General features: G+C 70.2%; 55 protein-coding genes and 1 tRNA gene. 35 read left to right on the top strand and 21 right to left on the bottom strand.

Annotated elements, in window-relative coordinates; translation table 11 throughout:
* Nucleotides 1-112 precede the first annotated feature (112 nt).
* The 3 genes from AB0B48_RS05150 (at nucleotide 113) to AB0B48_RS05140 (ending at nucleotide 3,657) form a co-directional block, all read left to right on the top strand.
* Nucleotides 113-2,230, top strand: coding sequence for an MMPL family transporter (locus tag AB0B48_RS05150; RefSeq protein WP_357196126.1), 2,118 nt, complete (start codon nucleotides 113-115; stop codon nucleotides 2,228-2,230).
* On the top strand, nucleotides 2,220-3,458 hold the full coding sequence (locus AB0B48_RS05145) for an FAD-dependent oxidoreductase (protein WP_357196123.1): 1,239 nt from the start codon (nucleotides 2,220-2,222) through the stop codon (nucleotides 3,456-3,458). The genes AB0B48_RS05150 and AB0B48_RS05145 overlap by 11 nt, the downstream gene beginning before the upstream one ends.
* 122 nt (nucleotides 3,459-3,580) lie before the next feature.
* Nucleotides 3,581-3,657 (top strand) — tRNA-Ile (locus AB0B48_RS05140).
* A 115-nt stretch (nucleotides 3,658-3,772) separates the two neighbouring features.
* Here AB0B48_RS05140 and AB0B48_RS05135 read toward each other — a convergent pair.
* A complete protein-coding gene (locus AB0B48_RS05135) occupies nucleotides 3,773-4,372 on the bottom strand; it encodes a TetR/AcrR family transcriptional regulator (RefSeq protein ID WP_357196120.1) in 600 nt (199 codons plus the stop codon).
* Between the two features lie 124 nt (nucleotides 4,373-4,496).
* Here AB0B48_RS05135 and AB0B48_RS05130 point away from each other — a divergent pair, with 124 nt between their 5' ends.
* On the top strand, nucleotides 4,497-5,213 hold the full coding sequence (locus tag AB0B48_RS05130; RefSeq protein ID WP_357196117.1) for an SDR family oxidoreductase: 717 nt from the start codon (nucleotides 4,497-4,499) through the stop codon (nucleotides 5,211-5,213).
* 258 nt (nucleotides 5,214-5,471) lie between these two features.
* On the opposite strand, the gene AB0B48_RS05125 is transcribed toward AB0B48_RS05130, so the two are convergent.
* Complete coding sequence (locus tag AB0B48_RS05125) at nucleotides 5,472-5,816, bottom strand: hypothetical protein (RefSeq protein ID WP_357196114.1); 345 nt, start codon at nucleotides 5,814-5,816, stop codon at nucleotides 5,472-5,474.
* 608 nt (nucleotides 5,817-6,424) lie between these two features.
* Between AB0B48_RS05125 and AB0B48_RS05120 the strand changes: the two genes are divergently transcribed.
* A complete protein-coding gene (locus AB0B48_RS05120) occupies nucleotides 6,425-7,099 on the top strand; it encodes a cytidylate kinase family protein (protein WP_357196111.1) in 675 nt (224 codons plus the stop codon).
* A 54-nt stretch (nucleotides 7,100-7,153) separates the two neighbouring features.
* Here AB0B48_RS05120 and AB0B48_RS05115 read toward each other — a convergent pair whose 3' ends face one another.
* Nucleotides 7,154-7,594 carry a hypothetical protein gene (locus AB0B48_RS05115; protein WP_357196108.1) on the bottom strand — a complete coding sequence of 147 codons (441 nt, stop codon included), beginning with the start codon at nucleotides 7,592-7,594 and terminating at the stop codon, nucleotides 7,154-7,156.
* 143 nt (nucleotides 7,595-7,737) lie between these two features.
* Between AB0B48_RS05115 and AB0B48_RS05110 the strand changes: the two genes are divergently transcribed.
* Entirely contained in the window at nucleotides 7,738-8,286 is a 549-nt protein-coding gene (locus AB0B48_RS05110; protein WP_357196105.1) for a hypothetical protein, read from the top strand.
* Nucleotides 8,276-8,830: a hypothetical protein gene (locus AB0B48_RS05105; RefSeq protein WP_357196102.1), complete on the top strand. Its 555-nt coding sequence runs from the start codon at nucleotides 8,276-8,278 to the stop codon at nucleotides 8,828-8,830. Before AB0B48_RS05110 ends, AB0B48_RS05105 begins: the two co-directional genes overlap by 11 nt.
* 34 nt (nucleotides 8,831-8,864) lie before the next feature.
* Here AB0B48_RS05105 and AB0B48_RS05100 read toward each other — a convergent pair whose 3' ends face one another.
* Entirely contained in the window at nucleotides 8,865-9,176 is a 312-nt protein-coding gene (locus tag AB0B48_RS05100) for a hypothetical protein (RefSeq protein ID WP_357196099.1), read from the bottom strand.
* A gap of 255 nt (nucleotides 9,177-9,431) precedes the next feature.
* Between AB0B48_RS05100 and AB0B48_RS05095 the strand changes: the two genes are divergently transcribed.
* Nucleotides 9,432-10,697 carry a cytochrome P450 gene (locus AB0B48_RS05095; RefSeq protein WP_357196096.1) on the top strand — a complete coding sequence of 422 codons (1,266 nt, stop codon included), beginning with the start codon at nucleotides 9,432-9,434 and terminating at the stop codon, nucleotides 10,695-10,697.
* A 21-nt stretch (nucleotides 10,698-10,718) separates the two neighbouring features.
* Here AB0B48_RS05095 and AB0B48_RS05090 read toward each other — a convergent pair whose 3' ends face one another.
* Nucleotides 10,719-11,516: a hypothetical protein gene (locus AB0B48_RS05090; protein WP_357196093.1), complete on the bottom strand. Its 798-nt coding sequence runs from the start codon at nucleotides 11,514-11,516 to the stop codon at nucleotides 10,719-10,721.
* A 654-nt stretch (nucleotides 11,517-12,170) separates the two neighbouring features.
* On the opposite strand from AB0B48_RS05090, the gene fxsT reads away from it, so the two are divergent.
* The gene (fxsT, locus tag AB0B48_RS05085) at nucleotides 12,171-15,032 is read left to right on the top strand and encodes an FxSxx-COOH system tetratricopeptide repeat protein (RefSeq protein WP_357196090.1); all 2,862 of its coding nucleotides are present in this window, start codon (nucleotides 12,171-12,173) and stop codon (nucleotides 15,030-15,032) included.
* A gap of 55 nt (nucleotides 15,033-15,087) precedes the next feature.
* Here the strand turns inward: fxsT and AB0B48_RS05080 are convergent, their stop codons facing one another.
* From AB0B48_RS05080 to AB0B48_RS05070, 3 genes are all read right to left on the bottom strand, one after another.
* Nucleotides 15,088-15,540 carry a hypothetical protein gene (locus AB0B48_RS05080; RefSeq protein WP_357196087.1) on the bottom strand — a complete coding sequence of 151 codons (453 nt, stop codon included), beginning with the start codon at nucleotides 15,538-15,540 and terminating at the stop codon, nucleotides 15,088-15,090.
* A 16-nt stretch (nucleotides 15,541-15,556) separates the two neighbouring features.
* Nucleotides 15,557-16,177, bottom strand: coding sequence for a dihydrofolate reductase family protein (locus AB0B48_RS05075; RefSeq protein ID WP_357196084.1), 621 nt, complete (start codon nucleotides 16,175-16,177; stop codon nucleotides 15,557-15,559).
* A gap of 82 nt (nucleotides 16,178-16,259) precedes the next feature.
* Nucleotides 16,260-17,105 (bottom strand): hypothetical protein, encoded by an 846-nt coding sequence (locus AB0B48_RS05070; protein ID WP_357196081.1) that lies wholly within the window; start codon nucleotides 17,103-17,105, stop codon nucleotides 16,260-16,262.
* A gap of 136 nt (nucleotides 17,106-17,241) precedes the next feature.
* Between AB0B48_RS05070 and AB0B48_RS05065 the strand changes: the two genes are divergently transcribed.
* The 9 genes from AB0B48_RS05065 to AB0B48_RS05025 all read left to right on the top strand — a co-directional run bounded on the left by AB0B48_RS05065 (nucleotide 17,242) and on the right by AB0B48_RS05025 (nucleotide 26,203).
* Nucleotides 17,242-20,007 (top strand): BTAD domain-containing putative transcriptional regulator, encoded by a 2,766-nt coding sequence (locus AB0B48_RS05065; protein ID WP_357196132.1) that lies wholly within the window; start codon nucleotides 17,242-17,244, stop codon nucleotides 20,005-20,007.
* 94 nt (nucleotides 20,008-20,101) lie between these two features.
* Nucleotides 20,102-20,821, top strand: coding sequence for a hypothetical protein (locus tag AB0B48_RS05060; protein ID WP_357196078.1), 720 nt, complete (start codon nucleotides 20,102-20,104; stop codon nucleotides 20,819-20,821).
* Between the two features lie 43 nt (nucleotides 20,822-20,864).
* The gene (locus AB0B48_RS05055) at nucleotides 20,865-21,749 is read left to right on the top strand and encodes a hypothetical protein (protein WP_357196074.1); all 885 of its coding nucleotides are present in this window, start codon (nucleotides 20,865-20,867) and stop codon (nucleotides 21,747-21,749) included.
* A 92-nt stretch (nucleotides 21,750-21,841) separates the two neighbouring features.
* The gene (locus AB0B48_RS05050; RefSeq protein WP_357196072.1) at nucleotides 21,842-22,150 is read left to right on the top strand and encodes a hypothetical protein; all 309 of its coding nucleotides are present in this window, start codon (nucleotides 21,842-21,844) and stop codon (nucleotides 22,148-22,150) included.
* Between the two features lie 113 nt (nucleotides 22,151-22,263).
* Nucleotides 22,264-22,794 carry a SigE family RNA polymerase sigma factor gene (locus tag AB0B48_RS05045; protein ID WP_357196069.1) on the top strand — a complete coding sequence of 177 codons (531 nt, stop codon included), beginning with the start codon at nucleotides 22,264-22,266 and terminating at the stop codon, nucleotides 22,792-22,794.
* On the top strand, nucleotides 22,791-24,221 hold the full coding sequence (locus AB0B48_RS05040; protein ID WP_357196066.1) for a hypothetical protein: 1,431 nt from the start codon (nucleotides 22,791-22,793) through the stop codon (nucleotides 24,219-24,221). The genes AB0B48_RS05045 and AB0B48_RS05040 overlap by 4 nt, the downstream gene beginning before the upstream one ends.
* 100 nt (nucleotides 24,222-24,321) lie before the next feature.
* Nucleotides 24,322-25,539 carry an Imm21 family immunity protein gene (locus tag AB0B48_RS05035; RefSeq protein ID WP_357196063.1) on the top strand — a complete coding sequence of 406 codons (1,218 nt, stop codon included), beginning with the start codon at nucleotides 24,322-24,324 and terminating at the stop codon, nucleotides 25,537-25,539.
* Between the two features lie 128 nt (nucleotides 25,540-25,667).
* Nucleotides 25,668-25,949 carry a type II toxin-antitoxin system prevent-host-death family antitoxin gene (locus AB0B48_RS05030; RefSeq protein WP_357196060.1) on the top strand — a complete coding sequence of 94 codons (282 nt, stop codon included), beginning with the start codon at nucleotides 25,668-25,670 and terminating at the stop codon, nucleotides 25,947-25,949.
* On the top strand, nucleotides 25,946-26,203 hold the full coding sequence (locus AB0B48_RS05025; protein WP_357196057.1) for a Txe/YoeB family addiction module toxin: 258 nt from the start codon (nucleotides 25,946-25,948) through the stop codon (nucleotides 26,201-26,203). Before AB0B48_RS05030 ends, AB0B48_RS05025 begins: the two co-directional genes overlap by 4 nt.
* A gap of 98 nt (nucleotides 26,204-26,301) precedes the next feature.
* On the opposite strand, the gene AB0B48_RS05020 is transcribed toward AB0B48_RS05025, so the two are convergent.
* On the bottom strand, nucleotides 26,302-27,489 hold the full coding sequence (locus AB0B48_RS05020; protein ID WP_357196054.1) for an FAD-dependent oxidoreductase: 1,188 nt from the start codon (nucleotides 27,487-27,489) through the stop codon (nucleotides 26,302-26,304).
* An 82-nt stretch (nucleotides 27,490-27,571) separates the two neighbouring features.
* Nucleotides 27,572-28,516 carry an RNA polymerase sigma-70 factor gene (locus AB0B48_RS05015; RefSeq protein ID WP_357196051.1) on the bottom strand — a complete coding sequence of 315 codons (945 nt, stop codon included), beginning with the start codon at nucleotides 28,514-28,516 and terminating at the stop codon, nucleotides 27,572-27,574.
* A gap of 165 nt (nucleotides 28,517-28,681) precedes the next feature.
* Between AB0B48_RS05015 and AB0B48_RS05010 the strand changes: the two genes are divergently transcribed.
* On the top strand, nucleotides 28,682-29,275 hold the full coding sequence (locus tag AB0B48_RS05010) for an HD domain-containing protein (RefSeq protein WP_357196048.1): 594 nt from the start codon (nucleotides 28,682-28,684) through the stop codon (nucleotides 29,273-29,275).
* Nucleotides 29,276-29,281: 6 nt separating this feature from the next.
* On the opposite strand, the gene AB0B48_RS05005 is transcribed toward AB0B48_RS05010, so the two are convergent.
* The 4 genes from AB0B48_RS05005 to AB0B48_RS04990 form a co-directional block, all read right to left on the bottom strand.
* The gene (locus AB0B48_RS05005; RefSeq protein WP_357196045.1) at nucleotides 29,282-30,502 is read right to left on the bottom strand and encodes an MFS transporter; all 1,221 of its coding nucleotides are present in this window, start codon (nucleotides 30,500-30,502) and stop codon (nucleotides 29,282-29,284) included.
* Between the two features lie 75 nt (nucleotides 30,503-30,577).
* Nucleotides 30,578-31,057, bottom strand: coding sequence for a hypothetical protein (locus AB0B48_RS05000; RefSeq protein WP_357196042.1), 480 nt, complete (start codon nucleotides 31,055-31,057; stop codon nucleotides 30,578-30,580).
* 9 nt (nucleotides 31,058-31,066) lie between these two features.
* Nucleotides 31,067-31,540: a GNAT family N-acetyltransferase gene (locus AB0B48_RS04995; protein WP_357196040.1), complete on the bottom strand. Its 474-nt coding sequence runs from the start codon at nucleotides 31,538-31,540 to the stop codon at nucleotides 31,067-31,069.
* Between the two features lie 10 nt (nucleotides 31,541-31,550).
* Nucleotides 31,551-32,153 carry a TetR/AcrR family transcriptional regulator gene (locus AB0B48_RS04990; protein WP_357196129.1) on the bottom strand — a complete coding sequence of 201 codons (603 nt, stop codon included), beginning with the start codon at nucleotides 32,151-32,153 and terminating at the stop codon, nucleotides 31,551-31,553.
* 171 nt (nucleotides 32,154-32,324) lie between these two features.
* On the opposite strand from AB0B48_RS04990, the gene AB0B48_RS04985 reads away from it, so the two are divergent.
* The 4 genes from AB0B48_RS04985 to AB0B48_RS04970 all read left to right on the top strand — a co-directional run bounded on the left by AB0B48_RS04985 (nucleotide 32,325) and on the right by AB0B48_RS04970 (nucleotide 35,476).
* Nucleotides 32,325-32,879, top strand: a complete 555-nt coding sequence (locus tag AB0B48_RS04985) for a Uma2 family endonuclease (protein ID WP_357196037.1) — start codon at nucleotides 32,325-32,327, stop codon at nucleotides 32,877-32,879.
* 41 nt (nucleotides 32,880-32,920) lie between these two features.
* Nucleotides 32,921-33,715: a methyltransferase domain-containing protein gene (locus tag AB0B48_RS04980; protein WP_357196034.1), complete on the top strand. Its 795-nt coding sequence runs from the start codon at nucleotides 32,921-32,923 to the stop codon at nucleotides 33,713-33,715.
* A gap of 454 nt (nucleotides 33,716-34,169) precedes the next feature.
* Nucleotides 34,170-34,439, top strand: coding sequence for a hypothetical protein (locus tag AB0B48_RS04975; protein WP_124859437.1), 270 nt, complete (start codon nucleotides 34,170-34,172; stop codon nucleotides 34,437-34,439).
* Nucleotides 34,439-35,476 carry a hypothetical protein gene (locus AB0B48_RS04970; protein ID WP_357196031.1) on the top strand — a complete coding sequence of 346 codons (1,038 nt, stop codon included), beginning with the start codon at nucleotides 34,439-34,441 and terminating at the stop codon, nucleotides 35,474-35,476. Before AB0B48_RS04975 ends, AB0B48_RS04970 begins: the two co-directional genes overlap by 1 nt.
* Before the next feature lie 47 nt (nucleotides 35,477-35,523).
* Here AB0B48_RS04970 and AB0B48_RS04965 read toward each other — a convergent pair whose 3' ends face one another.
* A complete protein-coding gene (locus tag AB0B48_RS04965; protein ID WP_355580151.1) occupies nucleotides 35,524-36,054 on the bottom strand; it encodes an SRPBCC family protein in 531 nt (176 codons plus the stop codon).
* Nucleotides 36,055-36,366, bottom strand: coding sequence for a metalloregulator ArsR/SmtB family transcription factor (locus AB0B48_RS04960; protein ID WP_355009751.1), 312 nt, complete (start codon nucleotides 36,364-36,366; stop codon nucleotides 36,055-36,057).
* A gap of 98 nt (nucleotides 36,367-36,464) precedes the next feature.
* Between AB0B48_RS04960 and AB0B48_RS04955 the strand changes: the two genes are divergently transcribed.
* Nucleotides 36,465-37,394: an LLM class F420-dependent oxidoreductase gene (locus AB0B48_RS04955; protein ID WP_357196027.1), complete on the top strand. Its 930-nt coding sequence runs from the start codon at nucleotides 36,465-36,467 to the stop codon at nucleotides 37,392-37,394.
* Nucleotides 37,395-37,427: 33 nt separating this feature from the next.
* Here AB0B48_RS04955 and AB0B48_RS04950 read toward each other — a convergent pair whose 3' ends face one another.
* Nucleotides 37,428-37,850: a hypothetical protein gene (locus tag AB0B48_RS04950; RefSeq protein WP_357196024.1), complete on the bottom strand. Its 423-nt coding sequence runs from the start codon at nucleotides 37,848-37,850 to the stop codon at nucleotides 37,428-37,430.
* 189 nt (nucleotides 37,851-38,039) lie between these two features.
* On the opposite strand from AB0B48_RS04950, the gene AB0B48_RS04945 reads away from it, so the two are divergent.
* The 3 genes from AB0B48_RS04945 to AB0B48_RS04935 all read left to right on the top strand — a co-directional run bounded on the left by AB0B48_RS04945 (nucleotide 38,040) and on the right by AB0B48_RS04935 (nucleotide 41,046).
* The gene (locus AB0B48_RS04945; protein ID WP_357196021.1) at nucleotides 38,040-38,723 is read left to right on the top strand and encodes a hypothetical protein; all 684 of its coding nucleotides are present in this window, start codon (nucleotides 38,040-38,042) and stop codon (nucleotides 38,721-38,723) included.
* A complete protein-coding gene (locus AB0B48_RS04940) occupies nucleotides 38,720-39,991 on the top strand; it encodes an FAD-binding protein (RefSeq protein WP_357196018.1) in 1,272 nt (423 codons plus the stop codon). The genes AB0B48_RS04945 and AB0B48_RS04940 overlap by 4 nt, the downstream gene beginning before the upstream one ends.
* Before the next feature lie 143 nt (nucleotides 39,992-40,134).
* Nucleotides 40,135-41,046 (top strand): alpha/beta hydrolase, encoded by a 912-nt coding sequence (locus AB0B48_RS04935; protein ID WP_357196014.1) that lies wholly within the window; start codon nucleotides 40,135-40,137, stop codon nucleotides 41,044-41,046.
* Between the two features lie 118 nt (nucleotides 41,047-41,164).
* On the opposite strand, the gene AB0B48_RS04930 is transcribed toward AB0B48_RS04935, so the two are convergent.
* Both AB0B48_RS04930 and AB0B48_RS04925 read right to left on the bottom strand, forming a co-directional pair.
* On the bottom strand, nucleotides 41,165-42,310 hold the full coding sequence (locus tag AB0B48_RS04930; RefSeq protein ID WP_357196011.1) for a site-2 protease family protein: 1,146 nt from the start codon (nucleotides 42,308-42,310) through the stop codon (nucleotides 41,165-41,167).
* Between the two features lie 147 nt (nucleotides 42,311-42,457).
* A complete protein-coding gene (locus AB0B48_RS04925) occupies nucleotides 42,458-43,312 on the bottom strand; it encodes an alpha/beta fold hydrolase (protein ID WP_357196008.1) in 855 nt (284 codons plus the stop codon).
* Between the two features lie 151 nt (nucleotides 43,313-43,463).
* On the opposite strand from AB0B48_RS04925, the gene AB0B48_RS04920 reads away from it, so the two are divergent.
* Genes AB0B48_RS04920 through AB0B48_RS04905 form a run of 4 tightly spaced genes read left to right on the top strand, consistent with a single transcriptional unit; the run spans nucleotide 43,464 to nucleotide 46,951 of the window.
* A complete protein-coding gene (locus AB0B48_RS04920) occupies nucleotides 43,464-44,363 on the top strand; it encodes an ABC transporter ATP-binding protein (protein ID WP_357196005.1) in 900 nt (299 codons plus the stop codon).
* A gap of 1 nt (nucleotide 44,364) precedes the next feature.
* Nucleotides 44,365-45,165 (top strand): ABC transporter permease, encoded by an 801-nt coding sequence (locus tag AB0B48_RS04915; RefSeq protein ID WP_357196002.1) that lies wholly within the window; start codon nucleotides 44,365-44,367, stop codon nucleotides 45,163-45,165.
* A 26-nt stretch (nucleotides 45,166-45,191) separates the two neighbouring features.
* Nucleotides 45,192-46,322: a histidine kinase gene (locus AB0B48_RS04910; RefSeq protein WP_357195999.1), complete on the top strand. Its 1,131-nt coding sequence runs from the start codon at nucleotides 45,192-45,194 to the stop codon at nucleotides 46,320-46,322.
* Entirely contained in the window at nucleotides 46,319-46,951 is a 633-nt protein-coding gene (locus AB0B48_RS04905; RefSeq protein ID WP_357195996.1) for a response regulator transcription factor, read from the top strand. Before AB0B48_RS04910 ends, AB0B48_RS04905 begins: the two co-directional genes overlap by 4 nt.
* 16 nt (nucleotides 46,952-46,967) lie before the next feature.
* Here AB0B48_RS04905 and AB0B48_RS04900 read toward each other — a convergent pair whose 3' ends face one another.
* Both AB0B48_RS04900 and AB0B48_RS04895 read right to left on the bottom strand, forming a co-directional pair.
* On the bottom strand, nucleotides 46,968-47,879 hold the full coding sequence (locus AB0B48_RS04900) for a L,D-transpeptidase (protein ID WP_357195993.1): 912 nt from the start codon (nucleotides 47,877-47,879) through the stop codon (nucleotides 46,968-46,970).
* A gap of 75 nt (nucleotides 47,880-47,954) precedes the next feature.
* Nucleotides 47,955-49,400, bottom strand: a complete 1,446-nt coding sequence (locus AB0B48_RS04895; protein WP_357195990.1) for an alpha-amylase family glycosyl hydrolase — start codon at nucleotides 49,398-49,400, stop codon at nucleotides 47,955-47,957.
* Between the two features lie 279 nt (nucleotides 49,401-49,679).
* Here AB0B48_RS04895 and AB0B48_RS04890 point away from each other — a divergent pair, with 279 nt between their 5' ends.
* From AB0B48_RS04890 to AB0B48_RS04875, 4 genes are read left to right on the top strand one after another with little or no spacing between them, the layout of a single operon-like run.
* Nucleotides 49,680-51,299: a ferric reductase-like transmembrane domain-containing protein gene (locus tag AB0B48_RS04890; RefSeq protein ID WP_357195988.1), complete on the top strand. Its 1,620-nt coding sequence runs from the start codon at nucleotides 49,680-49,682 to the stop codon at nucleotides 51,297-51,299.
* Nucleotides 51,299-52,762 carry an NADH-ubiquinone oxidoreductase-F iron-sulfur binding region domain-containing protein gene (locus AB0B48_RS04885; RefSeq protein ID WP_357195986.1) on the top strand — a complete coding sequence of 488 codons (1,464 nt, stop codon included), beginning with the start codon at nucleotides 51,299-51,301 and terminating at the stop codon, nucleotides 52,760-52,762. Before AB0B48_RS04890 ends, AB0B48_RS04885 begins: the two co-directional genes overlap by 1 nt.
* 51 nt (nucleotides 52,763-52,813) lie before the next feature.
* Nucleotides 52,814-53,569: a thioredoxin-like domain-containing protein gene (locus AB0B48_RS04880; RefSeq protein WP_357195984.1), complete on the top strand. Its 756-nt coding sequence runs from the start codon at nucleotides 52,814-52,816 to the stop codon at nucleotides 53,567-53,569.
* Complete coding sequence (locus AB0B48_RS04875) at nucleotides 53,566-54,456, top strand: cytochrome c biogenesis CcdA family protein (protein WP_357195982.1); 891 nt, start codon at nucleotides 53,566-53,568, stop codon at nucleotides 54,454-54,456. The genes AB0B48_RS04880 and AB0B48_RS04875 overlap by 4 nt, the downstream gene beginning before the upstream one ends.
* Nucleotides 54,457-54,541 lie beyond the last annotated feature (85 nt).

The following is a 54,541-nucleotide window of genomic DNA, read 5'->3' as shown; positions in this document are numbered from 1 at the left end:
TGATCGACGCTGACGGTATGCCGGATTCACACCGTCTCGATGGGTTTGGGCGGCAGGATGGGCGATGGTGGCCGCGCTCAGAGCGCGTCGAACCTTGGGGTGTGAGGGGCGGATGTCCGGACGAGGCGGCAGGGCCACGCTGATCGCGGTGGCGGTCGTGCTGGCCTGGTTGGTGATCGGCGGCGTGTCCGGCCCGTACGCGGGACGCCTCAGCGAGGTCGCCACCAACGACAACGCCGCCTTCCTGCCCACCGACGCCGAGGCGACCCGAGCCCAGGACCTCGCCAGCGAGTTCGTCGACAGGCAGACCATCCCGGCTCTGGTCGTCTACGAGCGGCCCACCGGGATCACCGACGCGGACCGGCAACGGGTGAGCGCCGACGCCGCCCGGTTCGCCCAGATCCCCGGAGTGGTCACCCCACTGCCCCCGCCCATCCCGAGCGACGACGGCCAGGCACTTCAGGTCGTCGTACCGGTGGACGACGCCGAGGGCGAGGAGATCGGCACCGTCGTCGAGCAACTGCGCGACATCACCGGCGGTGACCGGGACGGCCTCACCGTGGACGTCTCCGGCCCGGCCGGTCTGCTCGCCGACCTGATCGAGGTCTTCTCCGCCATCGACGGACCACTGCTGCTGGTCACCCTGGTCGTGGTGCTTGTCATCCTGCTGGTCGTCTACCGCAGCCCGGTCCTGTGGATCTTCCCGCTGCTCGCCGCCGGGATGTCGTACGCCCTCGCCTCGGTCTTCGTCTACCTGCTCGCCGACGCGGACGTGGTCAAACTCAACGGGCAGGCCCAGGGCATCCTCACAGTGCTGGTCTTCGGTGCCGGCACCGACTACGCGCTGCTGCTGATCGCCCGCTACCGGGAGGAACTGCACCGGCACGAGCGCCCATGGGACGCCATGAAGGCCGCCTGGAAGGGCGCCGCTCCGGCCATCATCGCGTCCGGCGGCACCGTCATCGTCAGCCTGCTCTGCCTGCTGCTGTCCAGCCTCAACTCCAACCGGGCGCTCGGACCGGTCGCCGCCATCGGCATCGCCGCCACCCTGCTGGTGATGCTCACCTTCCTACCCGCGCTGCTGGTGCTCGGCGGACGGTGGGCGTTCTGGCCCCGACGACCCCGAGCCGACCAGGCCGACCCTCGGGCCGAACACGGCATCTGGAGCCGCGTCGCCGGCTTCGTCGCCCGGCACGCCCGCCCGATCTGGCTGAGCACCGCCGTCGTGCTGGCCCTGCTGACCCTCGGCCTCACCCAGCTCGGCGCCACCACCCTCGGCCAGTCCGACCTGTTCACCCAGCGCACCGACTCCGTCGACGGTCAGGAGGTGATCTCCCGGCACTACCCGGCCGGCACCGGCAGCCCGGCCACCATCTTCACCACCGAGCAGACCGCCCGACAGGTCGCCCAGGTGGCGAAGGACGTGCCCGGGGTCGCCGACGTCCGCCCCCTCACCGCCGGCCCGCAGACCGGCCCACCCCAGGAGAACGCCGCCCCGAAGGTCGTCGACGGGCGGGTGCAACTGGAGGCGACCCTGGCCGACCCACCAGACAGCGACGGCGCCGAGCGGACCATCCGCGAGCTGCGGGTGGCCGTACACCAGGTGCCCGGCGCGGACGCGGTCGTCGGCGGCTTCACCGCGATCAACGTGGACACCTCGGACGCCGCGAAGCGCGACCAGAACGTCATCATCCCGGTGGTGCTGGTGGTCATCGCTGTCATCCTGGCCCTGCTGCTGCGCGCGCTGCTCGCCCCGCTGCTGCTGATCGCCACGGTGCTGCTCAGCTTCGCGGCGACCCTCGGCCTCTGCGCGCTGCTGTTCCGCGACGTCTTCGACTTCCCCGGCGTGGACTCGTCGTTCCCGCTGTTCGCGTTCGTCTTCCTGGTCGCGCTCGGCATCGACTACAACATCTTCCTGATGAGCCGCGTCCGCGAAGAGTCGGTCAAGCGCGGCACCCGCGCCGGAGTGCTCGCCGGCCTCGCCGTCACCGGCGGGGTGATCACCTCCGCCGGCATCGTGCTCGCCGCGACGTTCTCCGCCCTCGCCGTCCTGCCACTCGTGGTGCTCGTCGAGTTGGGTACGGCGGTCGCGATCGGGGTACTGATCGACACCATCATCGTCCGGTCGCTGCTGGTGCCCGCACTCGCGTACGACATCGGGCCGAAGATCTGGTGGCCGGGCCGGTTGTCCCGGGCGAACGGTGAGCGGGAGGCGCGCGGTGCTGGCTGAAACCGATGTGGTCATCGTCGGCGGCGGCCTGGCCGGCCTCGCCGCCGCCCGCCGGCTGCACCGCGCCGGCGTGCCCTGGCGGCTGGTGGAGGCCGAGGGTCGGCTCGGCGGCCGGGTCGCCACCGACGTCGTCGACGGTCACCTCATCGACCGGGGCTTCCAGGTGCTCAACACCGCCTACCCCCGGCTCGGCACACTGCTCGACACCGACCAGCTCAACCTCGGCTACTTCACCTCCGGTGTGCTGGTCCGCAAGGGCGAGAAGCTGCTGCGGCTGGTCAACCCGCTGCGCGAGCCGACCGGTGGGCCCGGCACCGCGCTCGCCGGGGTCGGCTCCCTGCTCGACCGGCTGCGCTTCGCCGCCCTCGCCACCGGCTGCGCCACCCTCCCCGCGTCCCGGCTGCTCGACGCGCCGGAAACCAGCACCGAGACCGCGCTGCGCCGCGCCGGCCTCTCCGACGCCATCATCGAGGAGCTGCTGCGGCCGTTCCTGTCCGGTGTGTTCATCGACCGGGAACTCTCCACCTCCAGCCACGTGCTGGCGATGGTGCTGCGTTCCTTCGCCCGCGGCCGGATCGGCCTGCCCGCCGAAGGAATGGCCGCGCTGCCCCGGGCCATCGCCGCGCCACTGCCCGCCGACCTGCTCGACCTGAACACCCCGGTCGCGGAGGTCACCCCGGGCCGGGTCCGCACCCAGGCCGGCGAGATCCACTGCCGGGCCGTCGTGGTCGCCGTCGACCCGCCCGCCGCGGCCGCGCTGCTGCCGGCCCTGGCGACGGTACGCATGCACAGCTACACCACCTACTACCACAGCGCACCTGAGCCGCCGCTCACCGAGCCCATCCTGCTCGTCGACGGCGACCGACGCGAACTCGTCGCCAACACCGTGGTGCTCAGCAACGCCGCCACGACGTACGCGCCCACCGGGCGGCACCTCATCGCCACCTCGGTGGTCGGCCCGACGGCCCCACCCGAGCCGACCATCCGGGCCGAGTTGACCCGGTTGTACGGCCGTTCCACCGCCGACTGGACCCACCTCACCACCATGGCCATTCCCGAAGCGCTACCCGCCGCGCCACCGCCGCAGGGACGGCTACGCAAGCCGGTGGCAATGGGGGAGGGCCTTTTCGTGGCCGGTGACCACCGGGACAGCCCATCGATCCAAGGTGCTCTCACCAGCGGCTGGCGCGCCGCCGGTGCCGTCCTGGACGAGCTGCGCGCCGGCTGACGGTCGTACCCGAGCACGCTGTTATATTCCTGTTGCCCATCGTGCTGGCGCAGGCGTGGGCACCGGCCGGCTTCATGCTGGCTGCTGATCGCCGAGCGGGATAAGATCCGGCGCGGTGTTTCGGGGCGGTAGCTCAGCCGGTTAGAGCAGGGGACTCATAATCCCTCGGTCGCGGGTTCGAGCCCCGCCCGCCCCACCAGCCGTTTTGCTGGTCAGCCATGCTGCCTATGACCCGGACGGAACGCGTCGAGGTCCGGGCCGAGGCCCTCAGTCCGCGCTGAATCCGCAGCAGCACGGCCCGCCGCCCGGTCGGTTCAGCCGTCGTGGGGATCCGGTAGGAGTTGATTGGCGAGTGATCGTGCTGTGGCGGTGAGTGTCGCCGTGTCCATGCCGGTCCGGCTCATGAACAGCAGGCCTTGTTGCGCGGCCAGGAGTGCGCGCGCCAGTGCGATCGGATCCGCCTCCGCGGGTAGGTCGCCCTCGCGTTGGGCGCGGGCCACGCAGTCGCCGATCAGCGCGGTGGACGTCTCGTACGTGCGGTGGGCGTGATCGAGGACTTCGGGGTCGGCGTTGCCGAGTTCCAAGGTGCTGTTGGCCATCAGGCAGCCACGCCGTTCGCCGGCGCCGGTCGGGTCGCCGATCGGTGGCTCAAGGATCGTGCGTAGTGCGACCACGGCCCGCGGAGCTTCGGTGAGGGCTTTGCGCAGGTGGTAGTGGTTGTCGTCGGTGTAGCTGCGCAGCGCCCGGAGGAAAAGCCGGCGCTTGTCGCCGAACGCTGCGTACAGGCTGCCTTTGCCCAGCCCGCTGACCCGCATCAGGTCCTCCAGCGAGGTCGCGGCGTAACCGGCGTTCCAGAACTGATCACGGACGGCGTGGAGTACCTGCTTCTCGTCGAACCCTCGCGGACGTGCCATGCGATCCAGGATACGGATCCTTGACCGTCCGGTCCACAATCCTTATGGTGGACCGGTCAGTCAATAACTCGTCGTACGCGGGAAGTGGGCAGCAGTGGGAAAGCTGGACAACAAGGTGGCTATCGTGACCGGCGGATCGCGGGGGATCGGCACCGCGATCGCGCTGGCGCTGGCCGACGAGGGAGCCGACGTCGCAATCAGCTACGTGGCCGCGGAGGATCGGGCCAAGGCCGTGGTCTCCGACCTGGAGGCAAAGGGAGTGCGCGCGGCAGCGTTCCGGGCCGACCAGACGGACGTGACGCAGGCGACCGGCCTGATCCACCAGGTGGTCGAGCAGTTCGGAAAGCTCGACATCTTGGTCAACAACGTGGGAATCGGTGGTGGTGGCCGCATCGACGAGGTCGATCCCGATGAGGCCGCCATCGAGCGCCAGCTCACCGCCAACTACAGGAGCCCGGCGGCCGCGATCCGGGAGGCGTTGCCGCTGCTGCCAGATGACGGGCGGATCATCAGCATCAGCTCGGGTGTGGGAATGCGGGCCGGGTTCCCCGGGATGGCGTACTACACGGCGACGAAGTCGGCCATCGAGGGCTTCAGTCGGGGCGTGGCCCGCGATCTGGCGGGCCGGGGTGTCACGGTCAACGTCATCCAGTCCGGATTCGTCGACACCGACGCCAACCCGGCTGACGGCCCGGCCGCAGCCATGTTCCTTCCGACGACGTCGATGGGGCGCTACGGCAGGGGGGAGGAGATCGCCGCGGGCGTCGTCTTCCTGGCCAGCCCGGAGGCCTCCTACGTCACCGGCGCAGTACTCCGGATCGACGGCGGATACGGCGCCTAGTTCGAACTCCAACCTGTGGCCGGGTGATATCGACCCCCGGCCGATCACGACGACGGCCCTCGGTCGAGGCAGGTCGTGTAGGAGCTTTGCTGCACCCGTCCGATGCTGGCGGGCGACGGGACCACCGGCACCTGCGCAGGCGCCGGTGGTCTCGGACCGGCACCGAACAGAGGTTGCCGTTGAAGCCGACACCTGGGAGGCCGGCATCAACGTCCCGGGCAACCAGATGTCCGCAGACGACAAGCGGCGGGCGGTGTGTCAGGACCAGCGGAACATCCGCACTGGCAGGAGTACGAGAACGACTGTCGCAGCGACGGCCAGCAGAATGCGCACCGTGCGAAGACCTCGCCACCATGGAATGACCCAGAGCAGCAACCACATGACGCCTGAGATGAGCACATGTAAGCCGGCCACCCCGAGGATGGTCTCCTCGCACATGTTGTCTGCTATGGCCTCCTTGCACAGCGCCGGTGGACCGTTGCGGTCCCCGAGGCTTCCCAACACCCCGGCGAGGCAGGCCAACACTGGAGCGGCTATCAGGGTGAACAGCGGCGTCACCAACCACCCGGCCAGATCACGATGCCGGTCCACTAGCCGTCCCACTGGCAGAACGCTACAGCCGGACATCGGCACTTTTCAAGCTGACGATTCGGGCCCCGCGCCAACGGCAGGACGGCCGTCGGAGGTGGCACAACGTCGGCGTCTTCCTCACCGAGGTGGACCGTGATTTTGCTTGTGGGCGCCGCCATCCCGGCGTCGATGATGTTTGCGAATGGTCCATCCGTTGCCACCGGGTTGATAGGCGTACTTCTTCTCACCGAGGATGGTGCGTCAGGGCTGCTTCAGATCGTTGGTGCGGCAGTCATCGTCGGCCTGTTGCTGGTACCCGCGTCGTCCCGCCGGTGGTTTCACGACTTGCCGGCGGAGGGGTAGCGCCGGCCAGACGTTTGGTCCCTGAGCGGTGTCGTAGCCGCCTGTTACGGTGCCCCTCAGTTGGCCGGTCAGAGCAACCCACATGGGACAGCGCGGCTACGGGGGGCGGGCACTGGTAGGTCCCCGGAGTGATCCCGGGACTGAATATGGGACACCGCGACCCGCCCCCGCCACGCATACCACGAGCCCGGAGTAGAAGACCCTACGTGATGTGACCGACTTCGATGGGACGCAGATCCGGCCCGACCGGCGAGCGGTGACGTGAGGAGGGGCAGGACATGGTTCACGGCACCCGCGACGAGCTGCTCGACCGCTTGGCTGAGGCGGTTGGCGCCGTCACGGTCGCCCACCCGACGCGGGTTGCGATCGACGGGCCGCCGGCCGCAGGCAAGACCACCCTCGCCGACGAGTTGGCCGTCGTCCTGCGCGCACAGGGCCGCGAGGTCATCCGCGCCACGATCGACGACTTCCTCTTCTCTCGGGCGCAGCGCTATCCGCGCGGCGAGTACTCAGCCGTTGGCTGCTACCACGACACCCACGACTATCAGGCGCTGAAGCGGGTTCTACTCGACCCGCTGGGGCCGGGCGGAGATCGACGCTTCCAACCCGCGGTCTACGACGGCGCGACGGATGCCGTGCTGTCCCCGCCGGTCGTGTCTGCCCCGGCCTACGCCGTGCTCGTCTTCGACGGCGTCTTCCTGCTGCGCCCGGAACTGGTCGACCGGTGGGAGCTGCGCGTCTTCGTGTCGACGGCACTGGAGAAGACCGTGGACCGTGCCGTGGTCCGGGAGCGCCGGGTGTCGACCCGGGCCGACGTCGAACGGCGCTGGCGGGAGCGTTACATCCCCTCCCAGCAGCTCTACCTCGCTACGGCCCGGCCGACCCAGCAGGCCGACATCGTCGTGCACAACGACGAGCCTCAGCGGCCGGTCTGGGAGACGCGGACGCGCTGACCGCACTCATCCTGACTTTGGGCAGGCCGGTCGAGCGCACGGTAGGCAGCCCTGTCACCCATGGTCGGGGTGTGGGGTTTCGACGTACTGACCATACGGTTCGACGGATCCGTCCCAACCGTTCCAACCCTGTTGGGTGACCTGCCCGTCCGCGTAGGTGTAGGACCAGCGGGCCCCGTCCTCGCCTTCGATGTGGACAGTTCCGGAGCGAACGAACGGCGCGATCGCGACGTAGAAGGCAATGGCCTGGTACGACCACTTGGGGTCACCCTCGCCGTCATGATCGAATTCGATCCAGTCGCCGTCGCGGACGATCGAGGCTCTGGCCTCGCACGCTATGTCGACAAGCGTGTCATCCGACGGAGACTCATCGGGTTTGTACCAACCAGCCTGTTCGGCCATGGCGGCCTTGGCGGCGGCGACCGCGGCGGCGTCGTCCGACTCTGGTAGGTGCAGACGGCCTGACGGCCACACCGTATATCCCACGATGGGCATCCTACGACTGTCGATGTTCTTCACGTCGAGGCCGTTGTCCGGCGGGTGGAAGACGGCGAGCTGACAGGGTAGGCATTCGGTCTCCCCGAGCGCTGGTGCGTCGGCGCTACCGTGAGTGCGTCAACCCCACCGAGGAGCGCCGCATGACCGCCGCACCGCGCAGGGCCGTACGTCGGGGTCTCATCGTCCTTCTCGTTCTGCTGGCGGTCTCCGGCTGGACCTATGTCGCCATCGGTGACCGGTGGAAGAGCAACGTCGCCTTCTTCACCCTCGACGAGGGCGACAACTATCGGCTCCGGGTCACCGGTTCGTTCGATGTCCGTTGCGCCAAACTTGAGCGGGAGACGTTCTCCGACCCGTACGTCAACTGGCGGGAGGCGGGCAAGGACTGCGCCTGGCCCCGGGTGGCTGACGGCGACGGCTGGCTGGCCGGTGGGCGGGTCGAGCAGGTCCATTCGGAACGTCTGGGCCGGCGCCTGCCGGAGGCGATCCTCTACGGCATCGTGCCGGCCGCCGCCACGTCGATCCAGATCACCCTTGGCGACGGGACGCCACGCGAGGCGGCCACGATCGCATCGGGTCACGACACCTACCGGGTCTACGCCGTGTACGTACCCGATGCGGGCGACCGGGTCGAGGTCGTGTCGCTGCGGCTGCACGACGCGCAAGGCGGTGATCTGCTTGTCTACTAGCCGTTTCCGTACCGTGGTGGCCGCCGTGGTGGTGTTCGGTGGTCTTGCCGTGGTCGGCGGCCTCAACTGGGAGGGCTGGGACGGGCGGCGGCCGAGCGTCACCGATCCCCGGTTACTCACCGAAGGCACGACCGGCGGCGTGCACTGGTCGGTGGTCCAGGTTCGGGAAAGCACCTGGGGCGAGTGTCTCTACCTGCGTCAGGACGGCGCGACAGTGGAACGCACCTGCACCGAGTCCGGAGTTCTGCAGAACTACGAAGTCAGCGTCCGTACGCTCCGCGGCGCCGCCGCCCCGATCATCTTCGGCATGCTCCCCGCCGCTGCCGCCCGAGCCGAGGTGGCCGCGGACGGCGGAGATGTCCAGGCCCGCTTCCGCAACGCCGACCTGGTGCCTCTCGAGGTCCACGGCTCCGACGGGTCCAGGCGCTTCGTGATGCAGGCCGCACCAACCGGCCCGGACTGGGCTGGCAAGAACTCGGTGTCGGTCGCCGTTCAGGACGCGGCGGGTCGGCCGCTCACCCCCCGCAACCTTCGGCCCCGCTAGTCGCCGGGGTGACAGGGCAGCTGGTTCGTGGCTACTAGCCACCGTGACTCTGCTCGCGGGTGCGCTTGATGCTGCCGACCTCGCCTCTGATCGGCAGCCAGTAGAAGGGGATGAACGCGATGACCACCACGAGGCCCACGACCGGATGAATAGCGCCCAGCGCGGTCCCGACGACGATCCAGAACGGTGCGGGGCGGAAGCGTCTGCTGATCGCCCGTGCGGTGTCGTCGTCGGTGGTGGAGGTCAGCAGGCGACGGCCGTGCCTGGCGTACTCCCAGATCACGTTGAAGAGGATGGCGGCCACCACGTAGGTGGCCCCGTAGAAGATTCCACGGTGGTCGTCCAAACGCCTTCCTGGCCGCGGGTTCCCGCCGACGCGGGAACCAAACCATCCGTGCAGGCCTGCCTGCGACGATCGAGTAGCGAAGGCGTCCGATACGACTGATTTATGGGATCTGCCACTTCTGGTAACTGATGCCCATGGGCAGGTTCGGTCACGCGTGCTTCCTCCGCGAGTCGAAGGAAGCAGCCCTGGGAAGGTGTTGACATCGAATAACCGAGCGATGACGGTGGGTAAGTCATCGGCCTTCGGGAGACTTCAATGGGTGATGCTGCAAACCTTCAACCCGAGGACCTGCTGCGCTCGACGGAGCGTGTGACCGACCTGAACGTGGTTCCAACCCCGGGGCACTCCGAAGACATGTTCTCCGAGCCGCATGAGTTCGTACGCCTGCGTCAGCATCCGGGTCCGGTGCCAGTAGTCACCATGGCTGGTCACCGGGCTTGGTTGTTCGTCCGGCACGCCGATGTGAAAGCGATCTGTGCCGACCGGCGCATTGGCAGGTCCCATGCCAACCCTGAGGGGGCACCTCGTCTCTGGTCTGCCGCGCTGATGCACGCGCGTCCGGGCCCAGCTAATGAGATGGTGGACCATGAGCGATGGCGGGCGGTGTTCGGTCCGACGTTCAGCGCACGAAGTATCGAGCTGAGAGAGCGTCAGGTACGCGCCAGGTTGGATGAGCTGTTGGACGATGTCGTCAAGAGGGGCACCACTGCGGATCTCTCCAGCGAGCTGGCTCGGCCCTTCGCCCTGGCCGTCATCTCCGACGTTATCGGGCTTCCCCTGGCGGACCGGCCTCTCTTCGCGGCGTGGTCGGACGAGATGAGACACCTTCGCCGCCGGGAGGCCGCAATGGCTACGAGTGCCGTCGTCTCCGAACGTCTGGATCAACTCCTTGATCATAAGCGTCAGCATTCCTGTGATGATCTCCTCTCTCAAGTTGGGACACTGGCGGCGCAAGGTGCGCCTCTGACACGGCTGCAACTGATCGACGGCCTGAAGTCGATCTTCCTGGCCGGGTTCGACACCGTCGCGTCACGCATGGAGTACGGAATTCTGTATCTCTTCGCTTCATCAGCTGGCGCAGCGTCTGCCGTCCCGGAAGCCAGCAAGATGCCACTGATGGTGGAAGAACTGATCCGGACTGTGGTGCCAGGAGGAAGTTGGATTCCGCGATACGCGTTGGCGGACGTTGAGTACGGTGCGACCCGCATTCGCCGTGGTGACCTGGTGGTTCTGGCGCTGCAGGGGGCAAACCGGGACCCGGCGGTGTTTGACGAGGCCGATACGTTCCGACCCGATCGCTCGCCCAACCCGCATCTCGGTTTCGGGTACGGCAAGTTCTACTGCCTGGGGGCAAGCCTCGCCCGATTGCAGTTGAGGATCTTCTTTCCGACCCTGTTCGCGCGACTGCCAGGCATGGCGTTGTCTCCCGACTGCGATCCGGAAGTCGACATCGACAGCGCGACGGGGGGTTTGTCGAGGCTTATGGTGACCTGGTCCGGTTCGCGTTACCCACAGCAGTGAGTGAAGACGCTCGTTGTTTCTTCACGTAGCAACAGGCAGCGTTGCCGGCCGGACGGCTCGTTCTGCCATCCCGATGATCGCCTCTGCCACCCGTACTTCCGATCCGGGGTGGAAGCGGAGATAAAGTCCCGGCTCAATCAGCTCCAACTCAGTGATGACCACGCCCGACTCCGGGCTGGTGACCATGTCGACTCGCGTGTAGAGCAAGCGTTGGTCGAAGGGAATGGCGTCGATCGCGCGTTGCGCCACCGCCAATTCGGTGTCACCCGGCTGCCAGGGAGCCGCTCCAGGGTGGCCATCGCGGCGATCGTCGAAACGAAGGCCGGGGGTGAGGACTGCGTTCTTCCGAATCGCATGAAGGAACTTCCCGTCGATGTAAACCAGCGCACGCTCGCCCACGGCGTCGATCTCATGGATGTATGGCTGCACCATCGCGGTGGTTCGTTCGGCGTGGAGCCGAAGCACGTGGGCCTCGGCTGCAACGCGATCGCGTGGCTGGTATCGCGCCGCGTGTCGTGCCCCCGCACCTACGCTCGGCTTCACCACGAACTCGAAGTCTTGTGGCAGGGTGATCGTCTCTCCTGGCCGGAGGTACTCGGTGGGGACGACTGGCACGGAGCTCCGGGCAAGGTGCCTGAGGTAAGTCTTGTCGGCGTTCCAGCGAATGACGGCCGGGTCGTTCACGACGGTCGTCAACGCAGAGCAGCTGTCAAGCCATCGGAGGAATTCGAATGATCGCCACGAATAATCCCACGGCGAACGGATCACTACAAGATCGAAGCTGCCCCAAGGGACGGTCTGGTCGTCCCAGGCAGTCACTACCACGTCCGCCCCGGCCCCGAGTAGGGCTCCAACCAGCTGAGGCATGTCATGATCAGCATTCACTTCGGGCCGTGGCTGAGCTGAGACCAGCGCGATGCGAGGCTTCCGAACCATGATTCTTCTCCCTGAGATGCGAACAACATGATGGTCATCGGAGATAGCTGGAGAGAGTTAGGCGGGGCCGCCGGGATGCCGACAGGTAGGGCATCTCGGCGGCCGTTGGCCTATACTGCGGTCACAGCCCGCAATCCAGGCAGGATGGCGGGAAGTCCCACCAGGAACACGGTGAGGAAAACCGCTCCTGCTGCTGATCCGAACAGCAGCAGGACGCACAGGCGGGCGGTTCCGGGCCAGCTCCTCATAGCTGCCCGAACCGTCCGTACTGCTTCATGCGCTGCGCGCTCCATCATCGATCACCCCCTGCACCTCTCCGTCGGTCTGGATCGAGATCTTCTCGGATCCGCTGTCATCCGACCAACAAAGCAGAGCAGAGATCGAGGGCGACCGCCATGCTCCGTGCCGGGATCGCGCCAGAGTGGTGACGGATTTCTGCCAGTTGCCGTCAGCCGACGCTGCGGGGCGGCCAGTCGGTGACAGTCCGTTGTAGATTCGTGGACACCACCGGACGCCACCGGACAGCAGAGGCTCTCGTTGAACACGACGGACGACGACGCGCGGAATCAAATCGACCCGACTTCCGCAGCAACCCTTGCAGATCTTGCGCGCTTCATGAAGATTCTTCGTCTCCACGCAGACAGCCCGACCTATCGGGACCTGGAGAAGCGCGCCATGCGGCTTGGCCGGTCGCTTCCTCGGGCGACGTTGGGCGAGGTGCTGGCTGGTCGCCGCTTCCCTAGCAAAGCATTCCTGCTGACCTTTGTTGAGCTGTGCGGCATCGACCCGGCACGGGATCGACGGTGGGAGCAGGCATGGAACCGACTTGTTGTCATCTACAAGTTCTCGGGTGCCACTGTTGCTGAGGGCGAGGTCGAGCCGGTCCTCCCTGCCGAGGAAACGATCACGCCGCACGGCGGGGATGACTTGGCGAGGGCGGTACGCGAGGCCGTGGAGGCGCTCCGCAGGATCGGGGAGGAACTCGCGCAGAGTGGTCAACGAGATCTGGCTGGACGCGTCCTCAACACATCGTTCAATTTGCAGAACAGCCCTCTTACCGCTGGAGTCCGCCCGGCGGCCAGCGACGAGCAAGACCCAGTCGGGCTGCTTGGTGACGCTGCGGGCGGAGGTGTCGCAGGTGGCGTTCCAGGCCCTGGTACCAGTAGCTGGTCCGAAGTGCGACGAGCGCCCCGGCAATCCGTAGGAGGATCGGAAAACCCCGGTGCGGCTGAGCCAAAGAAGGCAATCGAAAAAGGTCGACTTCCGGCGGTCTGGCGGATGGAGCCGAGGAATCCTGATTTCACCGGCCGGGATGCCGTCCTGGTCAGCCTTCGTCGGCGGCTGCAATCCGGTGGTGCTGCAGTCGTACAGGCGCTCAGAGGGCTCGGAGGGGTGGGAAAGACGCAGATCGCGGTCGAGTATGCTCATCGTTTCGCCACAGCGTATGACGTTGTCTGGTGGATCTCAGCAGAGGACTCCAGTCTGATTGGAGAGCAACTGCTCGCGTTGGGCGTGGAACTCGGTCTGGTTAAGCACGGCGATGACGTCTCCGCCGCCGCTCCTGTAGTCAAGGCTCACCTGCGTGGGCGAGAGCGCTGGTTGCTCGTTTTTGACAACGCCGAGGATCCGTCCGGCCTCCGGGAGTGGCTCCCGGGTGGCCCGGGCCACGTGATCATCACATCGCGGGCGAGCGGGTGGGAGCACTTGGCTGCCGTGGTCTCCGTGGATGTCATGGCTCGTGTGGAGGCCGTCGCATTGCTGCGTAATCACCATTCCGACCTCGATGAGTCCGAGGCCGAGGAACTTGCACAGGCGCTGGGTGACCTGCCATTGGCGCTGGCCCAAGCGGCGGGCTTCCTGGCGGAGACCGCTACCAGCGTCAACGAGTACCTTCACCTACTAACCGAGCATTCTGGAGCGGTACTCAGTGAAGGTCGGACCGGCGACTACCCTCGACCACTTGCCGCAGCTATCGAGCTGAGCACCGCGCAACTCGCGGCGACCGACCCCGTGGCGCTTGGAATTCTGCGCGTATGCGCCTTTTTCGCCCCGGATGCCATACCAGTGCGCTGGCTTTCTAACATTCGCGCGCAGCGTGCGGACCTTGAGGGAGAACTGATCGCTCTCGCGACTGCGGTGAACAACCCGGTGGCTGTGCGGCGAAGCGTGGGTGTCATTAACCGCTTTGGTCTGGCAACCGTGAGTCGGGACGGCCTTCGCTTACACCGACTGGTGCAGAGCATTATCAGGCATCAAATTCCTGCGGACCGGGTTGAGCTTGTCCAGAAGTGCGCCCGTGAAATATTGGTGAGCCTTGATCCGGGCGATCCCGAGGACCCGAGTTTGTGGCCGCAGTGGGCGGCCGTCATCCCCCATCTGATGGCACTTGATCCAGCCACGGCGGATGACCAGAATCTCAAAAGGATGATATGCGCGGGCACTTGGTACCTCATCGAGCAGGGCGCGTCCGATACCAGTAGCAGGCTCGCGGGGGAAATTTACCAAAGATGGCATGCGGCCGCTGGGTCAGCTGATTTCTACACTATGTGGATGGGGCGGTGCCTTGCCCGAGCGCTACGTGAGCAGGGTCGTTATGAGAACGCCCGCAAGATATATGAGGACACCCTCCCTTTTTCGCGTCGGGAGTTGGGTGATGACCATCCCGACACTCTTCGGCTGGCTCATGGTTGCGCGATCAATCTGAGGATGCTTGGCCGTTATCATGACGCACGCGATCTACAGCAAGATACTCTTGAGCGTTATCGAATGGCATTGGGCGTCGATCACCCCCACACGTTGCACTCGGCTAATCACCTGGCCGTGGATTTTAGTGAGATCGGTGATTTCGATCGCGCCCGGGAATTGCACGAGCAGACGTTGTCTCAATATCGGCGGGTGCTCGGTGAGGATCATCCGGATACTCTGCGCTCTGCCAATAATCTTGCTGTGGACATGCGTAACCTCGGGCAGCATGAGCAGGCCAGGCGTTTGCAGGAGGACACCCTTGCTCGTCGTCGGCGGGTACTAGGTGAGGATCATCCATATACCCTGCACTCCGCGAACAGTCTGTCTGAGACACTCTATATATCTGGTCGATATGAATCGGCCTGGCAGATGCTGGAGGATGTCTTCGGGCGATATGTGCGGCTACTCGGGGAAGGGCACCCCGACGCCCTGCGAGCGGCGCGAAATCTCGCAGAGACGCTGCACCAGCTCGGGCACGACGAGCGCGCTCGAGAACTTCAGGAAAACACTTTGGCGCGCTACCGGAGCGTTCTTGGCGACGGGCACCCAGAAACCGTGCGGACCGCAGCGCATTTGGTCAAGATCCTCACGGCGCTCGGCCTGTATGACGAGGCGCGAGAGATTACAGTGCGATTGCTCGAACAGGCGAGTTGATCAATCGATTGGTTTGTCGGTCGCGCATTTTGGTCCGGATAACGCCCGGTCGGCCTCAGCCGATGTGCAGCAGCAACACCTGGCGGTCGCTGAGGTCGGAGACGCAGTCGCGCAACAGCCTCAGCCCGTCCAGCCCGGCCGGGCCACTCTCCTCGAAGTCCATCCCCATCTCGGCGAAGTGGGCCGCCAGATCCTCCGCGCGGTGCGCGCCGGGATCGAGCTGATCCAGTAACCCTGGTGCTGGAGTGATGAGCGTGGTCAGGCCGTACGCGCTGTTGATGGCCTCCGACTCGGCGTTGAACTCCGGCGGATCCAGGTCGATGCCGCGCTCCTCCAGATAGGTCAGGACGTACAGCATGCAGTAGCCGGACCAGTCGTACTCCTGTCGCGCCCTGCGCCCGTGTTCGGCCAGGTACGCGTGGAACGACGACGGCGATGTGCGGGCCAGGTGGGCCAGCTCAACGATGCTGTCCCTGGGGACCACTGTCAGTGACGTGATGGCGGACAACGCAATCTCCGTCGATTCAGGAGAGCACGCGGTAGGTGACGTGCAGGACCGCGCTCGCCGCCCGTGCCGTCAGCTGTTCCAGTTTCAGCGACGGGACGCCGTCGAACAGCCGCACACCGGTGCCGAGGGTGAGCGGCACGATGTGCAGCCGCAGTTCGTCGACGAGGCCGGCGGTGAGGTACTGGTTGATGGTGGTCGCGCCGCCGTGGATCAGGATGTCGCCGCCGCCGGCCGCCGCACGGGCCCGCGTGAGCGCCGCCTCGATCCCGTCGGTGACGAAGTGGAAGGTGGTGCCGCCCTCCATCGGCTGCGGCTCCCGTGCGTGATGGGTGAGCACGAACACCGGCTTGTGGAACGGTGGGTCGTCACCCCACCAGCCGTTCCACTGCCGATCCCATGCACCGCGCACGGGGCCGAACATGTTGCGCCCCATGATGACCGCCGACGCGTCTGTGATCTGGTCGAGCTCGGCCTGGTTCTCCTCGGCGGCGTCGAACATCCAGGCGTGCAGCCCACGGCCCCAGCCGTCACCGCCGTCGTCGCCGAACGGGCGTTCCTCGGTCTGGTTGAGCCCGGCCGAGTACCCGTCGGCGGAGATGGTCTGGTCGACGATCACCTTGCCGATACGTGTGGTCACAGCGCTCTCCATCGACGAATTCTGGGCGGGGGATCAGCCTACGGCCACACTTGGTCCCGATCGTGCATTGAACTTCTGGCAGCTATGGGGAGGGCACCGCCCGAAGGAACACCAGAACCAGAGCGGCGGCCATCACCACGGGGGCCAGGCCGCACGCGACACTCACCACCACCGCCGTGACCGGAGAGCTGGGGTCGGTCCCGGTCTCGCGTTTCGGGAAGGCGTACACGCCGACCAGGAGGAGCACGAGCCACAGTGGCACGAGCACGGGGGCGAGAGCGGGCCAGACGGGCCAGACCGGCTCGGTGACGATGCCCGGACCCAGGGCCGTCCAGGTGAGGGCGGCACCCGGGAGGAGGCCAACCGTGACCAGGGTGCAGACCAGCAGGGGTACGGGTCGACGCCGCCGTCCCACCCACTCGAACAGCGCCGCGCCGGCTGCGGCACCGATGAGGGTGCCAGCGACAGTGCTGGCGAGGAACGTGCCGGGCGCGGCCGGTGCGATGGTCAGCTCTGCCCCGCTCGCCGAGTAGTCGAGCGTGAACGTCAGTCCGTCGCGCTCAGCCCGCCAGCCGTCGCACAGGTAGCCGGGTACACGGCGAAGGCCCTGCCACCCCTGCCTCCCGGCGTTGCGCCGCAGCTGCTCCGAGAGCCCACAGTCGTCACCATCGTCGTACCAGAAGGACGCCCGGCCCGAGCCCAGGTCGTCGGCAGCGAGATGAACGCCCCACCGGTAGCCGTGCACGATTCGACCCGAGTCGACCGGCACCGCACCGGGCAGCAACTGCGCCGCCACTGTCTGCGCCTGGTCGTCGGTGGGCGGAGTGACACCGCGACCGCCGTACCAGGAACCGAGGCTGAGCCCGACCGTACCCAGCAACACCGCGCCGAGCAGCACCATCGCGACGCGCCGCAGCCGGCGGCTCATCGGCGCACCTCCCTGCCGTAGTGCGCTAGAGGCTAGCTCCCGGAGTCCGGTTCTGGTGCCCCCTGGATCGTGTCCAGTGCGCGACGAACGGATCGAGCATGCCGGGGTGGAGATTTAGCCTGATTCGGTGATCTCGATGGTTGGTACGGGGGTGCGGGTCAGGCTGCTCGGGCCGGTGGAGGTGGTCGTCGCCGGCGCTCCGCAGGCGGTGAACGGTGTACGCCGCAAGGCGGTACTGGCCACGTTGGCGCTGCACGCGGGCCGTGTCGTCAGCATCGACCGGCTCGTCGACGTGGTCTGGGGCGACCAGCTACCGGCCACCGCGGCGAACACGTTGCAACGCCACGTGTCCTACCTCCGCGGGGTGCTCGGTGAGCCCGGATCGATCGTGGCGCGCCAGCCCGGCTATCTGCTCGACACCGGGCCGGACTCCACGGACGTCCAGGCCGCCGAGCGCCTCATCGAGCTGGCCCGGCGCTCGACGGACCCCAACGAGCAGGTGAAGCACCTGACGGCCGCGGTGGCACTGTGGCGGGGCCCACCGCTGGCCGACGTAGCCGGGTCGGCCTGGCTTGAGGAGCAGGCAGAACACCTGGCACGCCTACGGTTGGAGGCCGAACGGTCGCTCGCCGAGGCCCGGCTGTCCGTCGGTGAGCACGCCGGCCTCGTCCCCGGGTTGGAACGGCTCGTCCGACAACACCCCTTCGACGAGCACCTGCACGCGCAGCTGATGCTCGCCCTGTACCGCGACGGCCGGCAGGGCGAGGCGGTCGCCACGTACCGGCGGTTGCGCGACAACCTGCGGGAGAACCTCGGCCTCGACCCCGGTCCGCGGCTACGCGACCTGGAGTGCGCCATCCTGCGCCAGGACAGCGCCATCGCCGCACCGGCCCCGGCGGCACCGACGCGGGTCGCGGCGCAACTGCCTCCCCCCGTACCCACGTTCACCGGACGCGACGCGGAGCTCGCCGCCCTCGACGCGCTGATCGACCGGGGCGGCGCCGTCGTGGTGTCCGGGACGGCCGGCGTCGGCAAGACCGCCCTCGCCGTGCACTGGGCGCACCGCGCGGCCGAGCGCTTCCCCGACGGGCAGCTCTACGTCAACCTGCGCGGCTTCGACCCGGCGGCCACACCAACCGAACCGGTGCGGGCGCTGCACGGTTTCCTGGAGGCGCTCGGCGTTCCGGTGGCCCGGATGCCCCGCGACCTGGACTCGATGGCGAGCTTGTACCGCACGACGGTGGCGGGCAAGCGACTGCTGGTGGTGCTGGACAACGCCCGCGACGCGGAGCAGGTCCGGCCGTTGCTGCCCGGCTCACCGGACTGCCTCGCCATCGTCACCAGCCGCGACCAGCTCATCCCGCTGGTCGTCACCGAAAGCGCCCAACCGGTGCCTCTCGACCTGCTGAGCCCCGGCGAGGCCCGCGACATGCTGGTCCGCCGGCTGGGGGAGAGCCAGGTCGCCGCCGAACCCGCCGCGGCCGACACCATCGCCGACCGGTGCGCGCGGCTGCCCATCGCCCTGGCCATCGTGGCCGCCAGAGCCGCCACCAACCGGCGCTTCTCGTTGGCCGCCGTCGCCGGCGAGCTGGGCGACCTGGACGCCTTCCGCGCAGGTGACGAGGCCACCGACGTACGGGCGGTCTTCTCCTGGTCGTGCCGGACGCTCAGCCCGGCCGCGGCCCGGCTGTTCCGGCTGCTGAGCCTGCATCCCGGCCCGGACGTCTCCGCCCCGGCCGTGGCCAGTCTGGCCGGCGTCGACGGGCAGGCGACCGGCCCTCTGCTCACCGAGCTGACCCGGGCGAATCTCTTCACCGAGCACACGTACGGGCGCTACGCGTTCCACGACCTGCTGCGCGCGTACGCCGCCGACCTGGCCGAGGAGGCCGAGCCGCCGGCCGAGCGTCGGGCCGCCATCCACCGGCTGCTCGACCACTGCCTGCACACCGCTCACGCCGCCGACCTGGCACTGCACCCGCACTTCAGCGCGATCAGCCTCCCGCCTCCCCGGGCGGGTGTGACGCCGGAACGCCCCAGGAGCCGATCGGCCGCCGCGGCGTGGTTCGCCACCGAGGTCCCCGTCCTGCTCGCGGCCGTGCCGCTCGCGGCGCGGTCCGGGTTCGAGGGGCACGCCTGGCAGCTCGCCTGGACAATGGCCGGCTTTCTGCACCGGCAGGGGCACTGGCAGGACTGGCTCGGCACGCAACAGATCGCTCTGGCCGCCGCGTCCCGCATCGGGGATCAGGCGGGGCAGGGCCACGCGCACCGCAGCCTCGGTCTCGCCTGCTCCCGGCTCCGACGGTACGACGAGGCCGACGACCACCTGCGGCGCGCACTCGACCTGTTCACCGACGTCGGCGACGACGCCGGACGGGCGCACACCTGCCTGAACCTTGGTCAACTGGCCGAGCGGCAGGGGCAGCACCAGCAGGCGCTGCACCATTCCCGGCGGGCGCTGACCCTGTTTCGGGCGGCCGGAAACCGGGCCGGGCAGGGGTACACCCTCAACGCGGTCGGCTGGCAGGAAGCGCTGCTCGGCAACTACCACAGTGCCCTCGAATCGTGCGGCCAGGCGCTGCGGATGTTGCAGGAGGTGGACGACGTCCAGGGACAGGCCGACACCTGGGACAGCCTCGGCCACGCCCACCATCAGCTCGGCGACGACCGGCGGGCCATCGCCTGTTACGGGCACGCCCTCGAACTCTTCACGCAGGTCAACGACAGGTACGCCGAGGCGGGCACGTACGTCAATCTCGGCGGCAGCCACCTGGCGCTCGGCGACGTCGCCGCCACCCGTGCCGCGTGGCGGCGAGCACAGACCATTCTCGACGAGCTCGGCGATGCCGACGCCGACTCGATCCGCGCCGACCTCGAACAGCTCGACGCCACCCGGCTGCGCTGACGTACGTCGCTTTCAGCGCCGTTTCCGGGCCGCTTCAGCGCCGCCCGGCACTCTTCGGACACCAGTCTCTTCCGCATGAGGAACGGAGCGTTCGATGAGTCGTTTGGCACACCGCCTCGCGGTGATCGGGGTGGTCAGCGCGACGGTGCTGGCCATGTCCTCCGCCGCCGTCGCCCAGACCGACAAGCCGCCGAGCAAGGGCGCCGACTGCGTGGTCCAGCACGTCGACGAGAGCGGCAAGGTCCTCCGCACCGAGACCGCGCCCGAGGGCCGGGAGCACGGCCCGTTCCGCTGCGTCGGCGGGAAGTGGACGTTCGCCTGGGCACCCTTCGGGGCGGACGACATGATCACGGCCGACGAGATCCAGGTCGAGCCGTCCGGTGCCGTGTCCGTTCGACGCTTCACCGGCCCCGCGCTCGGCAACGACCTCACAGTGGGCGAGATCGCCGGCATCGCCCAGGCCGTCAGCGGCAGCCGGGAGGTGTTCGTCGACCGCGCGATAGTGGCGGTCGACGACGGCAAGGAGCGGACCCCGGAGCAGATCGAGGCGCTGCTGGCCGGCAAGGACGACACCGGGGTACGGGTGCTGGACATCATCGAGAAGCCCGACGCCGCCATGTCGACGAAGGACGTCATCGACGAGGCCGGCGGCACACCAGAGACGACCGTCGTCTATTTCAGCCTCTGGGGCGCGATCAAGTCGGTGTTCGCCTGGATCGTGGACACGATCGGCGAGATCGGCGAGTGGATCGACGACCACTGCGAGTGGGGGTCTCCCAACACCACTGGCGACATCGTGACGTGTCGCTGGTAGCCCGTCCCACCCCGCCGACCCCGATCACGGAAATGAGGACAGCATGACAACTCTGCGGGACATCACCAGGCGCGCCACCATCGTCACGACCGCCCTGATCGTCGGACTGACGGCTTCGTACGCCCCGTCGCAGGCCGCCGAGGGGGAGGCCCGGACGACGATCACCGACCACCCCGGTGCCCCGGGCACGATGCTTCGACAACTGGAGGACCTGACCGGCCGGCCCGTCGGCGACCTGGACAAGGTGCTGGCCGTCGACACCGGCGGGCGGACCCTCACCAGCGACCAACTCGCGGCGCTCGCCGCCGGCAAGGAGGTCGACGGCGTCAAGGTCGTCGGCACGATCCCGGGCAGCCGGGAGGTGCTCGGCACGACAATGGCCGACCTCGCCGACGGAACGTACGACGGCACTGGCGACGGCGGGACGGCGACGTCCCTGCTCTTCGCCTCGTCCACCTCCGGCGGCCGGGAGTGGTGCCTGACCATGTGCGTCGCGTCCGGCAAGTCCGTCTGGGAATGCCTGCTGTCGCGCCGGACCGGGGAGCTGATCCTCACCCTCGACCTGGCCGGCGGTACCACGGTCGGAGGGACGAAGGCGGCCTTCGAGAAGGCGAATGGTGTCGCCGTCGACGGCCCGTCCAGCGTGCAGACGCTCATCGGCGACGGCGAGCCGTCGGCGGACGAGATCAGGACGCTCCTCGACGGCAGGGACATCACGTCCTTGCGCCGGGTGGCGACAGTGGACCGACCGGACCCGGAGTGGGCGCTTGCCGACGTCGCCGAGAAGTCCGGCGTCGTGTACGCGAAGACCAAGGGTCACCTCTTCACCCTCAACCTGCCGATCCTCGGCAAGATCCTCGTGTTCTGCGTCTCGCAGGACAACGGGAAGACCTGGAAGTGCTCGGCTCGTCAGTGGGGCGGGTTCTGACCGGTAGACCGTCCACGGTCCCGCTCCGCCCGACCTCCCCGGTCGACGCGGAGCGGGGTTCCGCGCTTGAGCGGGCCGCTCATACTCACGAGATGATCAGCAGCGACCCTCGCGTGCCGTGGCCGCCTCGGGATTCCCACCCGACAGACAGCTCGACACTGCCGCTCTACATGGTCCTCTTCTTCGTCCTGGGCGTCTTCAGCTTCGCGATCTACGGGCTGAGCGACGGCGAGGGAGCGCTCATTCTCGCGAGCATCATCTCGGGAGTGTTCTTCGCGTGCTTCCTGATCCTCTTCGCGATCTACTGGGTCGGATACCTGCTCAAAGGCCACGCCATCTGGCAGGCCGAGCGCCAGGCCGCGTCTGATGGGCCTTCCGTGGGTCAACAGCCGGGGGACTGAGCCCGTCGACTACGACGCCCCCGTGCAGTCCTCCACTCAACCCTGGAGACCGCCGGTGGCGTCTCACCCTGCGTCCGCACTCAGACGCGAGGTGGACGCGACCTGGAGGTGGCGTGAGTCGGCACGAGGACGACGAAGAGTTCCGGCTGTTCGTCCAACGACAGTGGGGATCGCTGCTTCGAACGGCCTACCTGCTGACCGGTGACCGGGGGACAGCCGAGGACCTGACGCAGTCGGCGTTGGAGAAGACCCATCGGCGCTGGGGGCGGGTGCTGCGCCGGGACGCGCCCGAGGTCTACGTACGTCGGGCGATGGTGAACACGGCGATCTCCTGGCGACGTCGACGGCGGCCGTTGGAGGTGCCGCTGCTGACCTCCGACAGCCAGCCGACTCACGACGCGTACGCGCAGGTGGAGCAGCGGCAACTTCTCCTCGCCGCGTTACGGCGATTACCGCCCAGGACGCAGGCGGTGCTGGTGCTGCGCTACTTCGAGGATCTCAGCGAGGCGGACACCGCCAAGGTCCTCGGCTGCTCCGTCGGCGCGGTAAAGAGCCAGGCGTCGCGCGGGTTGGCCCGACTGCGCAGCGACTTCGTCCCACCCGCCGCGCAGTCCCCGGCACGGCTCGAGGAGGAACTGGCATGACCGGAAGCTTCGCCAATTCGACGCTCGGTCCCGCGCTGCGGCAGGCCGCGCACGGCGTCGACGTACCCGAGGATCCCTGGCCCGGGTTCGCCGGCCGGGAGCGACGGCACCAGCGGACGCGGCTGATCCGCACGGCGTTGGCCGCCGCGGTCGGGGTCGCGCTCGTCGGGGTCCAGACCAACGTGGTTCCGTTGCCCGGATGGGCGCCGGGTATCGCGGTCGCCGCCACTCCGACGGCGCTGCTCGACGCACCACCACGGGGCGCGCTGGCCGGAGATGAGGCTTGGCTGGACACGCTACGGGCGCGGATCACCGCCGATCCGCCGGTGCGAATCGACGCCCCGGTGGGTGCCTGGAAGATCGGCGACAGTGACCGGATCCGTCTGATCTACGGCAGTGACCAGCCGGGCCACCGGGTCGCGCTGGTCGCGGTGCCGCTGCGGTTCGGCCTGCTGACCAGGGAGGCACTGGTCTGGTACGTGGGTCCCGCCGGGGCCGGTGCCCAGCAGATGCGGTACAGCGGCCACAGCGAGGGTGACGACGACCCGGTGATGACGCTGATGCGGGCCTACCCCGACCGGCCCGGGTTCGCGGTCGCCGTCGGTCCGCCCGAATCCACTGTGACGATCACTGGTGACCCTCGATACACGTCGAGGGGCACCGTGGAGTACCGGGACATCGCCCGGGCGGACGGAGGCGGAGTCGGCTTCGGCGTACTGCCGCCCGAGCCCCTGCCGCACGAACCCGTCGTCCGGGTCAGCCGCGGCGACCGGGTGTTCTTCCAGGGCGGTCTGGGCGGCGGCCCGTACGCCGGGCTCGACCCGACCGGGCCGGAGATGGACTCTCTGCTCGTCGGCGCTCGTCAACCCGTCCGAGGTACGCCGATCGACGACACCAACCTCCGCAACTTCGTCCAGACGGCACTTCAGAACAGTCACCTCCCGGTCGGCGGCACGACAGTGCGGGTGCGGTGGTCGGGCCGCGATGACGGGCAGGCCGCCGCGCTGCTCACCGTGCAACCGGCCGGGGGCGGAGTGATCGCGTACGCCATGCACGGCGACGATCGGACCGGCTGGTACATCGACCTACGGCTGCTGCTACCGGCCGAGGGTGCCGACCAGCGACCGATTGGCTGGCGGGTCCGGACCGAGGACGGTGCCCGTCCCGCCACCGGCGAGGTGCGGGTGATCGCACCGCCGGACGCGGCCCGCGTCACGGTGACGATCGAAGGCGCATCCCCGGCCACTGTCACCCTCGACGCGTCGAACGCCGGCACCACCCGGGTACCAGCGGACCGGGCGGCCACTCTCACCGCGTACGGCAGGGACGGCGGCGTCCTCGGGACCACCCCGCTGCCGCCCGTGGAGACCGACAGCAGCGCAGGAGGTCTGCCCGGCGACAGCCCTGCCACCCGGGTGACACCCTGACGCGACGGCAGGCGGGCCGAGCCGTCCCCGGACGGCACGGCCCGCGTCGGCCTCTAGGATCGACAGCCTTGACGGCGAAGACGGCCTGCGGGAGCGCGTGGTGACGATCGAGGCAGAACGGCCAGCCGACCGGCTCGCCGACATCGCCGAGCGGGCCGATGCCGTACTCGTGGACTTCGACGGGCCGATCTGCCGCCTGTTCGGGAGCAAGGCCGCGCCGCGCGTCGCCGCCGATCTGCGTCAGTTGATTCTCAGCCGGGGCGTCGTCCTGCCCGACGAGCTACGCGACGGAGACGACCCGCTGGCGCTGTTCCGCGCGACAGCTGCCTTCGCGCCCGAGCTGGTGGGCGTCGTTGGTGCGGCCCTGGCATCGGCGGAGGTCGAGGCGGCGGCGTCCGCGGAGACCACCATCGGAGCCTTCGACCTGGTCAGGGCATGCCTGGCGACCGGGCGAAGCCTCGCTGTCGTCAGCAACAACTCTGCCGCCGCCATCGGTGCCTACCTCGGGCGCCGCGACCGGGCCCGCTACTTCGCCGCCGTCGTCGGGCGGGGCGAGCATCCCGATCTGCTGAAGCCCGACCCGACGCCCGTTGTGCAGGCCCTGCGGGCGCTGAAGGTCGCACCCGGCGCCGCTGTTCTGGTCGGTGACTCGGTCACCGACGTCGAGGCCGCCCGAGCAGCCGGTGTCGCCTGCATCGGGTACGCCGACAAACCCGCCAAGGCCGAACGCCTCACCGCCGCCGGTGCCGACGCGATCGTGACCGACATGACCGACCTGGCCTCGGTTCTCGCTCGTACGCGCACGCCGGTCAGCCTGCTGCCGTGGGTCGACTCGGGCGGCGGGCCGCTCATCGTCGTGCCGACGACCGCGTTCGGCGAGTGGAACGGCGCGTCGGACGACGACGATGACTTCTGGGGTGACTACGGCCGGGCCTGCCGGGTCGACGGTTACGTGGGGGTGCTTGACGTCGGTGCCGCCCAGGCGCTCGTTCTGGCCGACGAGCCGGCCTCCACCACGTACCTCCCGGACCGGCGGATCTTCGTGCGGTGGCTGTACGCCGACTCCGAGGCAGAGGTCGTCCGCCTCGTTCCCCGGGCGGTCGAGATCGCCGACTGGGAGGACGCGGGTACGTGGACGACCAGCGGGCCAGCCGAGTTGTTCGACTCCGCCTACACAGGTGACGGGTTGGAGCACACCACCCACCTCACCGTTGACCTGGCCCGTGGCACCTACCTGATCCGCACCGCTCTCGTGCAACCCGACGAGAGGACGGCGCTGATGCTGGTCCACCTGGTCGAGCAGACGCGGCCGGTCTGAGCGACCCGAACAGCTCTGAACAGGCCGGCGCCCGGCAGGGCTCCGGCCCGCCCAACGCCCTCACACGGCCGGACTTCTGTCACCTTGCATCGTCGGGCCGAGGTACAGTTTTCTGTACCCACCTGGAGGTGATCGTGCGAACCGTGAACTTCACCCAGCTTCGGCAGAACCTGGCCGCCGAACTCGACAGTGTCATCAACGACGCGGAGGAAGTGGTGGTGACCCGGTCAGGCCACGAGCCGGTGGTGATCGTGCCGCTCGCTGAGTACGAGTCGATGAAGGAAACCGAATACCTCCTGCGTAGCCCGGGCAACGCCGCCGCTCTGCGCCGATCGATGGCGGAGTTGGAGGGCGATGATGTGGTCGAGCGCGACCTGATCGACCCGGCAACGGTGCGAGACGTCGCATGAGACTGGTCTTCACCGCGACTGCGTGGAGCCAGTACCTCAGTCACACGGACCGTAAGTTGGTCAAACGCATCAATGACCTCATCGCGGACGCCATGCGCAACGGGTACGAAGGCATCGGCAAACCGGAGCCCCTTCGGGGAGAGCTGTCCGGCTTCTGGTCCCGCCGGATCGATCGTGAACACCGGCTGGTGTACCGGATCACCAAGGATGACGTCGAGATCATCGCCTGCCGATATCACTATGGCGACAGCTAGCAAGTTCGGAGCGCCGACCGGTTGGCGGCGAGGCCTCGCAACTCCGCCTACCTCGACGCCACTGATGCCGCCGAGCACCACACCGATTGCACGTCCGTTCACGAGGTGGCCGTGTGGATCTCCGATTGGGTCGGGACGATGCGGTGGCGGCGGACCGGGTACAGGACCGGGTGGGCGATGCTCCAGGCGGCGCCCGCGCAGACGAACTCCTTGTACCGGGCCGCGAGCTTCCCGGTGAGCTGCGCCGGCCTGGCCCGGTCGTCGGCGGTCACGTACTGGATGATGCCGTCGCGGCGGCCGAGGCTGATGCACTGGTTGAAGTAGCGCAGCGGGGCCTTGGGGAACTTCGCCCGACCGGTCAGGCGCGCGGCGATGGCGTCGGCGGCCTGCCAGGCCATCGGGATGCCCGAGGCGCAGGACATCCGCAGTGGCTTGCCGCCCGGTCCTTCGGCGATCGCGGCGTCGCCCACCGCGTACACCTCGGGGTGTGAGACCGACCGCATGCTGGCGTCGACGATGATCTGGCCGGTCTGCGCGACCGCCAGGGTCGTGGCGGCGGCGATGGGGTGCACGGCGAAGCCGGTCGTCCACACCGTCACCTGGGCCGGGATCTCCCGACCGTCGCGGGTGACAGCACCGTCCGCCTCGACCCGCGTGATGTCGGCGTGCTCGTGCAGTGTGATGCCGAGCCGGTCGCAGACGCCGCGCAGGTGCTGCTGCGCCTTGCCGTTGAGCCAGTCGCCGAGACCGCCGCGGGCGGCGAGCGCGACGTCGAGGTCCGGCCGGGTCTCCGCGATCTCGGTGACCGCTTCGAGGCCGGTGAGGCCGCCGCCGACGACGAGCACGGTCCCGCCGGCAGCGAGGTGGGCGAGGCGGTCGCGCAACCGCAGCGCCGAGGGCCTGCCCGCGATGTCGTACGCGTGCTCGGCGACCCCGGGGACGCCGTGGTCGGCGGTGACGCTGCCGAGGGCGTAGACGAGCGTGTCGTACGCGATCTCGTCGGTGCCGTTGTCGTCGACGAGCGCGACGGTCCTGCGGTCGGCGTCGACGGCGGTTACCCGCGCCTGCCGAAGCGTGACGCCGGTGCCGGCGTAGACCTTGCTCAGTGGGCGTGGTGTGAGGTCCTGTCCGGTGGCGAGCTGGTGCATGCGGACCCGCTCGACGAAATCCGCGTCGGCGTTGACGAGGGTGATCTCGGTGTCGTCCGGGTGCAGCCGCTTGGCGAGACGCCCGGCGGCCATGGCTCCGGCGTAACCCGCTCCGAGGACGACGATGCGGTGCTTCATGGTGGCACTCCTGTCTCGGTGGTGGTCGCTTCCTGAACCGGACAGCGACGCGATTCCTGACAGGAGTCGGCTATGAGCTGGATCACCAGACGCGGAGGGTGGGCTCCTCGTGCTCCGAGGCGGACCACTGCCGGGTGGCGCGGACGAGCTTGTCGGGGTTGACCTGGTTGTGGATGGCCGCCACGCCCTCGGGCGTCACCTCCAGCGACATCACGCCGATGACCCGGTCGTCGATCACGACCACCACCGCCGGAGCGCCGTTGGCGGTGGCGACGTGTACGGCTGGGCTGCCACCCACCAGGTCCCGTTTGACGTCGGTCGGCTTGAACAGGCCGCGCAGGAACTTCGCCACCGCCAGTGCGCCGACGATCGGCGCGGACCGGGCCGGGATCTTGCCGCCACCGTCGGCGGTGCTCGTCGCGCCGTCGGTCAGCAACTCCACCAGCCGCTGGATCTCGCCGTTGTTGGCCGCCGTGAGGAACTCCGCGACGACCTTCCGGGCGGCGGCGCGGTCGACCTCCGCGCGGGCCCGTTCGGCGGTGACGTGCTGCTTGGCGCGCCGGTAGGTCTGCTGGCAGTTCGACTCGGTGATGCCGAGGATCTCGGCGATCTCACCGTGCGGGTAGCCAAAGGCCTCCCGCAGCACGTACACCGCTCGCTCGTTGGGTGACAACCGCTCCAGCAGGGTCAGCACCGCCATCGAGACGGACTCGCGCTGCTCGGCGGTGTCGAGCGGGCCGAGCATCCGGTCCCCGCCGAGGACCGGCTCGGGCAACCACGTGCCCACATAGGTCTCCCGCCTGGCCCGCGCCGAGGTCAGCTGGTTGAGGCACACGTTGGTGAGGACCTTCGTCAGCCACGCCTCGGGCGTCTCGACGTGTTCCCGGTCCGCGCCCTGCCAGCGGAGGAAGGTGTCCTGAACGGCGTCCTCCGCGTCGCTGGCCGAACCCAGCAGGCGGTAGGCGATCGCCTCCAGGCGGGGCCTGGAGTGCTCGAACACCTCGACCTCGTCCGGGCTGAGCGGCATGGCTAGACAGTATCCGGGCGGGCGGCGCCGCCGTCCCGGTGCCCGTCCCACCGCTCGCGCCATGATCAAGTGACGAAAAGTAGCTTTGAGCGCTGTTCCTGACCTCTTTTTCATCACTTGATCAACGGATCGCACGGCGCGCGTGGTGGTCGTACCCTTGCCGCTGTGACGTCCGATCCGTTGCGCCGCGCCCTCACCGCACCCGCGGACCCGCCGCTACGGCCCCTGCCCGACCAGGTCGTCGCCCTGCTGGAGGTCCTGGACGCGCCGCCGCGCCTCGCCGCGCACCTGCGGGCCGTGCACGACGTGGCCGCGCAGCTCGCCGACGCGATGGCGCACCGGTTCCCGCAACTCCCGTTCGACCGCGAGGCGGTGCTCTTCGGCGCCGCCACCCATGACATCGGCAAGGTCCGGCACCCGGAGGAGTTGTCCGGGCCCGGTTCCGCGCACGAGCCCGCCGGTTACGAGCTGCTGCTCCAGCATGGCGTCGGCGAGTCGTCGGCCCGGTTCGCGCGCGACCACGCGTCCTGGCACCAGGACAGCGTCGGCGTCGACGACCTGCTGGTCAGCGTGGCCGACAAGGTGTGGAAGGGAAAGCGGGTCACCGACCTGGAAGAGCTGCTCGTGGACCGGCTGGCCGACGCCACCGGCCGCGAGCGCTGGTCGGTCTTCCTCGACCTGGACGACATCCTCGATGAGATCGCCGCCGACGCGGACCGTCGACTCGCCTTCCAGGCGACCCATCCGGTACGCGGGTGAACCCGGTCAGCGGCTCGCCGGACCCGTCCCAGCCGTCCGGCGTGGTGTGGACGCGGTCGGCGTCTCGTCGTACGGCGTCGACCGGCGGCGGAACGTCGCCATCACCACGGCGGTCAGGCAGATCGCCGCGGCTGCCATGAGCGGCGGGCGGGCACCGAGGTGGACGGCCGCGGAGCCGAGCGGAATCGCCACGACGAGCGGTCCGAACATCGCGGTGTTGGCCGTCGCGGAGACCCGTCCCAGCAGCGCTGACGGCGTGTGGGTCTGTACGGCGGTCACCGCCGCGACCAGGGTCCAGGGCAGCCCGACGCCGGCCACCACCGCCCCGACGACAGTTGCCGGCCACCACGGCAGGCAACGCGTCAGGCAACCGACCGCGAACAGCGCCGTTCCGGCGACACCGATGGCCACGGGACCTCTCGCCGCGATGAGCCGGCCGACGATCAGGCCACCGAGAACGGAACCCGCGCCCTGCGCGCTGGCCAGCACACCGAGGAACGTCGTCGGCAGGCGTAGCTCGGTCACGACGATCGCGTAGATTCCCGCGGTCGTGAAGCCGGACATGGCTATCGACACCGCGGCGAGCACGACCGCCAGCCGGGTCGCTCGCTGTCCGAACAGGACCACCATTCCGGCACGTGGGCCGTCGCCGCGTTCGGGGGGCCGGCCGGTGGGCGCACCGTTGAGGCGAAGGAGCGCGTACAGGGTGGCGACCAGGACCGGCATGGCGGCGCTGAGGACGGCGACCGCGTGGCCGCCGCGCCACCCGTAGAGGCCGGCCCCGGCCAGGGGAGCGACGAGCTTCATGCCCTCCTGCGCGCTGGAGCGCCACCCGTTGACGTCACCGAGTTCGGCCGGCGCGAGTGCCGACGGCAGCAACGCCGTCTCGCCGGCGTCGATCAGCACGTAGCTGACGCCGTAGGCGCACGCGACGGCGAAGATGAGCCATGTCTGCCCCGGCCCGCGCACCGCGAGGAGTGCGAGCAGGGCGGCCGCCAGTATGAGGTTGACGGCGATGACCAGCGGCCGCCGGGCCGCCCGGTCGAGCAGACCGCCCAACCACGGGCCGGTGAGCACCGGGGCGTAGACGCAGAGCCCGGCGAGGGCGGCGAGGCTGGTGGAGCCGGTGAGGTCCAGGATCCAGATGCCGGCGACCAGGGACATGGCGCTGCTGCCGAAGCCGGACAGCAGGGAGATCGCCACGAACAGGCCCGCGTTGCGACGCATGAGCACTCCGAGTTGAGTCGAGGTGACTCATATCCTCAAGCTTGAGCGGAGTGCGGGCAATGCCGCTGGCCCTTGTCAATCAACCGTTGACAGGGCGACGTCGATCTTCCTCGCGGCGGTCCGCGCCGGCGCGGGCAGTCGCTTACCCGCTCCGGCGAGATCGGTGGTGAGGTGCAGGGCCAACGCGTGCAGCGAACCCGGGGCCGCGTCCAGCGCGGCGTCCACGGTGCTCCGGACGAGCGCCGCTCGACGAAATCGGCTGTCCCACCGCTGGTCGGCCCCGATCCACCGGGCCAGGTCGGCCACCGCCGCCCGCAGCGCCGCGATCTGCTGAGGCATCCGGAGGTCGAGCTGCTGCCGCCGGGACCACCGTGCCGCCACCAGCCGTTGTCGACGCTGCTCGGCGGCCTGCCGGCTGCCGAGGCCGAGTGCCGTCGCGATCTGAGCCCACGTCGCACCGTCGTGGCGTGCGCGGTCGATGAGCTCCAGCTCCTGCTCGTCCAGGCGGGCGCGGGTGGCGCGGACCTCCGCCAACCGGGCCAGCTCCGACGTCATCCGTCAACGTTACATTGACACTGTTGGAGTCTGGGCGGCGATCGCCTTGGGGGCGCGAACCATGAACACGTCCACCGCATCCTCGGTGTCGAGGGTGAAGCCGTGCCGCTCGTACAGGCTGCGGGCCGGGCTGCCCCGCAGCACGTTCAGCCGGACCGGCGTGCCGGCGCTGTCGCACCGACGCAGCAACTCGCGCAGAACTGCCGTGCCGATGCCACTGCCCTGTAGCCGCGGAGCCAGGTAGAAGTGCTCCAGCCAGTGGGCGTCCGCGGCGGGCCGCAGCGCCACGCAGCCGGCGAACGCGCCGTCCACCTCGACGACCCAGGTGTACGCCGGTGCGAAACCGTCCCGCAGGCGCTGCCGCACCCGCTGTTCGTCGTACCGCCCGAGCCGTTCCAGATCGGCCCGCAGTACCACCGCCCGCAACTCGGCCACCGCCTCGACGTCCGCCGCCGAGGCCGGCCGAAGCTCCCAGTCCGCCATGATCAATAAGCTATCGCGGCCCGGTGACCTCGTGTTGGCGCAGCCCCGCGACGAGGAGTTCGACCATGCGACGCGCGTCATAGCGAGGTTCGCCGGCGCCGATGCAGAGATTGCCGACACCGCGCAGCAGCTCAAAGGCCCTCACGTCGGGGCGGATCTCGCCAGCCGCGGCAGCGGCGTCGAGCAGTTGGGCGCACACCGGCAGGAGCCGGTCCAGGAAGTAGGCGTGCAGCGCCTCGAAGGCCGCGTTGTCGGACTGTAGCGCCTCGGCGAGGCCGTGCTTGGTGACCAGGAAGTCGACGAAGATATTGATCCATTGGGCGAGGGCGGCGTGCGGTGTGTCGCTCTCCGCCAACAGCGTCGGCCCGGCCTCCGCGCACGCCTCGACCTGGTGTCGGTAGACGGCGACGATGAGGTCGGCGCGGGTCGGAAAGTGGCGGTAGATGGTGCCCACACCGACGCCGGCCCGGGTGGCGATGTCCCGTACGGGCACGTCCACGCCCGAGGTGACGAAGGCCGAGGCGGCGGCGGCCAGCAGTGTCGCCTCGTTGCGCCGGGCGTCGGCCCGCTTCCGCGGGGTCGGCCTCCCTGGTTCGCCGTCGATGTCGACCAACGCGCCGTTACCTCCGTCACTCGGCAAACGGAACAGTGTCCCGTGTCATTGTTAGCGGAACGAGGTTCCACTTGACCAGGATGCCAGATCGGGTGGACCAGTCGCCACCGCCGCGGACACCGCGCCTTCGGGTGCGGTGCTCGGCACCGCTGGTCACCTAGGATGAGACCCATGAGCGCTGAGGCTGTCGGCATGCACATGCCCGCCGTTGTGACGCTCGCAGACGTGGCGGCGATGAACGCCGCCGATCCGAACGGTCACCGCTATGAGACCAGCCCCGAGGGGGTCCTGTCGGTCATGCCGCCGCCCGATTCGGAACACGCCATGATCGCCAGCCGCCTCTTCGCCTGGCTGATCGTGGCCGGGTGGCCTGCCGAGCACGTGCTTCAGGCGGTCGGTGTGCGCATCTCCGGACCGGACGGTGACGGTGGCCGCATCCCCGACGTGAGTGTCTGGCGTAAGCCGCCGTCCCGCAGCGTCTGGGCCGCGGTCGCCGACGTCGTACTCGTCGTGGAGATCGTCTCGCCGGGCTCGGAGGCGATGGACTCCGTGACCAAGGTCCGCGAGTACGCGTCGGCGGGGATCCCGCAGTACTGGGTCGTCGATCGGGACGGCGCGCAGACGGTCACCCTCCACCGGCTGAGCAGGGACGGCAGCTACGAGACGCGGGCACGGATGCCACTGGCCTGGCTGCTCCAGACCGCCCCCGCCGACCACCTCGACTGAACGCCAGCATCGACGGCCCTGACCTGTCGTATCTTTTCGGGATGGTGCAGCCGGTGTGGGCGAACGGTGACGCGTACGAGGCGTACGTGGGTCGGTGGAGCCGCCTGGTCGCTGTGGAATTCCTGCGCGGGTTGGCCGTTGCGCCGGGGCGGCACTGGCTCGACGTGGGCAGCGGCACCGGAGCGTTGACCTCGACGATCCTCACCCACAACGACCCCGCCGAGATAACCGGCATCGACCCGTCGGAGGGCTTCGTCGCTGTCGCGCGTACCCAGGTCACCGACCCCCGAGCGGCCTTCCATGTTGGTGACGCCCAAGCGCTGCCGCTGCCCGATCGCGTCGCGGACGTGGTCGTCAGCGGATTGACGCTCAATTTCGTGCCGGAGCCCGCGCGGGCGGTGGCGGAGTTCACCCGGGTGGTCCGGCCGGCCGGGGTGGTGGCCGCCTACGTCTGGGACTACGCCGATCAGATGGCGATGATGCGGCACTTCTGGGCCGCCGCCGCACAGCTCGACCCGGCCTCGGCGAAGCGGGACGAGGGGAACCGCACCACCGTGTGCCAGCCCGACGCGCTCCGCACGCTGTGGGAGCGGGCCGGGTTGCGGGACGTGTCGGTCTGGCCGGTCGACGTACCGACGACCTTTACCAACTTCGCCGACTACTGGGCACCGTTCCTCGGCGGTCAGGGGTCCGCCCCGGGGTACGTCGCGACGTTGGCCGAATCCGACCGGGCCGCGCTGCGGGAGTTGCTGGCGACCCGGCTTCCGATCGAGCCGGACGGGTCGATCCGGCTCACCGCGCGGGCCTGGGCCGTGCGGGGCACGCCGCCCGAGTAACCCGTCGCGCCAAGCCCTTCCCGAGCCTTCCGGGCTCTTGTCGCAATTCGGACAAGACGGTAAATCCCCTGGTAGGGCACCCTTGGGGCAGGTGGAGGTAGACGGGTGGCGGGCCACATCCCGATCCTCCGGCCCGGTGGGGACAACATCGTCCGCACCGGTGCCGCCCTCACCCAGCCCGGCCTCGAAGCCGTGGCGGTCACGGCACAGCTGCCGTGCCGATCGCGCGTACGACAGGCCGTGGCTGTCACCGACACCCCTGCGGGCGCCCGCAGCGGTGCCTCCGCCCATCGGGACAAGGACGTCAGCACCATCGGCAGTCAGGCAGCGCCGTCCGCCGGTCGTGCCCGCCGTCCCCGTGCCCCGCCGGCCTTTCGCACTGTGGACCCCGCCGGGGTCCGGCGTCGCTCGACCGCGCGCCGAGGCCCGGCGACCGAGCAAGAAAGGGCCCGACATGGCCGCTCCCACTGCAACCGCAGCCCTGAACGCATCCGTCTTCGCGCCGGGTGACCAGATGCTGCTGACCGTCACCTACTCGGACGCCGACACCAAACCGCTGACCGTCACCATCGTGGTCACCGACGCGCAGGGCAACAGCAGCGCGCCGGTCAAGGTCACGGCGGTCATCGACCCGCTCACAGTCACCGTCACCGACAACTCCGGACGTACCTGGACCCGGGTCTCCGACAACGGCTCCGTGGCCGTGTATCGGTCGGTGGCGTGATGCCCAGGGTCACCGTCCAGGTCCGCGACGCCGCCGGCAACACCGCGACGGCGGCCGCCGACTACGGCCTGAGCCAACCCGTGCTCGGCGGCTACTACCTCTCCGGAGGCGCCGACCCGACGGCCGACATGGCCGGCGGCAACTTCCGGTCGCTCACCCAGTACCGCAGCTTCGCCGACGGTTTCATCTTCCCCGGCTACAACCGGCCCTGGCTGGTCAACCTGGGTAAGGCCGGTGTGCAGATGAACATGGTCCTGGAGTTGAAGAGTTACGGCGCCCCGAACTACGGGCCGCAGAGCATCACTGTGGACGGCGTCAGCTACACGGTGCCGGCCCCGTCGATGACCATCCAGCAGCGCCCCGGCACCACCTGGCCGAGGGCGTACGGGTACAACCAGGTGATCAAGGGGCAGTGCGACGGGTTGTTCGCCCGCGCCCTGTCGCAGTACCGGGCGCTCGGTTTCGGGGTGAACATCCAGCTCGCCTCGGAACTGGACACCGATCACGAGTTCGGCACCACCGAGGACGGGAAGGCGTACACCTGGGCCGAGTCGGACGCTCGCGCGGTGCAGGCGATGAACTACATCCTGACGTGGTTCAAGGCGCGGACCCTGCCCACCGGGACGACCTTCTCGGTGGGGTTGGGCGGCTTCGACCGGGAATGCTTCCAGCGCACCCACCCGGAGTCGCTGATGTCCCGCCTCGACTACCTCCAGTGGAACGTGTACGGCACCAACGCCAGCCACACCGCGCTGGCCCGGTTTCGGCGTACCAAGGACTGGGCGGTGGCGGATCTCGGCCCGGTGGCGCTGTCCCGACCCGTGATCATCGCGGAGTGGGGCGTCAGGGTCGCCGAGATTCCGAACCAGGCCGCCTGGATCGCCACCGTCCCGCCCGCGATCGCCCAGCTCAACGCCGAGCGCGGGCCACGGATCGTGCGCACCAACTACTTCAACTCCGGCTGGGGCACCCTGGTGCCGAAGGCGGCCGGGTTGACCGCGCTGCGCGAGGCGTACGCCAAGCGGCCGTACGTCTGACCGGGTTCCGGCGGCTCCGGGCTCCGGGGCCGCCGGAACTGCACCGGTCAGCCCTCACCGAGCCGTTCGGCGTACGCGTCGCGCAGCTCGGGCCAGCCGAAGTCCTTGGCCTCCGCGCCGCGGATCGGGCCGACCGGGTCGCCGTCGAGCAACCGGTCGGCCACGTCGAGGCAGAGGTGCCAGCCGGCCGCGACCATCGGCAGCATGCCCCGGTCGGCGACGGTGTGCCGCAGGGTGAGCCGGGTGCCGCTGCCCAGCGGGCTCAGCTCCCAGCGCAGCAGGTCGTCGCCCCAGGTGTACTCCAGCAGGTGCGGCGGCTCGGCCCGGCGTACCGTCGCCGGGTCCTCCTGGGTGGTCTCGCCGTCGACGAGGGTGAGCACGGCGGCGCCGGCGTTGCCGAGATCGCGGTCGGCGAGGAACGGCGCCCACTGCGCGAGCTGGGCCGGGTCGGTCAGTGCCGCCCAGACGGTGGCTGGCGGATGCCGCAGGTCGCGGACGAAGACGAGGGTCGCGCGAGCGTCGTTTCGCTCGGCGCGCACGTCGGCGGGTGGGCTCGGGCGGAACGCGTCACGGTCCATTCACTGCTCCTGACTGTCGAGGTGCCGTTCCAGGGCGTCCAGGTGTCGGGCCCAGAGCCGCCGGTACGGGTCGAGCCAGCCGTCGACGACCCGCAGCGGGCCGGGGTCGAGGCGGTAGATCCGCTGTCGGGCGGCCGTCCGGCAGGTGACGAAGCCGGCGTCGCGAAGCACCCGCAGGTGTTTGGAGACGGCTGGCTGGCTGACCCCGAGCCCGTCGACCAGCTCGCCGACGCTGCGTTCGGCGTCGCGGAGCTGATCGAGGATCCGGCGCCGGGTGGGCTCGGCGAGGACGGTGAAGGCGTCGGTGGACACCTTCCCAATATGCCTCCTCCGTCATATGACTGTCAAAGCATATGACCACGGTCGCCGTCCCGACGCGCCACTGCCGATCGGCTCCCTATGCTCGGATCATGGAACTTCGGATCTTCACCGAGCCCCAGCAGGGTGCCAGCTACGACCAGTTGCTCGCCGTCGCCCGGTGCGCCGAGGACGCCGGCTACGGGGCGTTCTTCCGGTCCGACCACTACCTGAAGATGGGTGACGTGAGCGGCGAGCCCGGCCCCACCGACGCGTGGACCACGCTCGCCGGCCTGGCCCGGGAGACCAGTCGCATCCGCCTCGGCACGCTCATGACCGCCGCCACCTTCCGGCTGCCCGGCCCGCTGGCGATCACTGTGGCGCAGGTCGACCAGATGAGCGGCGGCCGGGTGGAGCTGGGCATCGGCACCGGCTGGTACGCCGAGGAGCACAGCGCGTACGGCATCGCGTTCCCGCCGCTCGGCGAGCGGTTCGACCGGCTGGAGGAGCAGCTCGCCGTCATCACCGGGCTCTGGGCCACGCCGCCGGGGGAGCGGTTCGACCACGACGGCCGGTACTACCCGGTCCGGAACTCGCCGGCCCTGCCAAAGCCCGTGCAGCAGCCCCGTCCTCCGATCCTGCTCGGCGGTACGGGCCCGAAGCGCACCCCTCGGCTGGCCGCCCGCTACGCGGACGAGTTCAACCTGCCGTTCGCCTCGGTGCCGGACACCGCGGCGCAGTTCGACCGGGTACGCGCGGCCTGCGTCGAGATCGGCCGGGACCCGGCCGAGATGGTCTGGTCCAACGCCCTGGTGCTCTGCTGCGGGCGCGACGATGCCGAGGTGGCCCGCCGCGCTGCCGCCATCGGTCGCGATCCGGACGAGCTGCGGGCCAACGGTCTGGCCGGCACGCCCGCCGAGGTGCTGGACACCATCGGCCGGTACGCGGAGATCGGCAGCGAGCGGCTCTACCTCCAGGTGCTGGACCTCGGCGACCTGGAGCACCTGGAGCTGGTCGCCGGCGAGGTGATGGCGAAGCTCTGAGTCGGCCGGGTGGCCGTGGGGCGACGCCGCCGGTCAGGCCCGGTGGAAGTTTGTCCCGACCGCGCTCGGGTCACCCAGCACGGTGTCCAGCCGCCCGTCACGGTCACTGTCCACGTAGGTGATGTCCGGGATCCCGTCACCGTCCACGTCGATCTGGACGACGTCGGCGACGCCGTCACCGTCGAGGTCGGTGACCACCTCCACCGAGCCGTCCAGGTGACGCGTCACGATCGACTGCGCGCCAGGAGCGCGCGGTGGCGGGCCGGGTGCCGGCACCGGAGTCGGGGCGGGCGCGGGCGCAGGTGTGGGCCGAGGACCGGGCGTCGGCGACGGATGGCTCGAAGCCCCGCCGGCCGGCGGCGCGCTGGCCTGCTCGACCTCGAAGCCGGTCGGGTCCAGCTCCTCCTCGGAGGGGAAGACGTCGCCTCGTGCGGCCGGATCACGGTAGCTGCTCATGGGCGTAGGGTTCCCCGACGACGACGAGAACAACCGTGCCCGATCGACCGGTGTCCCTGGTGCCCGGTCTGGCGGAAGATGTCGGGACCGACGCCACGGTCATGAAACGGGGGTCCGAGCGTGGAACTGCGCCGGAATCGGGGGGCCCGTGCGCTCGCCTCGGTGTGCGTACTCGGTGGAGTGCTTCTGTTGGTCTATCCCAGCGACGGCGCCCTGCTACGGACGATCATCGCGGTGGGGGCGATCGCGCTCGGCGCGGTGGCGCTGGTCAGCGCGATGCGGCCGTTCCGGTTCGGGATCCACTCGGATGGGCTCAGCATCCGGCGTCCCGGCCTGCGCCGGGAGATTCGGTGGGACGAGGTCGACACGCTGGTCCTCGACGAGCCGCCCCGACGCGACGGCTACGCGAGCCCGCCGCGACTGTTGCTGGTTCCTGTGCAGGGTGTGCCCCGTGAGCTGGTGACGGCGCGCCATCCGTCCGACGGTCGCCCGGCCATCGAGTTGCTCGTCCTCGACCAGGTCCGTGAGCAGCCCGAGCAGGTGTCGGCCGCGTTGATCCGCTATGCCGGCGACCGGTTCGTCGACCTGCTCGCGGTGCGCCGCGCCGCCTTCGAGGCACCGGAGCTCATGATCGGTCTGCGTGGCTACCAGATGGACCGGGTCGACCGGTTGATCCGACGCGGCCAGGACGCGCTGATGTCCGGGGACACGTCAGCCCGGCAGGCGGCCCGCGGGGAGATCGAACGCGCCACCAAGGCTGGTCTGCCGATCGCCCAGCGTGGCTACAACACGTCCGAGACGGATACCGTTCTGGGTGCCCTCGTCGCCGCGTTGGCCGACCAGCAGAGCACCGATCGGGAGACCGCCACATGACCGCGCAGGGACCGCACACCGCGTCGACCACTGACGTTCCGCGCCGCAACTGGGCCGGCAACGTGCGGTACGCCGCGAAGGCGTCCCACCGCCCCACCTCCGTCGACGAGCTGCGCCGGCTCGTCGCCGGCAGCAGCCGGATCCGGGCGGTGGGCAGCGGGCACTCCTTCAACCGTCTCGGCGACACCGACGGTGACCTGGTCAGCCTCGCCGGGCTGCCCCCGGTCGTCGAGGTGGACCACGAGTGCGGGCAGGTCACGGTGAGCGGCGCGATGCGCTACGGCGACGTCGCCCGACAGCTGCACACCCAGGGGTACGCGCTGGAAAACCTCGCCTCGCTGCCGCACATCTCGGTGGCCGGCGCAGTGGCCACCGCCACCCACGGCTCCGGTCAGACCCACGGCAACCTGGCCAGCGCGGTCGCCGGCCTCGAACTGGTCACCGCCGACGGCGACCTGCTGCGGGTCGACCGCGACACCGACACGTTCGCCGGCATGGTGGTCGGGCTCGGCGCGCTCGGCCTGGTCACCCGCGTCACGCTGGACGTCGTGCCGACCTTCGCGCTGCGCCAGTACGTACGCCTCGACCTGGACCGGACGGCGTTGGACGAGGCGCTCGGCTCGGCGTACAGCGTGAGTGTCTTCACCGACTTCCGTACCCCCCGGCTGCGCGAGGTGTGGCGCAAGCAGGTGGCCGACGAGCCGTCACCCCCGGCGGACTGGCTGGGCACCACGGCTGCCGACCAGCCTCGGCACCCGGTGCTCGGGATGCCGGCGGAGAACTGCACCCCGCAGCTCGGCGAGCCGGGCCCGTGGCACGAACGGCTGCCGCACTTCAAGCTCGGCTTCACCCCGAGCAGCGGCGACGAGCTGCAGTCCGAGTATCACGTCGCGCGTACGGCGGCGGCAGACGCGCTCGCCGCCCTGGACGACGTGGCAGACCTGATCGCCCCGGTACTGCTGGTGTCCGAGCTGCGGACGGTGGCGGCCGACGATTTGTGGCTCAGCCCGAACTACCGGCGCGACAGCTTCGTGCTGCACTTCACCTGGGTCGACGACACCGCGGCGGTGCTGCCCGTGGTGGCCGCCGTGGAGGAGCGGCTGGCGCCCTTCGCGCCCCGCCCGCACTGGGGCAAGGTCTTCGTCACCGACCCGGCCGAGCTGTCCGCCCGCTACCCGCGCTACGACGACTTCGCCGCGCTCCTGGCCGACCTGGACCCGAAGGGCACGTTCCGCACCGAGGCCATGGACCGCTACTTCCCCCGGTGACGCGGCGCGTGTCATAGCGCGGCGGCATGGGGCGGCTGGGATTGGTGGGGTGCGAGACCCTGAGCGGACACTGACGTCTGTCGATGAGTCTCATCGTCCGGTCCCCGTCCCGGGACCGTCGGCTCCATCCCTCGGAGCGAGACATGCAGCCCGTACCCGCCATCATCACCGAACCAGTCGTCCCTCGCCCCCGCCGCGGTCTGCGCTGGGCGCTCGCCCTGGCCGTGCTCGGCGCCGGACTGGGCGCAGCGGCGCCGGCCGCCCACGGCGCCGCCAGCCCCTACGAGCGCGGCCCGGCCCCCACCGTGGCCAGCATCGAGGCCAGTCGAGGCGCGTTCGCCATCGCCCAGAGCACCGTCGCGGCCTCCAGCGTCAGCGGTTTCCGGGGCGGGACGATCTACTACCCGACCAGCACCGCCGAGGGCACCTTCGGCGCGGTGGCGATCTCACCCGGCTACACCGCCACCCAGTCCAGCGTGGCCTGGCTGGGACCGCGCCTCGCCTCGCAGGGCTTCGTGGTGATCACGATCGACACGTTGTCCCGCTACGACCAGCCGGCCAGCCGGGGCACGCAACTGCTCGCAGCCCTGGACTACCTCACCAACACCAGCGGCGTGCGTACCCGGATCGACCGCAACCGGCTCGCCGTGATGGGGCACTCGATGGGCGGCGGCGGCAGCCTCTCGGCGGCGAACTCACGACCGCAGTTGCAGGCCGCGATCCCGCTGACCGGCTGGCACACCGTCAAGAACTGGTCCGGCGTACGAGTGCCGACGCTGGTCGTCGGCGCGGAGAACGACTCGGTGGCGCCGGTCTCGTCGCACTCGGAGCCCTTCTACACCAGCCTGCCGTCCACGCTGGACAAGGCGTACCTGGAACTCAACAACGCCAGCCACTCCGCGCCCACCTCGACGAACGTGACGGTCGCCAAGTACAGCATCTCCTGGCTGAAGCGCTTCGTGGACGACGACACCCGCTACGACCAGTTCCTCTGCCCCGCACCCCCAGCCTCAGCAACCATCCAGGAGTACCGAGACACCTGCCCCCACTCCTGACCCCGCAATCCCTGCCCCCCGCCCCCGCCCCGCCCCTGCCCCCGCCTCAGCCCTCCGCCTCGGTTGATCATGAAGTTATTGCCACTCGGCACGGCGTGTCGGCGCAATAACTTCATGATCAACGGGGTGGGGAGGGGGTGGGGGTGCGGAGGGTGCTGCGTTGGACGGCGCGGCTGATGTCGCTGGGGGAGACGATGCCGGTCAGGTGGCCGTCTTCGGTCACCACCAGGGCGCGGCCGTCGGCGCACTCGGAGAGCCGGGGGAGCAGGTCGTTGAGCTGTTCCCCGGGCTGGGCCAGCACCAGATCCTCGGCCCGGCAGGCCACCTCGGCCAGCGTGGTCGACGCCCGCCGCTCCGGCGGCACGCCCCGCACCCGATCGACGGTGACCAGCCCGGTCGGCCGGCCGTCCTCGGTCAGCGGCAGCGCCGAATGCCGGTACGCGAACAGGTAGTGGTCGACGAAGTCCGCGACAGTCATCTGCGCCGAGGCCGTCTGCGGCTGCGGGGTCATCACGTCGCCCACCCGGATCCCGCGCAGCGCGGTGCCGGTGCGGGCCTGCCGCTCCTCCATGCCGGCTGCTCCGATCAGGAACCAGCCGATCAGCGCCAACCAGAGCCCACCGAAACCGACACCGGACAGGAACTGCCACAACCCCAGGCCGATCAGCAGCACACCCAGCACCCAGCCGGCCCGAGCGGCGACCACTGACGCCCGGGTCCGGTCGCCGGTGGCCTTCCAGACCGCGGCGCGCAACAACCGGCCACCGTCCAGGGGCGCGGCCGGCAGCACGTTGAAGACGGCCAGCAACACGTTGATCCCCGCCAGCCAGGCCACCGCCCCGAACAGCAGCCCGCCCTGCCCGGCCAGCGCGAGCAACGCCGCGATGGCACCGAAGAACGCCCCGATCAGCAGGCTGACCAGCGGGCCGACGCCTGCGATGCGCAACTCCGCGCCCGGGTCACGCGGCTCGCCCCGCAACTCGGCCACGCCACCGAACAGCCACAGCGTGATGCCGTCGACCTCCAGCCCGTTGCGTTTGGCCACCACCGCGTGCGACACCTCGTGGGCGAGCAGGCCGAGGAAGAAGACCACCGCCGCGGCCAGGCCGGCGAGGGTGTACGCCACGGGCGAGCGGTCCGGGTACGAACGGGGGAACTGGTTCGCGGCCAACCCCCACGCGATCAGCGCGAAGATGACCAGCACGCTCCAGTTGACACCGACCGGCACTCCCGCGACCCGGCCAAGCCGGAAACTGGCCCTCATTGCACAGAGGTACCCCGCCAGGACGCCGACATGCCGCACCGCCAGCGTGGTCTTGCGTGATCAGGTGATGAGAAACAGCTGTCAGAGACATTCCAGAGCTGTTTCTCATCACCTGATCATGGCAATCGGGCAGGGCGACCAGCCGGGTCAGCGGCGGGGGGTTTCGCTGGCGATTGTCGCCTCGCGGGGCAGGGCCGCCGCGCGCAGCGCCCAGTCCAGCGCGTAGTCGGCGATCGGCTCCCAGCCGGGTTGTCCGACGGTGAAGTGCGATCGGCCGGGGAACTGCTCGTACGCGGTGAGGGCCCGGGACTTCTGGTAGAGCCCGGCGTTGGCGCGGACCACCGACGCCGGCACCACATGGTCGGCCTCGCCGGCCATCAGCAGCAGCGGTGCCCGGTCGGTGCGCCCGACGTCGACCCGGGCGGGTGAGCGCGGGTCGACGTTGGCGAAGGCGCCCTCGAAGAAGACCCGGCCGGCGCCGGGGACGGCGTAGCGCTGCCAGGCCCGGTCGGACTCCTCGCGGCTCATCGTGTTGCCGAAGGTGTAGGCGAAGTCGTCCTGGGTGAACGGGACGGCCTTGCTGCGGTTGGCGGGGCTGCGCAGGATCGGGAAGCCCGAGCGCAGCTGACTCAGCGGCACCTTGAGCACCCCCTTGATCGCCGCGGGGTGCACCCCCACCACTGCCGCGCCGAGACCCCGGTCGGCGAGGACCTGGGCGAACAGGCCGCCGAACGAGTGCCCCATGATGATCGGCGGTCGGGGCAGTGCCCGGATGATCTTGTCGTAGTGCGCGACGATGGTGGCCATGCTCTGCTCGGCGATGGGGCCGGGGTCGTCGCGCAACTGCTCCACGGACCGGTCCATGCCGGGCCAGGCTGGGGCGATGACGTGCATGCCGCGTTCGGTGTACCGCTGGGCCCACCCCTCCCAGCTGCGCGGCGTCATCCAGAGCCCGTGGATCAGCACGATCGTGTCGACCTGACCCTGCGGCGTGGCACCCATCGCGTCCTCCCGGTGTCGCGGCTTCGGCCCGGCGGTTACCCGCTGCCGGGCGGGGAAACCCTCCGGGGGAACAGGCCCCTGACAAATGTCACGGTCGGAGCGTGACGACCGCTCCGGGCATCGGGGTACGCGCCGCCGGAGCATGACTGGCATGACCAGTACGCATCCGGCTGTCGAGTTGGACAGCCTCACCAAGAGCTTCGGCGCGGTCACCGCTGTCGACGGGTTGAGCCTTCGGGTGCAGCCCGGCGAGGTGGTGGCGTTCCTCGGCCCGAACGGCGCGGGCAAGACCACCACCATCGACATGCTGCTCGGGCTGTCCCGCCCGGACACTGGCACCGTCCGTGTCCTCGGTGGCACCCCTGACGACGCGGTGGCCCGAGGTCGCGTCGCCGCCGTACTCCAGACCGGTGGGCTGCTCAAGGACCTCACCGTGGGCGAGACGGTGCGGATGACCGCGCACTTCTACCGGCACACCCGCCCGGCGGCGGAGGTGCTGGAGCGGGCCGGTATCACCGACATCGCCGACCGGGTGGTCGGGCGCTGCTCGGGTGGTCAGCAGCAACGGTTGCGCTTCGCGCTGGCCCTGCTGCCCGACCCGGACCTGATGGTGCTCGACGAGCCGACCACCGGCATGGACGTCGAGGGTCGGCGCGACTTCTGGCAGGCCCTGCGCCGTGACGCCCGGCGCGGACGGACAGTCATCTTCGCCACCCACTACCTCGACGAGGCGGACGCGTACGCCGACCGGATCGTGCTGGTCCGGCAAGGACGCATCGTCGCCGACGGCACCACCGCGGAGATCAAGAACCTGGCCGCCGGCCGTACCGTGCGGGCCACCCTGCCCGGTGCCGACCAGGCCGCGCTCGCCGCGCTGCCCGGCGTGGACGCCGTCGAGGTGCGCGGCGACAGCGTGCTGGTACGGACCGGCGACTCGGATGCCGTCGCCCGGCACCTGCTGACCCGGACCGCCGCCCGGGACGTCGAGATCATCTCCCGCAACCTCGAGGACGCCTTCCTCGCCCTGACCACAGCGCAGACCGGAGCCTGAGATGACCACCTCCACCCCCACCCGCGCCGCTGTCACCGAGCCGGACCGTCGGCTGCCCGCGCTGGGCGGGTTCGCTCCCGGCGCCCTGGGCATCGAGCTGCGCCGGGTGCTGCGCAACCGCCGCACCCTCGCCTTCACGCTGATCATGCCCGGCGTCTTCTTTCTCATCTTCGGCCTGCCGCAGGGCGGGCAGTCACTGGACAACGGTCGGCCGGTGACGGCGTACGTCATGATCAGCCTGGCCGTCTACGCGGCGATGGTGGCCACCACCAGTGTCGGTGGCGCGGTGGCCACCGAACGGGCCCTGGGCTGGAGCCGACAACTGCGGCTCACCCCGCTGCGCCCGGCGGCGTACGTGGCGACCAAGCTGATCACCGCGATGAGCCTCGGTCTGCTCGCGGTGGTCGTCGAGTTCCTGGTGGGTGCCGTGGCCGGCGTTCGCGTCCCGGCGTACGTCTGGCTGCTGTCCGGGCTCGCCGCCTGGATCGGCTCGCTGGTCTTCGCCGCGTTCGGTCTCTTCATCGGCTACCTGGCGCCGGCCGAGAACGTCATGCAGATCATCGGCCCCGTGCTGGCGGTGCTGGCCATGTTCGGCGGACTGTTCGTCCCGGTCGAGGTGTTGCCGGACGTGCTCCAGCAGGTCGCGAAGTTCACCCCGGTGTACGGCATGGGCGTGCTGGCCCGTGCCCCGTTGACCGGCGACGGGGTGAGCATGGCGGCGGTGGCGAACCTCGTCGTCTGGGCGCTGCTGTTCGGCGTCGGCGCGGCCCGGTTGTTCCGCCGGGACACCGCGCGGGTCTGAGCGACCGGGCCGCTAGCGTGAACCCGATGGACCTCCCGGCCGGGCAGCCGCAGCCGGTGAGCCGCCACTGGCGGGTCACCGGCTGGCTGCTGGCCGCCGTCTGGCTGTTCTTCCTCAACGTGCCGCTCGCCACCGCCCTGCACCAGCCGGAGCTGTGGCGGCGGCTCCTCGGTGTGGTGGCCCTTGTCGTCTTCGGCATCGGTTACGTGTTGCTGTTCCAGTGGGCGCGCAAGCTGCGCCAGTCGATGTCGCCCATCCCGGCCGGCCGGGCTCGGGCCGGGCTGGCGCTGCTGCTGGCGGTGGGCCTGGCCAGTCTCCCGGGCACCGGAGGGGACTGGCTGGCCACCCTGGTCTACGTGGCCGCGGCGGCGGTCTTCCTGCTGCCGCTGCGGGAGGCGTTGGCCGTCGTCGTGCTCTGTGCGGTGACCCCGGTGTTGGCGTCCCGGCTGGTGCCGGGGTGGGAGGCGGAGAACGGCATCGTCTTCGCGGTGCTGCTCGCCTCGTTCGCCATGTTCGGTGTGTCCCAGTTGGCGCAGCGCAACAGCGAACTCCGCGCCGCCCAACAGGAGATCGGTCGGCTCGCGGTCGCCGAGGAGCGGTCCCGTGCCGCCCGTGACCTCCACGACATCCTCGGGCACTCGTTGACCGTGGTGGCGATCAAGGCCGAGTTGGCCGGCCGTCTGATCGAGGTCGACCGGGACCGGGCCGCCACCGAGATCGCCGAGGTGGAGGCGCTGGCCCGGGCCGCGCTAACCGACGTACGACAGACGGTCGGGGCGTACCGCGAGGTCAGCCTCGCCGCGGAGCTTGCCGGCGCCCGCTCCGCGCTGGCCTCGGCGGGCATCGCGGCGGACGTGTCGGCCGAGGTGCCCGAGCTGCCGCAGGAGTGGGACCGGTTGTTCGGCTGGGCGGTACGGGAAGGGGTGACGAACGTGGTCCGGCACAGCGGGGCGCGGTGCTGCGTCATTCGGGTGCACCCGGATCGGGTCGAGATCAGTGACGACGGTGGCGGGCCGTCCACTCCCGACCCGAGCGGGCACGGGCTGGTGGGCCTGCGGGAGCGGGCGCGGCGGCTGGACGCTGTGGTGACCGTCGGCCGGCGGCCGACGGGCGACGGTTTTCTGCTGCGGGTGCACGCGCCGGCGGAGGCCCGGTGAGCGGCGGCTCCACGCCGATCCGGCTGTTGCTCGCCGACGACCAGGCGCTGGTCCGGGGTGCACTGGCAGCCCTGCTCTCGTTGGAGGAGGACCTGACGGTGGTCGCCGAGGTCGGCCGGGGCGACGAGGTGGTGCCCGAGGCCCGACGCAGCGCTCCGGACGTGGCTCTCCTGGACGTGGAGATGCCCGGCCTGGACGGGATCGCCGCCACCGCGGCGTTGCGGGCCGCGCTGCCGACCTGCCGGGTGCTGGTGGTGACCACCTTCGGTCGACCCGGCTACCTGCGGCGGGCCATGGAGGCCGGTGCGAGCGGTTTCGTGGTCAAGGACACGCCGGCCCGGCAGCTCGCCGACGCGGTCCGCCGGGTGCACGCCGGGCTGCGGGTGGTCGACCCGACGTTGGCCGCGGAGACGCTGGCCGCCGGGCTCAGCCCGCTGACCGAGCGGGAGACCGAGGTGCTGCGGACCGCCCGGGGCGGTGGCAGCGTCGCCGACCTGGCCAGGGCGTTGCACCTGTCCGAGGGGACGGTACGCAACCACCTGTCGGCGGCGATCGGCAAGACCGGTGCCCGCAACCGGGCCGACGCGATCCGGGTCGCCGAGCAGAACGGCTGGCTGCTCGGCGAGTGACAGTGCGAGCCGGTGCTCAGGCGGTCGGCGGTGGGGCGGCCAGTTGGTCGACGACGACGACGCTGCTGCCGGGGCGGACCTCGGCGAGCAGTTCCCGTTGACCGCTGCGGGTCAGCCGGATGCAGCCGTTGGTGGTGTTCTCGCCCAGCTCGTCGTCGTTGTGCCAGGTGTGCACCCCGATGTGCGCGCCTTGCAGCCCGGACGGCACCGACTCGGGGTCGTCGGGCACCGAACCGAGGGCGTAGATGTCCACCCCGCCGTAGACCTCCTCCGGCGGTGGGGTGCGGCCCAGGATGAAGGTCCGCCCCAGTGGGGTCTCCTGGCCCGACTGGCCGAGGCTGACCTCCCAGGAGCGCACCGCCTTGCCGGCCCGGTACCAGGTGAGCCGGTGGACCTTGCGTTCCACCACGATCTGGTCGCGCAGCGGCACCGTCTCGAACCCGCCGGGCGGCAGCCAGGCGAGCCGGCGGTTGGCCGAGGGCAGCAGGACCGCCGTCCAGCCGGCGCGCCGCTGGGCGATCGGCATGGTCAGCTCGACGCCGCGGATGGTCGGTTCGAGGAAGGCGCGAGGCCGACCGCCGGGCGCGTCGTACGCGGCGATCCGTCTGGTCGGGTGCGCGCCGTCGGCCAGCGGTGTGACGTCCATGGTGAACGGATCGGCGGGGAACCCGCCGGGTGCGGGGTCGTAGTCGACAACCGGCAGCCCGTCCGGGGCGGGCGCGGCCGGGGGGATCGACTCCTCCGGGCTCTGCTCCACACTGCTCGGAGTGGGGTCGGCTGCCACCACGTCGCGGTCGTCGGGGGCCGTCGAGCTCGGGGTGAGGGCCTGGCCGACCAGCAGCGCGGTCACCAGCAGCGCGGGTACGCCGATCGCGGCGGCCACCCAGACGCCGCGACGGCGGGACGGAGTCTTTCGGTCAAACGGCACGAAACCACTCTATGGTGGCGGATGCTTCGGGGCCCCCGGTTCGGCGAGACCCGCCGTCCGGAGGCCCCGATCGCGTCAGACCCGCGCGCCGATGTGGATGGCCACCGCGTCGTGCGCCGGCACGTTCGCCGCGAACCAGCCGTTACCGTCCACCGTGATCACCGGACCACTGCACGTCCCACCCGCGTAGGTGCCGTGGATGACGTCGCAGTACCGACCGGCGGGCAACCCCGTGTAGTAGGAGCGGCCGTTCACCGCCGCGTCCTCGTCGTTGACGGTGAGGAAGCCCTTGCCGCTGCGACTGAACGCGATGTGGTTGTTGCCGTTGTCGTACCAGTTGGCCACGCCGGCACCCTCGGTGGCGTTGCGGAAGCCGACCATGTTGGCGATCACCGGCCAGCGGTGTTCGCACTCCCAGCCGGAGTAACAGGTGGCGTTGAGCGTCTTGTTGGCGCCGTCCGACGGTGGGCCGGCGTCCCGGTTGCTGAAGGTGTAGCTGGACATGACGGTCGGAGAGCCGTACGGCCAGGCCAGCATGAAGGCGTTCGCCAGCGCGTAGATGCCCCGGTCGCGGTAGGTCAGCACCCCACCGGAGTCGCGCTGGGTGTCGTGGTTGTCGACGAACACCGAGGCCGGGCCGGTGGGCAGGTGCCCCCAGCCCTCGCCGAAGTTGCGCAGGTACGCCAACCGCTCGGAGCGGAACACCCGGGCCAGGTCCTTGCCGTAGCGGAACTCGTGCACGTCGCCGTTGCCGGTGTACTCGGTCGGCTGGACCGGCTCGCCGGCACCGTAGATGACCTCCTGCACGATGTACGCGGAGCGGGACAGCTTGCCCCTGATGGCGGCGATGTCGGCGGCCGGCATGTGCTTGCTGGCGTCCATCCGGAAGCCGTCGACGCCGAGCGAGAGCAGGTCGTTCAGGTACGAGGCGATCTTCGTGCGGACGTAGTCCGACTCGGTCTTCAGGTCCGAGAGGTTGACCAGTTCACAGTTCTGCACCTCGTACCTGTCGTTGTAGTTGGCGATGTCGTCGCCGCCGTTGCGCCCGCAGTGGTGGAAGTCCTGGGTCTGGTAGATGCCCGGGTAGTCGTAGTGCGAGTAGGTCGAGCCGGCCCAACCGGTGCCGCCGTTGTCCTGACCGGACATGTGGTTGATCACCGCGTCGACGATCACCTTGACCCCGGCCGCGTGGCAGGTGTTCACCATCGACTGGAACTGGGCCCGGGTGCCCTTGCGGGACTCGATCCGATAGCTGACCGGCTGGTACGCCAGCCACCACTGGTTGCCCCGCACGTGCTCCTGCGGAGGCGAGACCTGCACGTAGCCGTAGCCCTTGGGGCCGAGGGTGCTCTGGCACTCGCTGGCCACCGAGGGCCAGTTCCACTCGAAGAGCTGGACGATGACCTTCTTGCCGCCGGACGGGGCGGCGACGGCCGGGGGTGCCGTCACGGCGGTGGGGACGAGCAGGCTGGCGATCAGTCCGAGGGCGAGGAGCGCCGAACCACGTCGACGTCGGTGCATGGGGGACTCCTGACGGGAGCGGGAGCGGGGGAGGTGGTGCGGTGGGGGAGTGCCGGCTTGCCGGGATATTGCAAGCCTGACTGAAAATTGCTGAAAGGTTACAAGCGTGTTGCGGAGACTGTCAATGCATGGGCATTCGTCACTGTCCTGATCGGCGGGTGGGAGCGGGTGGAACGCACGGCCGCGCCCCTCGGTTCGATGTCGGCCCAGAAATTTCCTTCCGCAGGTGATCCGCACGCCCCGCCGGTCCGTACTGGATGGGGGAGCAGGGGTCGGCCGGTGGTGCGCCGCCGCGAGACGATCGAGGAGCAGATGGCCCGGGCAGAGCAGGACAAGAAGGCGGCGACGGTCCGGACCAGCGCCAGCAGTCGGGGGGTGCGCGCCCCGTCACGGTCGGCGAGCGCCCTGCTGATCGCGTCGGTGCTCGCCGCGCTCTGGGCGGCGATCATGCTGACCGGCGTCGGTCAGACGGCGTACGCGTACGGCTTCTTCTTCACCGAGTTCTTCGCCGGGGTCATCTCCCTGGTGGCGTTGAGCCTCACAGTGATGCTCGGTCTGCTCGCCACCGACCGGCTGGTGCTGCGCATCCCGCACCGGGTGCTGATGCAGTCGGCACACCGGGCCACCGGCGTGCTGGGCGTGGCCGGGCTCGGCTTCCACGTCCTCACCAAGGTCGCCACCGGGCGGGCGGCGGCGACCGACGCGCTGGTTCCGTTCGTCGGCGGCCGTGGGCTCTACATCGGGCTCGGCACTGTGGCGGCGCTGCTGATGGTCAGCGTGATCTGGACCGGCATCATCCGCGCCCGCTTCGCCGGCGTCGGTCCGAAGTGGCTGTGGCGCACGCTGCACTCCACCGCGTACCTGGCCTGGCCGTTCGCTGTCTTCCACGGCCTCAACGCCGGTCGGGCCGCAGCGCCCTGGGTGATGTTCAGCTACCTGGGCTGCATTCTGCTGGTGGTGCTGGCCCTGCTGGTCCGGTTCTCGGTCAGCATCGGTCGGCGCAGCCGCGAGCAGCACCAGGCAGCGGTGCGCAACGCGGTGATGGTCGGCCGGGCCGAGGAGGCGAAGACCGCCAGGTCGCTGCTGGCCGGGTTGGGTCGGCGCCCGAAGGCCGCCGAGAAGCGTCCCGCCTGGGCGGACACCACCACCGCCACCTGGGCCGCGCCGGCCACGCGGCGCGACCCGGAACGGTTCACCGTCCCGGTGGTGCCCGAGCCCGGTTCCCTCGTCGAGCCGGCCCGGCCGAGCCGCCGTCGGCGGGAGGAGGAGCCGGCCGCCCGCCGCGACACCGAGCGGTCCTCACGCGGCCGACGTGCCGAGGAGGAGTCGACGACCCGCCGGTCGGCCCGCCGCAGCGTGGACGAGACCGACACCCGTCGACGGGACGAGGAGGAGGTCGAGCCGGTGACCCGGCGGCGCGCCTCGCGTACCCGAGACGAGGCCGTGCCGACCGGACGGCGTCGCGTCGAGGAGCCGGCCGCCGAGCGGTCCCGTCGCCGGTCCCGCAGCGAGGACGACGGCAGTCGTTACTCGGCGCCGCCGCTGCCGGCCCTCGACGAGCCCGAGGAGCCCTGGGACAGCCCGCGCCGGTGGCAGCCCGACGAGCCGATCTCCGCCGGCCCGGTCTCCAGCAGCCCGATCTCGTCGGCGCCGCGCAGCGGCAGCGGCCGGCACAGCGCCGATGACGACCTGCCCGAGGAGCCGGACTACTGGCGTCCGCCGGCCCGGTACGTGCCGGACGAGGTGGCGCCGCCCGTCGACGACACCCCGACCCTTGTCGACCTGGCGTCCCGCCGCGCCAAGCGGGCAGCCGGCGAGGGCAAGTCCAAGCGCCGCAAGGCCAGCGCAGACGCGGTGGACGGGGCGTACTGGGCCGGGCTGCGGGGTGAGGCGAAGTGATGCGGACCGCCGTGCCACCCGTCGCCTGCGTGGGTGAGCCCCGGCTCACCGCCGGCTTCGCCGAGTACGGCCGACTCGACCTGCGCGCGCACGAGGAGGTGCACGGACCGATCGGCCCCATGGAGCCCGCGCAGCTGCTCCAGCTCGCCGAGGGCATGCAGCTCAAGGGCAAGGGCGGGGCGGGCTTCCCGTTCGCCCGCAAGATGCGCGCGGTGCTGGAGTCCTGCGAGCGGCAGGACCTGGCCGCCGTGGTGGTCGTCAACGCCACCGAGGGGGAGCCGGCCAGCTGGAAGGACAAGGTGCTGCTGACCCGCGCCCCGCACCTGATCCTGGACGGGGCCGCGCTGGCCGCGTACGCGCTGGACGCCGACGAGATCGTGATCGGCGTGGCGGACGACGGGGTCGGCCGGGACTCACTGATGGACGCGCTCGACGAGCGCCGGATGCCGGTGCAGACGACGATCGTCACAGTGCCGCACCGGTTCATCTCCGGCGAGGGCGGCGCACTCGTCAACGGCATCAACGGGCTGCCGCACATCCCGCCGGGCACCAAGAAACGCTCCAGCGACTCCGGGGTCAGCGGCCTGCCCACCCTGCTGTCCAACGCCGAGACGTTTGCCCAGCTCGCCATCGGTGCCCGACTGGGCCCGTACGAGTACGCGGCGCTCGGCACCGACGACGAGCCGGGCACCGTGCTGCTCACGGTGACCGGCGCGGCGGGCCGACCTGCCGTGGTGGAGTGCACCGCCGGCATGCCGCTGCGCGACGTCCTCGACCTGTGCGAGGTGCCGGACGTCCAGGGCATCCTCATGGGCGGCTACCACGGCAAGTGGATCACCGCGGAGGCGGCGGAGAAGGCCGAGGTCTCCCGCAAGGGCCTGGCCGCTGTCGGCGGCACCCTCGGCGCGGGCATCATCGTCCCGCTCGGCGTCGACACCTGCCCGCTCGGTGAAGCCGCCCAGGTGGTGCGCTACCTGGCCGGCGAGTCCGCCGGCCAGTGCGGGCCGTGCAAGATGGGCCTGCCGGACCTGGCCCGCGCGGTGGACCTGGCCGTGGCCGGCAGCCAACCGGCGGACGTCGTGCGCGCCGCCGCCGGCGAGGTGAAGGGCCGGGGCGCGTGCAGTCACCCCGACGGCACCGCCCGGTTCGCGCTCTCCGCGATCGAGGTCTTCGTCGAGGACCTACGGCTGCACAGCACCGGCGACGGCTGCGGCCGGCGGGTCAAGGGCATGATGGGGCTGCCGGGCGCACCCGACGCGAATCCGCAGAAGCTCACCCTGGACTGGTCCCGCTGCGACGGGCACGGCCTCTGCGCGCACGTCGTACCGGACTTCATCCGGCTCGACGCGAACGGATATCCGGCCTTCCCGGCCACACCCGTGCCGACCTGGCTGCGCGAGGGCGCGCTGAAGGCGGTCAAGGTCTGCCCGGAGTTGGCTCTCCGACTCGCCAAGGCCGAATAGCGAAGCGTCAGGCCCACCAGGGGTCCCTTCCGGACCGGAACGGAGAAGCGGATGCGGATCAGCATGGCGTGGACAGGGGCCGGGCGGTTGCGCCGCGGGACCGCGGCCGGGCAGGTACGCCGCGGGACCGCGGCCGGGCAGTCACGCCGCGGGACCGCGGCCGGGCAGTCACGCCGCGGGACCGCGGCCGGGCAGGTACGCCGGGCCGCTGCCGCCGGGGCGCTCGTGGTGGCACTGTCGGGTGTCGCCGCCTGCACCGGCACCGCGCCGGGTGGGCCCGCCGCCGCCGGATCGGCCCCGGCCTCGACCGATGCCCCGTCCACCACGACCGGGGCGCCATCCGCACCGACCGGGGCAGCGTCCACGCCGACCGGCGGGCCGCCGGCCGCTCCGGCGCAGGTCCCGGACGTGCTGCGCTTCACCGGAACCACGCTCGGTGGGGCGGCGTTCGACGCGGCACGGCTCGCCGGCAAACCGGTGGTGCTGTGGTTCTGGGCGCCGTGGTGCGCCACCTGCGCCAGCCAGGCCTGGACGGTGGCCGAGATCGAACCCCGATACCGGGACACCGTGCCGATCGTCGGCGTCGCCGGGCTGGGCGAGCGGAAGGCCATGAAAGAGTTCGTCACCGAGTTCGACCTCGGCGCGACGACGCAGATCGAGGACACCAAGGGCGTGCTCTGGAAGCGGTTCAAGGTGACCGAGCAGAGCATCTTCGTGATCATCGACCGGAACGGCGCAGTCGTGCACCACGGCTTCCTGGACGGTGAGGCGCTCACCGCCAAGGTCGCCGCACTGGCCGGGGCGTGACCGCCACACTGCTGCTCGCGCTGACCGCCGGCATGCTCGGCGCTGTCAACCCGTGCGGCTTCGCGTTGCTGCCCGCGTACCTCTCGCTGTTGGTCGCCGGGAAGTCGGACACCCGCGGCGCGGTCGGCCGCGCGCTCACCGCGGCGACCGGGCTGACAGTGGGGTACGTGCTGGTGTTCGGCGCGTTCGGCCTGGCGCTGGCGCCGCTGGCAGGCTGGCTGCGACCCCGGCTGCCGTGGCTGACAGTGGCGCTCGGCGTGCTGCTGGTGGTGGCCGGCTGCTGGTTGCTCGCCGGTCGGCGGCTGCCCGCCCCCGGCTGGTCGGCCCGGGCACCTCGGCTGACCCGCTCCTGGCCGTCGATGGTGCTGTTCGGTGCTGCGTACGCGTTGGCGTCACTCGGCTGCGCCATCGCGCCGTTCCTGGCCATCGTGGTGACCAGCCTCCAGGCCGGCTCGACCGGTCAGGGGTTGGCGCTGTTCGGCGCGTACGCCCTCGGGATGGGTCTGGTGGTCGCGGTCGCCGCGCTCGGGGTGGCGCTGGTGCGCGACGGCCTGGTGGCCCGGCTGCGGGTCGCCGGCGCGCTGGTGCCCCGCCTCAGTGGACTGGTGCTGCTGGTCGCCGGCTGCTACGTCGCCTGGTACGGCTGGTACGAGCTACGGCTCGCTGCCGGCCGCCGCGACGCCCTGCACGACCCGGTCATCCGGGTGGCCGCCCAGGCCCAGCGAGCCCTGGCCGACGCCCTGGACCGGATCGGCCCGGCGGTGCTGCTGGCCGCCCTGGCCACGCTCCTCCTGGCCGCGCTCCTGCTCAGGCGCGCCCACCGCCCGACCCCAGCCTCCGTTGATCATGAAGTTATCGCCGCGACACGCCGGGGCGACGGGCAATAACTTCATGATCAACCATGAGGGCGCGGTGGTTGACCTTGGCGTTACACCTGTGGCCTGGATGGACGGCGGCGGGGCCGGTGCGTCC

Origin of the sequence: Micromonospora sp. NPDC049089 (genome assembly GCF_040648775.1) — a bacterium.
Taxonomy (GTDB): Bacteria; Actinomycetota; Actinomycetes; order Mycobacteriales; family Micromonosporaceae; genus Micromonospora.
Note: the sequence above shows the minus strand (reverse complement) of the source record. Positions and strands in the feature narration are given on the sequence as shown.

Coding starts and splice junctions, on each gene's coding strand:
- AB0B48_RS04885 (WP_357195986.1), top strand. CDS start 51,299: ATGCGGACCGCCGTGCCACCCGTCGCCTGCGTGGGTGAGCCCCGGCTC.
- AB0B48_RS04995 (WP_357196040.1), bottom strand. CDS start 31,540: ATGGCGGACTGGGAGCTTCGGCCGGCCTCGGCGGCGGACGTCGAGGCG.
- AB0B48_RS05060 (WP_357196078.1), top strand. CDS start 20,102: ATGAGTCGTTTGGCACACCGCCTCGCGGTGATCGGGGTGGTCAGCGCG.
- AB0B48_RS04965 (WP_355580151.1), bottom strand. CDS start 36,054: ATGGACCGTGACGCGTTCCGCCCGAGCCCACCCGCCGACGTGCGCGCC.
- AB0B48_RS04910 (WP_357195999.1), top strand. CDS start 45,192: ATGGACCTCCCGGCCGGGCAGCCGCAGCCGGTGAGCCGCCACTGGCGG.
- AB0B48_RS04930 (WP_357196011.1), bottom strand. CDS start 42,310: ATGAGGGCCAGTTTCCGGCTTGGCCGGGTCGCGGGAGTGCCGGTCGGT.
- AB0B48_RS05025 (WP_357196057.1), top strand. CDS start 25,946: ATGAGACTGGTCTTCACCGCGACTGCGTGGAGCCAGTACCTCAGTCAC.
- AB0B48_RS05050 (WP_357196072.1), top strand. CDS start 21,842: ATGATCAGCAGCGACCCTCGCGTGCCGTGGCCGCCTCGGGATTCCCAC.
- AB0B48_RS05070 (WP_357196081.1), bottom strand. CDS start 17,105: ATGAGCCGCCGGCTGCGGCGCGTCGCGATGGTGCTGCTCGGCGCGGTG.
- AB0B48_RS04955 (WP_357196027.1), top strand. CDS start 36,465: ATGGAACTTCGGATCTTCACCGAGCCCCAGCAGGGTGCCAGCTACGAC.
- AB0B48_RS04925 (WP_357196008.1), bottom strand. CDS start 43,312: ATGGGTGCCACGCCGCAGGGTCAGGTCGACACGATCGTGCTGATCCAC.
- AB0B48_RS04985 (WP_357196037.1), top strand. CDS start 32,325: ATGAGCGCTGAGGCTGTCGGCATGCACATGCCCGCCGTTGTGACGCTC.
- AB0B48_RS04975 (WP_124859437.1), top strand. CDS start 34,170: ATGGCCGCTCCCACTGCAACCGCAGCCCTGAACGCATCCGTCTTCGCG.
- AB0B48_RS04895 (WP_357195990.1), bottom strand. CDS start 49,400: ATGCACCGACGTCGACGTGGTTCGGCGCTCCTCGCCCTCGGACTGATC.
- AB0B48_RS04940 (WP_357196018.1), top strand. CDS start 38,720: ATGACCGCGCAGGGACCGCACACCGCGTCGACCACTGACGTTCCGCGC.
- AB0B48_RS04950 (WP_357196024.1), bottom strand. CDS start 37,850: ATGAGCAGCTACCGTGATCCGGCCGCACGAGGCGACGTCTTCCCCTCC.
- AB0B48_RS05095 (WP_357196096.1), top strand. CDS start 9,432: ATGGGTGATGCTGCAAACCTTCAACCCGAGGACCTGCTGCGCTCGACG.
- AB0B48_RS05055 (WP_357196074.1), top strand. CDS start 20,865: ATGACAACTCTGCGGGACATCACCAGGCGCGCCACCATCGTCACGACC.
- AB0B48_RS05040 (WP_357196066.1), top strand. CDS start 22,791: ATGACCGGAAGCTTCGCCAATTCGACGCTCGGTCCCGCGCTGCGGCAG.
- AB0B48_RS04935 (WP_357196014.1), top strand. CDS start 40,135: ATGCAGCCCGTACCCGCCATCATCACCGAACCAGTCGTCCCTCGCCCC.
- AB0B48_RS04980 (WP_357196034.1), top strand. CDS start 32,921: ATGGTGCAGCCGGTGTGGGCGAACGGTGACGCGTACGAGGCGTACGTG.
- AB0B48_RS05115 (WP_357196108.1), bottom strand. CDS start 7,594: ATGCCCATCGTGGGATATACGGTGTGGCCGTCAGGCCGTCTGCACCTA.
- AB0B48_RS04880 (WP_357195984.1), top strand. CDS start 52,814: ATGCGGATCAGCATGGCGTGGACAGGGGCCGGGCGGTTGCGCCGCGGG.
- AB0B48_RS05150 (WP_357196126.1), top strand. CDS start 113: ATGTCCGGACGAGGCGGCAGGGCCACGCTGATCGCGGTGGCGGTCGTG.
- AB0B48_RS04915 (WP_357196002.1), top strand. CDS start 44,365: ATGACCACCTCCACCCCCACCCGCGCCGCTGTCACCGAGCCGGACCGT.
- AB0B48_RS04970 (WP_357196031.1), top strand. CDS start 34,439: ATGCCCAGGGTCACCGTCCAGGTCCGCGACGCCGCCGGCAACACCGCG.
- AB0B48_RS05120 (WP_357196111.1), top strand. CDS start 6,425: ATGGTTCACGGCACCCGCGACGAGCTGCTCGACCGCTTGGCTGAGGCG.
- AB0B48_RS05135 (WP_357196120.1), bottom strand. CDS start 4,372: ATGGCACGTCCGCGAGGGTTCGACGAGAAGCAGGTACTCCACGCCGTC.
- AB0B48_RS05065 (WP_357196132.1), top strand. CDS start 17,242: ATGGTTGGTACGGGGGTGCGGGTCAGGCTGCTCGGGCCGGTGGAGGTG.
- AB0B48_RS04920 (WP_357196005.1), top strand. CDS start 43,464: ATGACCAGTACGCATCCGGCTGTCGAGTTGGACAGCCTCACCAAGAGC.
- AB0B48_RS05015 (WP_357196051.1), bottom strand. CDS start 28,516: ATGCCGCTCAGCCCGGACGAGGTCGAGGTGTTCGAGCACTCCAGGCCC.
- AB0B48_RS05005 (WP_357196045.1), bottom strand. CDS start 30,502: ATGCGTCGCAACGCGGGCCTGTTCGTGGCGATCTCCCTGCTGTCCGGC.
- AB0B48_RS05020 (WP_357196054.1), bottom strand. CDS start 27,489: ATGAAGCACCGCATCGTCGTCCTCGGAGCGGGTTACGCCGGAGCCATG.
- AB0B48_RS05110 (WP_357196105.1), top strand. CDS start 7,738: ATGACCGCCGCACCGCGCAGGGCCGTACGTCGGGGTCTCATCGTCCTT.
- AB0B48_RS05000 (WP_357196042.1), bottom strand. CDS start 31,057: ATGACGTCGGAGCTGGCCCGGTTGGCGGAGGTCCGCGCCACCCGCGCC.